Source organism: Glaciecola sp. HA4-3, assembly GCF_055693685.1.
Map to the genome: position 1 here is coordinate 2,200,001 of NZ_CM146340.1, position 57,671 is coordinate 2,257,671.

The following is a 57,671-nucleotide window of genomic DNA, read 5'->3' on the forward strand; positions in this document are numbered from 1 at the left end:
AGTCTGGGCCGTGTCTCAGTCCCAGTGTGGCTGATCTTCCTCTCAGAACAGCTAGAGATCGTCGCCTTGGTGAGCCTTTACCTCACCAACTAGCTAATCTCGCTTAGGTTCATCCCGTGGCGAGAGCGCAAGCGCCCCCTTTGGCCCGTAGGCATTATGCGGTATTAGCAGTCGTTTCCAACTGTTGTCCCCCTCCACAGGGCAGATCCCTAAGTATTACTCACCCGTCCGCCACTCGTCAGCAAAGTGCAAGCACTTCCTGTTACCGTCCGACTTGCATGTGTTAGGCCTGCCGCCAGCGTTCAATCTGAGCCATGATCAAACTCTTCAATTAAATATATCGAATTACAAATAAATTGTCGTAGACACTCTTAATGAGTGCCCACACAGATTGTCTTGTTACTAATTGTTAAAGAACGTCGCTTTAGACCGTGTCTCAAGCGGGATGCGAATAATACGCGCATCAGATTTTTTGTCAAGATTATTTCGATAAAAATGTCAAAAATCTTTTTTTGTTTCTAACAACATTTATCTGTCAATGACGACGATGAATGTTGTCCTTGCTTGCCTTGCATATCATGCTTATAAACAAGCCGTTTCAACATGTGCCTTAGGCCGTTGAAGCGAGCGCGCATTCTACACACATATAATTTAGGGTCAATAGCTTTTATGAAAAAAGCATGAAAAATATCTAAAACTTACGTATCTTGCTTATCACTCGCAGAATTATCTTCATTTGAGTTTGATGACTCCGTATTTCCCTCGAAGTCTTCATCTTCGGTTTCACCAACTACATCTTCCAGCGTCACTTTCTCTACTGTTCTAAATGTATTAATGGGACCTGCTACCGCATACATAACAAATACGATGAACAAGACAAGTGAAGGTGCTGTTGAAACAATAATAAACACCATGATAATAAGCAACAGTACAACAAAAGGGACTTTACCGTGCCAATCCACTTCTTTAAATGAGTTGTATTTAAAATTACTGACCATTAATAGACCAGAGATCCCGGTGATTAATGCCACAACAATGCCATAATCGACACCTGATATATCATTATCAACCCCAACCCAAACCATACCTGCGACAACCGCCGCTGCAGCAGGGCTTGCTAGTCCTTGAAAAAATCGCTTATCGGCAATGCCGACTTGAGTGTTAAAGCGAGCCAATCTAAGCGCGGCGGCCGCCACATATATAAATGCGGCTAACCATCCTATTTTACCTAAATCAAACAAGCCAAAGTTATAAGCAACTAATGCCGGAGCAACACCAAAAGACACCATGTCGGCCATAGAGTCGTATTCAGCACCAAAGGCAGATTGAGTATTGGTAATTCTTGCTACTCTTCCGTCTAGACCATCAAAAATCATCGCCACAAATATTGCAATCGCCGCATTTTCAAATTGCCCATTCATTGACATTACAACCGCATAAAATCCAGAAAAGAGCCCTGCAGTTGTTAGGATATTTGGAAGAAGATAAATTCCTCTAGGTCTATTTTTGGCCATATTCTCACTTAATTTTGACGATTAGTGGCTGAAGTATACCAAAAACTCACGGAAATTTAGTCACTTTTATACGGCTTTGCATCCACAGTTGTATTGAACGCCATTTTTCATTGTCGTTTATAATTCAAGAAATGAGGATCTGGCCCTCACTATAATCGACTCGCACAGTATCTGTATTAGATAACTTACTCTCTAACAATGCCTGTGCAAGGGGATTTTCAATTTGAATTTGGATTGCGCGCTTGAGTGGTCTGGCGCCATATACAGGGTCAAACCCAGCGTCAGCAATATGTGACAAAGCATCAGCAGAAATCTCAAACTTATACCCCATTTCATGCAGTCGCTGACGAAGAGACGCTAATTGTATTTTTGCAATCGACTTTATGTGATCTTTGGCCAAAGAGTGAAAAACAACAATATCATCTACTCTATTAATAAACTCAGGTCTAAAATGATTACCCACGACAGTCATTACTTTATCCTTCATAAGAGCATATTCTTCACCTGAACTATCTTGGATAATGTCAGACCCTAAGTTAGACGTCATAATAATCACTGTATTTTTAAAATTAACAGTCCGACCTTGTCCGTCAGTTAGGCGACCATCATCTAATACTTGTAAAAGTATATTGAATACATCCGGATGCGCTTTTTCAACTTCATCTAATAAGATAACTGAGTAAGGCTTCCTTCTGACTGCTTCAGTCAAATATCCACCTTCTTCATAACCAACATAACCTGGAGGAGCACCAACCAGTCGTGCAACAGAGTGCTTCTCCATAAACTCTGACATATCCAACCTAACCATTGCATCACTTGTGTCGAACATAAAATGGGCAAGCGATTTACATAGTTCAGTTTTACCTACACCAGTTGGCCCTAAAAATAAAAAGGAGCCCATAGGTTTGTCTGGATCTGAAAGGCCTGCCCGTGAACGTCTTATTGCATTTGAAACTGCTTGTACCGCCTCTGATTGTCCAATAACACGATTACCAATTACCGACTCCATATGAATCAGCTTTTCTTTTTCCCCTTCTAGCATTTTATTAACAGGTATACCCGTCCATCTAGATAACACATCAGCAATTTCAAGATCGGTGACTTTGTTCTTTAATAAAATGTTATCGGCTTGCTCATTTTCAACCACCGTCTCAAGCTTCTGTTCTAATTCAGGAATTTTTCCATATTGTAATTCTGACATGCGGCTTAAATCTGATGCACGTCTTGCAATTTCCAAGTCTAATTTAGCTTGTTCTAACTCAGCCTTAATACCTTGCGTACCTTGCATTGCACCTTTTTCTGCTGTCCAGATCGTCTCTAATTCTGCAAATTTTTGCTCTGCTTTTTCGCGATCAAGTTCAATTACTTCAAGACGTTTGTGACTGGCACTATCCGTTTCCTTTGCTAACGCTTGTTCTTCAAGTTTTAATTGGATAATACGCCGCTCTAGTTTGTCCATTTCTTCTGGTTTTGAGTCAATTTGCAGACGAATACTCGATGCTGCTTCATCAATCAGGTCGATTGCTTTATCCGGTAATTGACGGTCACTGATATAGCGATGAGACAGACTTGCGGCTGCAACGATTGCAGGATCAGTAATATCCACACCATGGTGTAACTCATACCGTTCCTTTAATCCACGTAATATTGCGATTGTGTCTTCCACGCTCGGTTGATCAACCTGCACTTTTTGGAACCGTCGCTCAAGTGCAGCGTCTTTTTCAATGTATTGTCGATACTCATCTAGTGTGGTTGCTCCTACACAATGCAACTCACCTCTTGCGAGTGCTGGCTTTAGCATATTGCCAGCATCCATGGCGCCTTCACCCTTACCTGCACCAACCATGGTATGTAACTCATCAATAAACAGGATCACGCGCCCTTCTTCTTTGGCAAGTTCATTAAGTACTGACTTTAAACGCTCTTCAAACTCACCTCTATATTTTGCCCCTGCCAGCAATGACCCCATATCCAGCGACAAAACTCGTTTGTTTTTAAGTCCCTCCGGAACCTCTGCGTTTATAATTCGCTGTGCCAGTCCCTCGGCAATTGCCGTTTTGCCCACGCCTGGTTCACCAATCAACACGGGGTTGTTTTTGGTGCGCCTTTGTAGCACCTGGATAGTTCTTCTTATTTCGTCATCACGGCCTATAACAGGATCAAGTTTACCCTGTTCAGCTCGTTCGGTTAGATCTGTTGTATATTTCTCAAGTGCTTGGCGCACATCTTCTGCGTTTTGATCAGTCACTTTTTGACCATTTCGAACATGCTCAATTGCTTGCTCTACTTTAGGTTTGCTTAAACCAAGCTTTACTAATAGTTGCCCAAGTGGCCCCTGATCATCAACAGCCGCTAAAACAAAAAGTTCAGAGCTAATAAAATCATCTTTTCGTTTTTGAGCGATTTTGTCACATGCATTTAGCAGACGAATGGTTTCTCGACCAAGTTGCACATCAACAGAAGCGCCTTGTATCTTTGGAAGCTTATCAATCATTTCATTGATTGAAGAGCGAAGACTGTTAATGTTGATACCAGCATGCTCTAATAGTGTGCGAACACTCGTACCATCTTGGTTTAACATTGCAGATAGCAAGTGCACAGGCTCGATGTATTGGCTGTCTCTTCCAAGTGCCAATGATTGTGCATCAGATATTGCTAATTGAAATTTACTGGTAAATTTATCTAAGCGCATTAACTGCTCCGGTTTCTATCACTCTTATAATAATAGAAATGGGTATTAACAATTAAAAATTCAAGACAAATCTAAATCAAAATAACTTAAGCGCAAGCGTTACCATTCTGCCAGTGCATGACAATCCAAGATGCGTAGCTTGGCGATGAGAAAATAAGTTTGGTGTTTTGTATGTGCAAAATTGCGAGCGCTGGACATCGCTTACACCGCAATCATCCAAAATATGATTTGCAATCCCAGCCAAATCAACCAAGAATTTTTGCTTCGATTTTGTTGTTTGATAGAAGGAATCAAAATGATGAAATTGAGAAATAATATCCTCACCCACCTCAAAGCAATCTTGACTAATACTTGGGCCAATCCAACATTTTACATGCTGAGGGTCTTCACATGATGCTAGTGCTTTTTCAATAATCCCGTCTAGCAATCCACGCCAACCAGCATGAAGCGTAAATAAGGTTTGATTTTTACTATCAAACATCACAATTGGTAAACAATCTGCTGTCATTACAGCAATGGGTACTCGTGATTGTTGTGTGAAAACCCCATCACATGGTTGCTCAGTTACGCTAAGGTAGTCATGAATTACATTTGTATGTTGCTGATTGAGCCACTTTATTTTCTGAATTGCACTATCTGTCGACATTTGATTCAACGCGTTTTTTTGCATCAAATACTTTTGTTAAATAAGCCATTAACAATGACCTATTTTCAGCAACATTGGCTGTGCTATCACCAACATGAGCCCCTAAGTTGAGCGAATCATAAGGAGAACTACTAATACCACCATCAGAAAACGTGGTAAAACAAATAACATTGTCGGCTAGAGGTATAACCGGCTTATCGACGCTGATAGCTACTTGATGAAGCAAAACTGACTACCACTGCTCTGGCATGTCATTGACTAATGTATCTTGCTTTAATGCATCTAACAATTGAACGAAGTCATCAGGCAAAGGCGCTTGCCAAGACATGCTTTGATTAGTTGTAGGATGCACGAGTGACAATTGCGCTGCATGCAATGCCTGTCTTTTAAAACCTCTCAGTATCGAGACGAATTCTTCACTCGCATTTTTTGGCAAGCGTGGTCTACCACCATATTGGATGTCGCCAACAAGAGGATGTTTGATATGAGTCATATGTACTCTAATTTGATGCGTACGACCTGTTTCTAACTTCAATCTCAAATGCGTATGAGCTCTAAATTTTTGTTTCACTCTAAAGTGCGTTACCGCTGGCTTGCCTGTTTCTTTAACTGCCATTAATGTGCGTTTGGTAGAATGCCGACCAATATTTTCATCGACAATCCCACCCGCAATCATATTTCCCAAAACAACTGCTTCGTATTCTCTACCCATCAGGCGATCTTGAAGTTGTTTTACTAAATGCGTTTGGGCACTGAGCGTCTTAGCAACCACCATCAGGCCTGTAGTATCCTTATCAAGGCGATGAACGATACCCGCCCGTGGTATCTGTTCTATGTCTGGAAAATGATTTAAAAGCGCATTTAATACCGTCCCTGACGGATTGCCAGCCCCAGGGTGAACGACTAGATCAGCAGGTTTATTTATCACCAATATATCTTTGTCTTCAAAGACAACATCTAGCTTGATATCTTGTGCTTGATTAAAAACTTGGACCGTTTGTTGGGCGTTAATAGATATGGTTTCTCCGCCTCGAAGCTTTGTCCTAGGCGCTTTTACTACAGAGTCATCGACGCTGACGCTACCTTCTAAAATCCATTCTTTTAGTTTCGAGCGTGAATATTCAGGGAACAAACGCGCAATAGATTGGTCTAGTCTGTTATCATAATGCTCATCAGGCACAATCGCATTAAGTTGAATTGAATTGACTTGTTGGTTCATAAAAAGGATCATATGCAAATAATGCCGATAGTATACCAAGCCTATGCGCAAATTGCTCATTAGCTTGAGGCTTAGTTAGCGAATATTTCACCAAATATAAAAGAGTAGTTTAACAACAATGTCAAAACATCAATGGATCTCATCATTTATTATTATTGCATCTTTGTCTTTAGGCGCTTGTTCAAGTGTTGAAGACGAACAAAGAGAGGCCGTTGCTAACCAAGGCGCCAACGCCTTGTATCAACAAGCAAAAGAAAACATGGATGTCGGTAACTTTTCTGCTGCAGCACAAATTTTGGCCGGTATTGATTCTCGTTTTCCATTTGGACCTTTATCACACCAAGTCCAATTAGATTTAATATATGCCCATTATAAAACCGGTAATATTGAACAAACATTAGCAACCATTGACCGTTTCGTAAGATTAAACCCTAACCATGCTGATGTTGAATATGCCTTATACATGAGAGGCGTAAGTAATATGGAGCAAGACGATAACTTGTTTCAACGTTTATTTAATGTTGACCGTTCTGACCGTGATCCATCTAAATCTCGTGAAGCATTTGAGGACTTTAGGCGACTATTGGAAAAATTTCCTGACTCAAAGTACTCTCCAGACGCAAAGCAAAGAATGGTTTTCATCAAAGACCGTTTAGCTAAATATGAAATAGAAGTTGCTCGGTTTTATATGCGCAGAGAAGCATGGGTTGCTGCGGCTAATCGCGGTAGATATGTATTAGAGCATTTCTCTGACACACAACAAATACAACCCGCACTTGAAATAATGGTTTCCAGTTATGATCAGATGGGACTTGATGAGCTGAAAACAAACGCAATGAAAACGCTCAGACTTAACTTCCCTGATAGCGAATTCATCATGTTAGATTAAACATCGTATCAACAAAAAAGCCCGCTATTGCGGGCTTTTTTGTTGATTGTTGTCTATTTAGTATTTGTAGCGAAGTATAACTGACTTAATGGATTGATTAATTTTGCCCATCCGGAGGTGAAATACAAGGGTTGGTCAATTACGCTAAAAACCAAACAACCATCCTTAGATTCAGAAACAGGTGAGTGTGTATGATTATCGTTCAATGAGATATAATCACCTGAGTCATATTCACTTATTCCATCGCAAAAGTCGCCGTCAATAACTAATGTAAGCTCAGTACCTTTGTGAGTATGCTCTGGTACACTACCACCTTTTTCCATGTATATAAATTGAGCAAGCTTTCCGCCACCGATATCAACTTGCGCCTGCCATAGTTTTCCAACCAAGTGCGTCCATGAGCCAATTCTGCTTGTTAAGCGTTGCAAGGTTACAGGCAAATTAAATCGTTTTCCTTCCAGTTCAATAAAGGTCAATGGCTTCATCAAAGAGGCTTGCTCTTCGTCATAGTCTCTTTGGTGAGTGATAGACTCGAACATCGTGATAAATTCACGACCTATAAACGCGGTTTGGTCACTTAAAGGTCCAGTGATATTAGTCAGCATATCCTCATTTTCGTTACAATCCCCTAAGGCATCTATCGCCATGGCGTGGGTATACTGGTCAACTTTTTCTTTGCACGTAGCGCACATATCACAATGAGCAGATACAACTAAAAGTTCTGCAGAACTAGCTTTAGCTTCTACAAAGCTTTTTAATGCGCTATTTTGTGGGTGAAACTTAATCATGTTCCTTGAGCATATCCTTTAGCCTTTGCAGTGCTAGTCGTGTTCTAGATTTTACTGTCCCTAATGGGATTTGTAGTTCATCTGCCACTTCTTGCTGCGACTTACCATCTATATAAATAGCTTCAATTACTAGTTTTTGTTTAACCGGCAGGTCTTCAAAGTAATGACCTACTTGCTCGAGTGTTATTTGTTCGTCGAGCGGCGCGATTTTGGTGTCCGCAGTTTGCTCGCAAAGTACCGGCCATAAATCATCTGAACACACATCTTCTTTACGATTTTGCAATTTGCGAAGCATATCAAATCGTATATTCCGAGCTATCGTAAAAATCCAAGTAGATGGCGATCCTTTCTCGGCATTAAATAAGTGTGCTTTTTGCCACACATTTGACATGGTATCTTGCACAAGTTCCATTGCAAGCGCTTCGTTCCCCATTTGCTTAAGAGCATAAGAACGCAGTCTTGGCGCAAAATAACTAAACACCTTAGAGAAAGACAACTTACATCTTTGTGTGGCTACTGTATTTAAGTATGCAGACATTTCAGCAGCACACTCTTTCGGCTTGCTGGTTTCGTTTCGTTGCTGATCCAAAGGAATCCCGATTAACATTTCACTCTACCTTGTCGTAACATGAATATAGTCTGTGATTGAGTATAGCGAAAGTTTGTCGGTTAAATAGTTAAATAAAGTTAATATTATATCAACCTCAGCCTGATGAATGTGCAGCTTCACATCCCTTTATTCGATCAACTCCACTAAATAGTTTAGTACTGTCTTACAATTTTCTTGCGATAAAAAGTACTGTTTTTGCTCAGCACCAACCGGTAATAGCTCTAACCATCGGTTTATAACCCATAGAGGATCGTCAAAACGAACGGTTTCATAAAGTGAGCTAACATCTGGGTATTTGTCAAAGATCTCTTTTAATCGAAGGTGTAGTGGACCTAGTTCGTCAATATCAAGTTCGCAAGTCCAATTCTCAGTAGGCTTGCACTGTGCAACTCTTAACTCGTCGTTTTCTGTCGTAATTTCACCGATGCTCACAGATTTTATTCCCTCAACCGTGACACCTAGAAACCCATCATCAAGCATATCAAAGTCTATTACGGTGCAAAGCGTTCCAAGCGGGAAGATGTGCGTATTAGAAGACACGTCACCTGCACTGTTTAACATGCAAATTACAAAACCATCACCACTTGCACATGCATTTTTTATCATTCGCACATACCTAGGCTCGAAAATTCGCAACGACATGCGGCCCTCGGGTAAAATATGTGATGATAAAGGAAAAAGTGGACGTTTCATTATGATGTACTAAAGTTAAGGATTAAACATAAATTTATACTATACAAACAAAGGAATAGATCCTTTTGAAATACAATTAAAAAAACTTAATTATCTGATCTCAACTATACTCAAAGCGTAATATCAACACAAAAACTGTGTATATAAAATTAATGACCTTATTAGAAAAATTTTCAAGCTTTTATACAGACCTTGCTTCGATGAAAATTGAGGCACTTTCTGACATATATGCGCCATCCGTCCTTTTTATTGATCCAATCGCTGAGCATGAAGGCTTGCCGGCTGTAGAGAACTACTTCTCTCGATTACTAAAAAATGCAAAATTCTGCACCTTTACCATTCACAGCCGCGAATCTTGCTCTGAACGTGAGCACGTCGTTACTTGGACCATGTCATATACATCAAGCAGGATGAATAAAGGAAAACCAATCAAGGTTGATGGCATTACGTTACTGCACACCCAAGATAATCTGATTATTAGGCATCGTGACTACTATGACTTGGGACAAATGGTATACGAAAACGTGCCTATACTCGGTAGAGTGATAAAAAAAATCAAAGGGGGAATGGCATAATGAAGACAATATTAATCACCGGAGCAACATCAGGCTTAGGGGAGGCGCTAGCATATAGGGCAGCTGATGCTGGCCACAAAGTGATAGCATGCGGTCGAAATCAAGATAAACTATCTGAATTGGCTACCAGAGATAATGTGCTAGCACTTCCTTTTGACGTGACTGATGAAACCGCAACCCGGGAAGCCTTAGCCGAGATTAAATGTGACATTGTGGTGTTAAATGCGGGAACGTGTGAGTATGTCGATATACGCGACGTTAAGCCGGACATGTTTAGGCGCGTTTTTGATATCAATTTGTTTGGTGTGATGAATGTGATTGCAGCCATTCTTCCTAATCTTGAAAGGGGCGATAAGTTTGTTTTTGTTGATAGCTTGGCGAGGCTCTTACCATTTACAAGGAGTCAAGCATACGGTGCTAGTAAAGCAGCGCTGCATTATGCCGCAAAGAGCTTCGAGGTTGATTTAGCAAGTCGAGGAATATACGTGCAAACTATGTCGCCTTAGCTTTGTAAAAACACCGCTTACAGACAAAAATGATTTTCCCATGCCTATGTCAATTACCGCTGAAGCGGCCGCTGAATATATGCTAGATGGGATATTGTCTAGTAAATCAAGTGTCCACTTTCCTAGACGTTTTAGTTATATGGTCCGTTTTTTGAATATGTTGCCTGAATCCTTTCAGCGCAAAATGTGCATAAATATGCGTGGCTCATTAAAGAAAAGTAAGCAGTCTAAAAGCAAGGAAAATGCTTAATGAAACAAAGAGTTGCGATAATCGGAACTGGCATAGCAGGCATGACATCTGCCTACCTGCTAAACGAAGTAGCTGATATTACTGTTTATGAAGCAAACGATTATATAGGTGGTCACACGGCTACAAAAAACGTTAAGGTTAATGGGAAAGAATATGCCATTGACACTGGTTTTATCGTATACAATGAGTGGACATATCCCAACTTCATCAAATTGCTAGAGCGTTTAGAGGTGCCTACTCAAGCTACCGAAATGAGCTTTAGTGTAAAGAACTTATCTAACTCACTAGAATATAATGGCAACAATCTAAATTCACTTTTTGCACAAAGGCGGAATCTTTTCTCACCTCGCTTCTATCGCCTTACTTTAGATATAGTCAAATTTAACAAAGTATGTAAAGCTCATATCGAGGCAAATTTAGATACCGAAAACATCACGTTACTAGAGTTTATAAAATCTCACAAACTAAGTGATGCGTTTGTAGATAACTACATTTTGCCAATGTGCGCTGCTATTTGGTCTACAAGTCTGGAAGCTTCGGCCAATTTTCCACTTTCGTTCTTTCTGAGTTTTTTCAATAATCATGGTTTACTGAACATAACAAACAGACCGCAATGGTACACAATTGTTGGTGGCTCAAATCAGTATGTTGGCCCAATAACGGCGCCTTACTTAGATAAAATAAAACTATCAAGTCCGGTAAGTAGTGTGGCAAAAAAAGACGATACTTATTGTGTTGTTAGCAATGGGGAGTCTGAACACTATGATCAAGTCATTTTTGCTTGCCATAGCGACCAAGCTTTGTCGATGCTTCAAACTGACAGTTTTGAATCTGATTTTGCGAAAGATCTAAATGACGTATTAGGCGCTATCCCTTACGCTGAAAACGATGTTGTTTTGCATACTGATGAGTCGCAGCTACCCGATAGGCGCTTAGCTTGGGCAAGTTGGAACTATCGTATTAGCGGCAAAAAAGATGAAATTAGTGCGCCAGCCGCCGTGACGTATAATATGAATATTCTTCAACGTATCCAAAGCGACACTACGTTTTGCGTCACGCTAAACAACACCGCTCAAATAGATCCTAGTAAGATATTAGGGTCATATAATTATTCGCATCCTCAGTTCAGCCCAAGTATGGTTGAAGCGCAACAAAAAAGAGCGCTAGTTTGCGGTAAAAACGGCCTTCATTTTTGTGGTGCATATTGGTACAACGGCTTTCATGAAGATGGTGTCAGAAGTGCCCTAGATGTGTGTAAACGTTTCGGAGCCTCTCTATGAGTGATGCTTGTTTGAGCGACTTTGAAAGTGCGATTTATACTGGCGAGGTGTATCACAAGCGTAGTCAGCCAAAAATTCACGAATTCACCTATAAAATATACTTATTTTGGATAAAGCTTTCGGAAGTGCAGGCGCTTGCTAATGAAAACAAACGCTTTAATACACAAAGCAAGTCAAGCGGCTTTTCTTTATTAAACTTTTGCAGAAGTGATTATTTATATGATGCAGATTTACCGCTAGAAGAAGTCGCTTTAGCTCGTATGAGTGAACTCGCTAATACTCCTCTTGAAGGCGACATTTTTTTGTTATGTCAAATGCGCACTTTTGGTATGTATTTTAGCCCAGTAAACTTTTATTACTTGCGTAACAATGATGGCTTATTTACACATATGTTAGCGGAAGTGAGCAACACGCCGTGGAACAAACGACACCACTATCTTGTTGACTTAGATAAGCAGGATGACTCTCAGAAGTCTTTCCATGTATCACCTTTTAACCCAATGGATATGCAATATAAATGGAAAATCCAGCAACCAAGTGAAGACCTGCGCCTTCATTTGAGCTGCTATAAACAAACAAAACACTTTGAAGCTGCAATTAATATGCGTAAAAAAGCGCTCAATGATTCAAACATTAACGCTTGTCTACTCTCAATCCCTAGCATGACTATAAAAACAGTACTTGGGATTTATTGGCAAGCAGTCAAATTATTTATTAAACGTGTTCCAATTTATACGCACCCTTGAGAATAAGGAAAGACTAATGTCACATGCTGAACAAACTATGCAAGATTCATCTTCAATTACATTTTGGGAGAGAACATGTAAGTCAATTTTCTTTGCTGCTCTTAAACATCTACCCAAAGGGCATCTTATCATTCAAGAAAATGGACAAGAAGTGGGCAAATTTGGGAATCAAGACGATGATTTACATGCCATTGTGAACATTATTGACTATGCGGCTTACCCTAAATTGGTATTTGGTGGCAGTATTGCTTCTGGTGAAACGTTTACTGATAATTTATGGGACACCCCTAATTTAACCAATGTTATTCGTATCTTTGCAAGAAACTTGGAAACACTTGATAAATGGGAGAAAAAGTTTAAATGGCTAACAATGCCAGCTAACAAAATTAGTCACTTAGCAAATAAAAACTCAACAGAACAAGCCAAAAAGAACATTTCAGCGCACTATGACTTAGGTAATAAGTTGTATACAAAATTTTTGGATGAATCAATGATGTATTCATCTGCAATTTACCCTGATGCAAATGCATCTTTGGCTCAAGCTCAAGAATATAAACTACGCACCATTTGTGACAAACTTCAACTAAGCGAAAACGATCATTTGGTTGAAATTGGCACCGGCTGGGGAGGACTGGCAATATATGCAGCAAAACATTATGGCTGTAAGGTTACCACTACAACGATATCTGATGAGCAACATGCCTTTGCGACGCAATGGATAGAAAAAGAAGCGCTTGGCGACAAAATAACCTTGCTCAAAAAAGACTACCGCTTACTTGAGGGTAAATATGACAAATTAGTATCGATTGAGATGATAGAAGCGGTTGGCAAAGAGTATCTTTCTAATTTCTTTGACAAATGTGCTTCTTTACTCAAACCAGATGGTTTGATGTTGCTACAATCCATCACTATCGATGATAGACGGTATGACAGCTACGCCAATAGTGTTGATTTTATTCAGAAATATATATTCCCAGGTGGTTTTTTGCCCTCCCAGATGGTCATTAATCAGCATTTAAAGAAATTCACTGATATGTCAATTGCTGATGTGCATGACATTGGACTTGATTATGCAAAAACCTTGAAAGACTGGTTTGAGGCATTTAATCAGCAAACTAATGCTTTGGCAGACGACGGATACGATGAACGATTTAGGAGGATGTGGCAGTATTATCTTAACTATTGTGAGGGCGGCTTTATGGAAAGAGCAATTAGCACTGTTCAACTGGTTATTAGAAAGCCGCATTTTAGACAAGGCATCGTACGGTAAACGATTGCAAGTACAAAAAAGCCCAGATATATCATGTGGGCTTTTTTATAAAGTGCTTAGCATATCGGCTTAAGGGTCTTGCTCTGATTCAGTTTCTAAAACAGAGATTGGGTCAGAAAATTTGGGCTTACCTTGCAAAATAGCAATTTCAACCCTTCGATTCTGCGCCCTTGCTTGTGCTGTCTCTCCACCAGTAATAGGCTCATTTGCCGCTTTGCCAATTACTCTCATTCTCGTTTCATCAAACCCGCGTGCCAATCTTAATTCCTCAGCAACAGCCACCGCTCGTTGTGCTGATAAATCCCAGTTTGAGCGATATAACTCATTGGCAACGTGACCACTATCACTGTGCCCAGTAATTTCTATCGTGCCAAGGCATATCGTTTAGCAAAAGGCCTAAGTTACGAATTATCGGCGTAAATTGCGGTTGAAGAAATGCTGAACCTTCAGAAAATGAACCATTCTCACGAATACGAATAACGATTTGCTGCCCCAAATTTTCAACGTCAATTGCACCATCTTTAATTTCTTTTTGTAATAACTCTTCTACTCGCTTCTTGTTCTCTTCGATTTGATCTTGTTGAGCAGCTGCCGCTGCGGCTGCTGCCGTTTGGTTTGCAGTCTGTGGTGACTGGCCGCCTCTAAATGAACCCTGTTGCTTTTGGCGTCCACCAGCAGAGTCGTCATCACCTTCTTGGAAGTTGAGCATTGGCTTAGTAATGTCTTGAGTTATTTGCTGTACGGTTTCAATTGGTGTGGGGTCTGGCTTGCCGGGTCTAAACTCCAACGCGACAACACTCGTACCTTTTGGTATATCCTTCAACTCGATTTTATTTTGCACCCCAAAAGCAAACTTCATTGAACCTGCTATCTGCTTAAATTTTTTCACATCCATTTCAGAAAACGACAATAACAGGACAAAAAAGCACATGAGTAAGGACATAAGATCTGCAAATGTACCCATCCAAGCGGGTAGACCCTCGGGGGGCATTTTGGACATTCTTCCTCTTCCATTACGCTACTTCCTCGGTTGCGACTTCACGTTTACTTTCGGCTAAATATCCTTTCAAGACACCTTCAATCACGCGAGGATTTTGTCCATCAGCAATCCCTAAAATGCCGTCTAATATTAGACTTTGATTCAGTTTCTCTTCAACTGAACGCACACTTAGTTTAAACGCGATTGGCAAACAAAATAGGTTCGCTAAAATAGCGCCATATAATGTTGTTAACAATGCAACTGCCATCGCAGGTCCAATTGCTTTGGGGTCGTCCATGTTGGACAGCATCGCAACTAAACCAACCAAGGTGCCAATCATTCCCATTGCTGGAGCTACATCTCCCATTGATTTGAAAATGACCGATCCTGCTTCGTGGCGCTCGGTTGTATTTGAAATATCTTTGCCCATCGTTGAACGAACGACATCTACATCATGACCGTCAACCAACATATCAACGCCCTTTTGCATAAATGCATTGTCAATTTCGGCTTCCTCTAACGCCAAAAAACCGCCTTTTCTAGCTTTATCCGCCATATCAACAATTTGTTCGATTAATTCATCTGGTGTTTGAATTTTGAAAGAAAAAGCTTTTGCAATCACCTTGCCAGCACCTAAAAACTGAGACAAGGGATATTGCATTACGACAACAAATATAGTGCCACCAAAGACAATCAATACTGAAGGCACATTGAAAAATATCCCTAAATCACCACCAAGTACCATCGCCATAATAACGAAGCCTATTGCGCCAATAAAGCCTATTATTGTTGCTAAATCCACGGTTAACTCCCACCAGTATAAATATCAAATAAAAAATATGTGTTTGTGCCATAAAGTATGAAAAAACTATGCCACTATTTAATTCACCAATTGAATAGTAACTAGACTTCAAATGGAATAACGGCAAAGTGAGAAAATTCTTTACTCTTAAATCCGGTATTTTATTCCTCTAGCAATTGAATTTATGCGGCCTGTCGGGTAAGGTTCATGGCATAAAATATTGGATTAATTAAACATGAATATAGAATCACTATCGTTTGAAGATGCAATGTCTGAATTGGACAAGATTGTTCTTGAAATGGAGCGCGGTGAAATTCCTTTAGAGACCTCTTTAAAGCAGTTTGAACAAGGGGTTGCGTTGGCGCGCCACACTCAAAAGTTATTGAAAGATGCTGAGCAGAAAGTACAAATTTTGACTCAACAACAAGGTCAGGAAAACTTAGAAACATTTGACGAGCAGTAAGGCTGTTTATGTCGTTGCCAAATGAAATTAGAGGCCAGCTTGATTATGTTCATCATGCGTTAGAACAAGCGTATTTAGAACATGCTCAAAACTTACCTGTACCTAGTCAGAAATTACATGATGCCATGCGGTATTCTTTGCTAAATGGCGGTAAACGGCTGCGCCCGTTATTAGTATTTATTGTTGGGGATATGTTGACACTCAAAGAGTCAGACCTAAAGCACGTAGCCCTAGCATTAGAGTGTATTCACGCATATTCTCTTGTTCACGATGACCTTCCTGCGATGGATGATGATGATTTAAGGCGAGGAAAGCCTACTTGCCACATAAAGTTTGACGAAGCGACCGCTATTTTAGCGGGTGATGCCCTGCAGTGTTGGGCGTTTGAGATACTATCGCTAGCGCCCATGACAAGATTTGCCGCAAGCCGCAAAATTGAATTAATTACTTATTTAAGTCAAGCAGCTGGGGCAACTGGCATGGTTGCTGGACAAAGTTTGGATTTACTCGCTACAGACAGCGATATCAGTCTTGAGCATTTGACTCAAATGCATCGTTTAAAAACAGGTGCACTGCTCAAAGCAAGTATATTGATGCCCTGTCTACTGAGCCAAAATATGCTGCCAGAGCATCAAGTATTGCTTGGCACATTTGCAGACTGTATTGGCACTAGCGTTTCAAATACAAGACGATATTCTAGATGTTACTACTGATACCGATACATTGGGTAAGCCTCAAGGTTCTGATGCGCAAGCAAACAAGGCAACGTTTGTTTCGCTACTAGGATTAGAAGGCGCACAAAAAGAGCTACATTTACAAAGAGATATGGCATTAAACGCACTAAGCAATTTGCCTTATGACACAAGCAATTTACATAGCTTTGCTCAGTTTATGGTAACTCGTACTTACTAAACCTGACAACAGAGCCAATACTAAAGAAGACAAAAATTAAAATGAGTTTAGATCTTTCAAATTATCCGCATTTAGCCAAAGCGAATATCCCACAGGAGTTGCGTCAGCAACCAAAAACATCGCTAAAAGCAATTGCCGATGAACTTCGTCAATACTTGCTCAATAGTGTCAGTGCAAGTAGTGGTCACTTTGCTTCGGGGCTAGGAACAGTCGAACTCACCGTCGCGCTTCATTACGTTTTCAATACGCCATTTGATCGTATTGTGTGGGATGTGGGTCATCAAGCTTATCCCCACAAAATCTTAACAGGAAGACGTGAGCGCATGCAGACTATTCGGCAAAAAGACGGGCTGCACCCGTTTCCTTGGCCTGCTGAAAGTGAGTACGACACTTTTGCCGTTGGTCATTCATCCACTTCAATAAGTGCGGCATTAGGTATGGCAATAGCTGCAGAAAAAGAGGCTAAAGGTCGTCGTGTTGTTGCCGTAATTGGTGATGGAGCAATGACAGCTGGGCTAGCTTTTGAAGCGCTTAATCACGCAGGCGATATTAACAAAGATCTTACAGTCATACTCAACGATAATGAGATGTCTATCTCGGAAAATGTTGGCGCCTTAAATAGTCATTTAGCTAGATTATTAACAGGTAATTTTTTCAATAGCATTAGAGATGGCGGCAAGAAGTTTTTATCAAATGTTCCCCCAATTAAAGAATTAGCCAGCAAAGCTGAAGAACATATCAAAGGTATGGTAGCCCACAGGTACTATTTTTGAAGAATTAGGCTTTAATTATATTGGGCCTATCGATGGGCACGATGTGGACGCAGTCGTTGACACCTTGTCAAATATGCGAAGCATGAGCGGTCCAAAACTATTGCATGTTGTCACTAAAAAAGGAAAGGGCTACACACAAGCTGAACGAGATCCAATTAAATGGCATGCCGTTCCTAAGTTTGATCATACCACCCAAGAATTTCCTAAAAGTAAGCCTAGCTCGCCAACTTTTTCCGCAATATTCGGCAACTGGCTGTGCAATATGGCGGCAAATGACAAAGATCTAGTAGCAATTACTCCTGCGATGCGTGAAGGCTCTGGTATGGTGAAATTTTCACAAACTTATCCGGAACAATATATTGATGTAGCAATTGCTGAGCAGCATGCTGTAACACTTGCGGCAGGATTAGCGCGAGAAGGTAAGCATGCCATTGTTGCTATTTATTCAACGTTTTTACAACGTGCATATGACCAATTGATTCATGACGTAGCCCTACAGAACCTACCCGTTTTATTTGCCATCGACCGCGCTGGAATTGTTGGCGCTGATGGTCCAACTCACCAAGGTGCTTTTGATATCCCATATCTAAGATGCATCCCTAATATGATTATCATGACCCCAAGCGATGAACAGCAATGTAGCCAAATGCTATACACTGGACATATTGCACAACAACCGGCATCTGTTCGTTACCCCAGAGGAGCAGGTATAGGCGTTACGCCAAAAGAAGAAATGGAAGCGCTTGAAATAGGAAAAAGTAAGCGTTTAAAAAGCGGTTTAAAAGTCGCTATTCTTAATTTTGGAACACTTCTACCAGAAGCCCTGAAAGCTGCTGAGCGCGCTAATTATAGCGTTGTTGATATGCGCTTTGTAAAACCGATTGATGAAGCGGCAATAATTGCACTAGCAAACGAACATGAGTTACTAGTCACATTAGAAGATGGCGCAATTAAAGGAGGAGCAGGCAGTGCTGTAATGGAAACCTTGCATGCTAATAAAGTCTTGGCACATGTGCTTATGCTTGGTTTGCCTGATAAATTTATTATGCAAGGTACGCAACAAGAAATGTACGCGGAGCTTGGTATTGATTGTAATGGTATTCTAGACGCCATAGACCGGTTTTTAGCATAAACCAAAAAATTGGACGCAATATTTAGCTAACTAGAAATAGTTAGCTAATAAAAAGTAACCTAGGTGCATGGCAGACATTGCGAATATACCAGCTACGATATCGTCAATCATAATACCAAAGCCGCCATGAATGTTTTTATCGAAAAAGCTTATTGGCCAAGGCTTCCATATATCAAAGACTCTAAAAAGAAGAAACCCTACTAAAAGGGTGTGCCAATTAATATCTATAAAAATGAATACTAGCATCATGCCCGCAATTTCATCCCACACAATGGCACCATGATCATGTACCCCTAAATCCTTACTTACGTTTTCGCAAATAAAAATGCCTAACAAAATACTCAATATCGTCACTATGAGAAAAAGGTAACTAGGTAAAAAGGACATACCGAATATTAGAGGGATTGCAGCTAATGACCCCATGGTGCCGGGCATAAATGGAATTAAACCGGTCCCAAAACCAAAACCTAGAAAGTGACTAGGTTTATAAAGGCTTACTTTGTCGCGATGTTCTTTAAGCATCGTATTTAAAAGTGTTTATAACCTGCACTTTGAGACTCCTCAAGCGCATAGGTTTCATTTTCTAATCGCACATCGACTTTCCCTGTGGCCCCTGTCATTTGGCCAATACATGCATAATCGATTGCGTAGCTGTCTAATGCATTTAATACTGCTGTTCGATGCTCTTCACAGACGGTAAACAACAGTTCATAATCATCACCAGCGGTGGTTGCATATTTAAGTGCATCATTCAATTCAGCCACATTTTCACCTAAGGCTGGAGACAGAGGTAACTTTTCTAAGTGTAAAAGCACGCCGGTATTAGACGCATTAGCAATATGTTGTACATCTTGGAGTAAGCCATCTGAAATATCAATACAAGCGCTTGCTAAACGCCTTAAGCTAGTGCCAGCAAGAATGCGTGGTGTTGGAGTAAGATGTCTTTTTATTAGATATTCCCTTGCTTGCTTATCCTGGATATCAAGCTTACCCATGAGTATGTCGAGGCCAGCACCAGCATCACCTAAGGTTCCAGTAACAAAAATCCAATCATCCTTTGCTGCACCACTTCTTTTAAGCATGCTATCGGGCGGCACAAAACCTTGTGCTGTGATGGTAATCGAAAGTGGCCCTTTAACAGTATCCCCGCCTATCAATTGAACCGAATAGTATTCGGTTAGTTCAAATAAACGTTTTGCAAAATCAGATAGCCACCGCTCGTCAGCCTCAGGCATCGCCAATGATAGACTCAGCCATGCAGGTTCAGCTCCCATTGCGGCCAAATCGCTAAGATTTACTGCAACAATTTTTTCAGCTAAGTCGCTGGCTTTGGTGCCTGCTAAGAAGTGAACATGCTCAATCATGGTGTCAGTGGTCGTGACCAATAATTGATTAGGAGGGGGCATTGTTACTGCAGCATCGTCTCCAATTCCAACATTGACATCTTTTCTCGCATAAGTTGGATTTGCAAAATACTGCTTTATTAAGTCAAATTCGTTCGCCATTTAGGTTCTTTCGTTGGCTCTTAAGGTTTTGACAGCTTTATCTAATGCACCATTTATAAATTTATGACTTTCTTCAGCGCCAAACGTCTTAGCTAACTCGATAGATTCATTAATAACAACTTTATATGGTGTATCGATACGTTCTAATAGTTCAAAGGTCGCAAGACGCATAATTGATTTTTCAATGGGGTCTAACTCTTCAGGTAGCCTACCTAGATAAGCTTTATACGCTTTATCAATTCGTTCTGGGTCTTGTGACACCCCAGCAAGGATGGCTTGAAAATATTCCATATCTACTTTTTTCATGTCATTAGTAGTGGCCATAGTCAGCTCAATTTGCTGCATATCGTTTCCACTTAACAACCAAGCGTACAAAGCTTGTAAAGCAAGCACACGTGCTTGCTTTCTATGGGCAGGTTTCACTTATAAAGCCTCGTCAATCGCACTAATTACATTTACCATTTCAAGTGCCCCAAGCGCCGCTTCAGAGCCTTTATTTCCAGCTTTTGTGCCTGAGCGTTCGATTGCTTGTTCAATTGAATCCGTGGTAATTACACCAAACGCTACCGGAATCGTAGCGTCTAGCGATACTTGAGCAAGCCCTTTATTACACTCACCAGCAACAAAATCAAAATGAGGTGTTCCGCCTCGTATTACGGCGCCAAGCGCGATTATCGCGTCAAAACCACCTTTTTGAGCCAGCTTCTTTGCTACGATGGGTAACTCATAAGCGCTAAGGCACTCTTACAAGAGTAATATCATCAGGATTCACTTCGCCATGTCGTTCTAAAGTATCTAGCGCACCTTCCAACAAACTTTCTACTACAAAACTATTAAATCTTGAGACAATTACAGCAAATTTCTTGCCTGTCGCGCGAATATTACCTTCAATAACCTGCATCTAGAGTACTCCTGATAATTTTGGGCGCAAAGTATAGCACACTGCTATATGACTAGTCGCCTTTTTTAATGCTTATGTGTCGTTAGCAAATGCTATGCTAATCACTTTCAACGTATTCAACCACTTCAAGACCAAATCCTGATAGAGCAGAATACTTGACGGGCTTGCTTAGTAGACGCATTTTCTTGATACCTAGACTCGCTAAGATTTGACTCCCTACGCCTACAGTCCGAGAAGACCCTTCCCACATTTTAGATTTTCCCACCTCGTTATTGTCTTCTGCTTCAAATTGCTTTACTTGGCCAATCAGATCTTCTTCTTTACCAAGCAAAACAATGACTCCCCCTTCATTAGCCACTTTTTCCATAGCATTATTGAGTGAATATGACCGATTAATGGCGCGCGTAGAACCAAGTAAATCACTAAAAGTGTTGTGCAGGTGAACACGTACCAATGTTGGTTGTTGTGTATTTACTTCACCTTTTTGCAAAACAAAGTGTATTTGTTGGTCTATTGAATCTTTAAAAGTATGAAGATCGAACTCACCAAATGTTGTGGGTAATTTGCAGGTAGCTACCTTTTCAATAGTGGTCTCATTTAAATTACGGTATTCGATAAGATCAGCAATTGTGCCTATCTTCAAATCATGTTCTTTGGCAAAGACCTCAAGTTCAGGTCTTCGCGCCATACTGCCATCTGGATTCAAAATTTCAACAATCACGCTGGCAGGCTCGCACCCAGCCAAGCGAGCTAAATCTACGCCTGCCTCAGTATGCCCAGCCCTATTTAATACACCACCTTCTTTGGCAATCAATGGGAAAATATGCCCAGGCTGGACGATATCATCGCTTGAGGCATTTTCATCAACTGCAGCTAAAACAGTACGTGCTCTATCAGCAGCGGATATCCCTGTGGTAACACCTGTTGCAGCTTCAATTGAAACGGTGAAATTAGTAGAGAACTGAGCAGCGTTGTTATCTACCATAAGCGGTAATTTTAAGCGCTTACATCTGTCTTGCGTCATTGGCAAGCAAACTAAACCACGGGCGTGTGTAACCATAAAGTTGATGGCCTCAGGCGTTACATGCTGGGCAGCCATGATCAAGTCGCCTTCATTTTCTCGATCTTCGTCATCCATTAGAATGACCATTTTGCCTAGTTTTATATCTTGAATTATTTCTGCCGTACTATTAAGTGCCATTCTACTATCTCAGTGTGTGGTAACGGTTTTAGAATATTAAGTGTTTACTATCTGTTTATTTTAAATAGCCATGCTCAGCCAAAAAAGTCATGCTGATATCATTATTTGACGAATCAGCTGCTTTGTCACCTTGAAGTAAGCGCTCTAAATATCGAGCAACAACATCTACTTCTAAGTTTACTTTAGTGCCAACTTTGTATCCACCTATAACGGTTTCTTGTAGTGTATGAGGAATTAACCAAAGCATAAACGATGCACCGTCAAGTTCATTAACTGTTAAACTGACGCCATCAACAGTGATAGAGCCTTTGTGCGCAATATATTTTGCTAAATCATCAGGGGCTTTTATCCAAATCTCGACATAGTTACTGTGCTCGTTAATAGCTTGGACTGTGCCAAGGCCGTCAACATGCCCGCTGACAATATGACCACCAAAGCGGCTATCAGCTCGCATCGCTTTTTCAAGGTTAACTTTGTTACCTACTTGATAATGAGCAAAACCAGTATATTTTATCGTTTCGGCTGAAACATCTGCAGCGTAAAAATTCTCACCCTTATCTACAACCGTTAGACAAACTCCGCTAGTGGCAATGCTATCTCCTAAATGTACATCCGAGGTATCAAGTTTGCCTGTGTTAACGACTAAACGATAATTATCACCTAAATCTTTAAGTGATGTGATTTCCCCTGTTGCTTCTATAATGCCTGTGAACATTCGTTTATTTATCCTTTTGGGACTATGATTTTACAACGCTAAAATAACTTTAATATCGGGACCGATTTTTTCCAGACTAGCAAATCGCCCATTTATTGCGTCAGCTAACACCTCAGGCGATACTATCTCAGTCAAGCCTTTGGCTTGACTACCTAAAATTTTAGGGGCTTGATAGATAATCAGTTCGTTTACCAAACCTTGACTTATTAAGGCTCCTGATAGTCTCTCACCAGCTTCTACCCAGACATGATTAATATCTCGTGATGCCAAGTCTTTTAAAACTGCCTTTAAATCAACTCGTGTATCGTGCTCAACACTGGGCATTTGAACTTGCTCAAGCACCTGATGACTGTGCGCTGATTGCCCTATGTTAACGTTCGAATCACTATTATAGACCAGTGTCGCATAGCCATCCTTGCAAACATTTAGTTTATCGTGCAATTGATTACGCCCATCAATAATAACGCGCAAGGGCTGCTTATCTCGCCAGCTAAAGGCATCGGCCACATCTATTTTGTGGCCTAAGTGAAGAATTTTGTCATCAGGTAATTCATCTACACGAACATTTAAGCGTGGATCATCAAATATAACGGTACCTGACCCCGAGATAATGGCGCAACTTTGCGCGCGATGCAATTGAACATCCTGTCTAGCTTCTTTACTCGTAATCCATTGACTTTGACCATCAGCCAAGGCCGTTTTACCATCTATGCTGGCAGCAAGTTTGACCGTTACAAAAGGTACCCCATGTACCATTCGATGAAAGAATTCGCGATTAATCTGTTTTGCTTGCTCGGCCAAAAGTCCACACTCAACTTTTATTCCTGCACTTTCAAGCATTTTAATGCCTTTACCTGCCACTTGTTTATTAGGATCCACACAGGCAACAACTACACGTTTTACATTAGCGTTTATTAATGCTTGAGCACAAGGACCAGTCTTGCCATAGTGCGCGCAAGGCTCAAGTGTTACATAAACTGTTGCATTTGTTAGTTTTGAAAGGTTTTGAGATGCAATAGAATCGAGAGCTTCAATTTCAGCGTGTTTGCCCCCTGCTTTTTTATGAAATCCCTGTCCAATGATTGCATCATTATCATCACAAATAACACAACCGACACTCGGGTTTGGCGTGGTAGAGAATCTCCCGATATTTGCTAAAGCAAGTGCTTTATTCATCATGTCGGTATCGTGTTCATTAAACATGGTTTTCGTTACCCCACGACACGCTAGTCATCTGAGAGTTTAGCTATTTCTTCACCAAACTCTTTTATATCTTCAAATGAACGATACACAGACGCAAAACGAACATATGCGACTTTATCTAAGTTTTTAAGTGCGCTCATTATCAGCTCACCTATGAATTCACTTTTAACTTCTCTTTCGCCCGTTGCTCTAAGTTCTGATTTGATTCGCGCGATGGTTCTGTCTATTGATTCTGTACTTACAGGCCGTTTTTCAAGAGCTCTTGTTAAGCCTGCATTAAGCTTATCTTCATTAAAGGGTTCTCGTGTTTTATCACGCTTGATAACTTTGGGCATTACAAGCTCTGCTTGCTCAAATGTAGTAAATCGCTCAGAACAAACAATACATTGACGTCTTCTGCGAATTTGTTCACCACCGGCCACTAATCTAGAATCAATTACTTTCGTTTCTTGCGCGCTACAAAACGGACAAAACATATTTCACCCTTAACTGACAGTACATCATTATAGGTTTAGCCTTTACCAAACCGGTTCGGTCTTCACTAACGATAAAGCCGGACGTAATCCGGCTTTGTTGCTTACTTAAGCTCTATATTAGGCATAAACAGGGTGTTTTTCGCACAGTGTTACCACTTCGCTTTTCACTCTTTGTATAACACTATCATCGCCCATATTGTCTAGTACATCACAAATCCAAGTAGCGACTTGGGCCGCTTCTGCTTCACCAAAACCACGTCTTGTAATTGCAGGCGTTCCGATTCTTAAGCCGCTGGTGACAAATGGAGAACGAGGATCATTAGGTACGGCATTTTTATTGACGGTAATGTTGGCATTGCCTAGCGCTGCATCCGCATCTTTACCGGTAATATCTTTGTCAATCAAATCAAGTAGAAACAAGTGATTCTCGGTGCCGTTAGACACGACCTTGTACCCTCTATCTTGCAGCACTTTACACATTGTTTTTGCATTTTTTAGCACTTGCTGTTGATATGTCTTAAATTCAGGTGCCAATGCTTCTTTGAACGCCACCGCTTTTGCCGCTATTACATGACACAGCGGGCCGCCTTGGTTACTAGGAAAGACTGCACTATTGAATTTTTTATAAAGTGTTTCATCACCGCATGCCGACAAAATCAAGCCTCCACGAGGGCCTGCCAATGTTTTATGTGTTGTAGTAGTTACAACGTGGGCGTGAGGGATTGGACTAGGATATTCACCAGCAGCTACCAAGCCAGCAACGTGTGCCATGTCGACTAACAAATAAGCGCCGACTTTGTCTGCAATTTCGCGAAACCTTGCCCAATCAACAATACCAGAATAAGCAGAAAAACCACCAATGATCATTTTTGGTTTATGCTCCAAAGCAAGCGCTTCTACTTTTTCATAATCGATAATACCGGTGTCTGGGTGCAAACCATATTGCACTGCGTTATATGTTTTACCCGAAAAATTCACATGGGCACCATGTGTCAAATGCCCACCATCAGCTAGGCTCATTCCTAGTACAGTATCCCCTGCATCAATAAGCGCCATAAACACAGCCGTGTTTGCTTGTGAGCCAGAATGTGGCTGCACGTTAGCGTATTGAGCCCCAAATAGCTCCTTCGCTCTATCGATAGCAAGTTGCTCTGCGACATCAACATGCTCACAGCCACCGTAATAACGTTTACCTGGATATCCTTCAGCATATTTGTTAGTCAACTGAGAACCCTGTGCTTCCAATACTCTGGCGCTACAATAGTTTTCAGACGCTATCAATTCAATATGATGTTCCTGTCTTTGTTTTTCTGCTTCCATTGCCGCTGATAATTCTGGATCAAACTCGGCAATGCTCATATTGCTAGATAACATAAAGGCTCCTGTAGCTTTCGCGTGATTTTCGTCGTGTGTATGGCGCGATATTGTAGCGATTTTATTCGTTTTGTATAGACTCTATAACAATAACAAATGCTTTTTGTGTAAACACCTTTACCAAGCGATTAGTCTTGCCTACTCTTGTTCTTTTGCTTGGGCTTCGAGGGCTTTCACGCGTTCAACTAATTTATTAATTTGGCGAAGTTGGACTGCATTTTTTAACCACTCTTTATTTGGCAATGCTGGCATCCCTGAAGAGTAAACACCCGGTTCAGAAAGACTTTTGGTCACCATTGTATTGCCTGTAATTTGCACCTTATCACCTATAGTAATGTGCCCATTTACCGCAACATGACCACCTAACACTGAATATTTCCCAATTTTTGTACTGCCAGCCATCCCCATTTGTCCACATAAACAAGCATGGTCATCAATATGACAGTTATGAGCAATATGCACCAAAGAATCAATAATGACGTTTTTACCAATCACAGTATTGTCCAATGCCCCTCGGTCAATATTTGCATGAGAGCCGATTTCTGTATCGTTGCCCACAATCACCGTGCCTGTTTGCGGAATTTTTATCCATTGGCCCTTGTTATTTGCATAACCAAAACCATCTGAACCTATTACTGCATTACTGTGGATAGACACACGGTCACCCAATTCCACTTTATGATAAACAATAACACCTGTAGTGCAAGAAGACATTTTCTCCCAGTTTTGCGAACTCGCCAATAACACAGTTAGCGCTAATCACGCTGTTGTCACCAATTTCGACTCCTGCTTCGATTACCGCCCCATGACTTACGGTGACATTTTTTCCTAATGTTGCCGTTGGGTGGACGAACGCAGTAGTTGCAATACCTGTTTTAACTGAAGGCGCTATATATAAGAGTTGACTTGCTAATGCGAAACCCACATAGGGGTCGTCAACTACAATTGCGTCACCTGAATAATGCTCTAGATCTGCTTTTCGCAAAATAACAGCACCAGCTTGAGTACTAAAGAGTTGTTCGGCAAATTTCTTATTCGATAAAAAGGTAAGTTGATGAGACTTTGCAGTGAGCAGATTAGCCATTTCAGTAATCGTTTTAGATGGATCACCTATGATTTCGCCGTTAATATGTTCAGCAATTTGTTCAAGTGTGAAAGACATGGATAATTCCTTGAAAAAACAATACGCATAAAAATGTAGGGTATCACAAAATCTTCGCTAAGTAGTTCTTAAACAAAGATATGATCTACGCTACACTACATACAACATAGTTCACGTTTTTAGCTAGGAAAGTCAAACCAATGGCACAATACGTATATAGCATGCATAGAGTGGGTAAAATTGTCCCACCCAATCGTCACATTTTAAAAAATATTAGCTTAAGCTTTTTCCCAGGTGCCAAAATAGGTGTTCTTGGCTTAAACGGCGCAGGTAAGTCAACCTTACTCAAAATCATGGCCGGTATTGATCAAGAAATCGAAGGGGAAGCTAGGCCCCAAAGCGATTTAAAAATTGGTTATCTTCCGCAAGAACCTAAACTTGATGAAACAAAAGATGTCAGGGGCAATATTGAACTTGCTGTCAGTGATGTAATTGATGCACTTGCAAGACTTGACCAAGTCTACGCTGCTTATGCTGAAGAAGGCGCGGACTTTGATGCGTTAGCAAAGGAACAAGGTGAACTTGAAGCTATTATTCAATCCAAAGATGGCCATAATATAGAAAACGCACTTGAGCGGGCAGCAAATGCATTGCGCTTGCCCCCTTGGGACGCGGATGTAAGTAAACTTTCAGGTGGTGAACAACGTCGCGTTGCGTTGTGTAAGTTACTTTTGGAAAAACCTGAAATGCTATTACTTGACGAACCTACTAACCACTTAGATGCTGAATCTGTCGCTTGGCTAGAGCGCTTTTTACACGATTACGAAGGGACAGTAGTTGCCATTACCCACGATCGATATTTCTTGGATAATGTTGCTGGCTGGATTCTGGAACTAGATAGAGGCGAAGGTATTCCTTGGGAAGGTAATTATTCAAGTTGGCTTGAACAAAAAGACGCAAGACTTGAACAAGAAGAACGTACAGAAAATGCTCGCCAAAAATCAATTAAACAAGAACTTGAATGGGTGCGCACGAACCCCAAAGGCCGACATGCAAAAAGTAAAGCTCGCATGGCACGATTTGAAGAACTCAGCACCGGTGATTACCAAAAACGTAACGAGACAAACGAATTATTTATACCGCCAGGTGAGCGACTTGGTGACCAAGTTATCGAAATTAAAAACCTTTCTAAATCTTATGGCGATAGACTGTTGATAGATGACTTGTCATTTACTGTACCTAAAGGCGCCATAGTGGGTATTATCGGCCCTAATGGTGCAGGTAAATCCACTTTATTTAGAATGATAACGAATAATGAAAGTCCCGATTCAGGCGAAATCATAATAGGCGAAACAGTACAAGTCGCCAGCGTTGATCAATTTAGAGATCACATGGACGAAAGCAAAACAGTATATCAAGAAATCTCAGACGGCCAAGATATTGTTAAAATTGGTAACTTTGAGATAAATAGTCGTGCATATTGCAGTCGTTTTAATTTCAAAGGGACTGACCAAAAGAAATTTATCAAGGACCTTTCTGGTGGAGAACGTAATCGCGTCCACTTGGCAAAATTACTCAAAGCAGGTGGCAATACACTCTTACTTGATGAGCCAACCAATGATTTAGATGTTGAAACGCTTCGTGCGCTTGAGAACGCAATTTTAGAGTTCCCTGACTGCGTCATGGTGATATCGCATGACCGCTGGTTTTTAGACCGAGTAGCAACACATATCTTAGACTATCGCGACGAAGGTAAAGTGAATTTCTACGAAGGCAACTACAGCGACTATGCAACTTGGTTAAAAGACACTTATGGACAAGACGTCGTTGAACCTCATCGCTTGAAGTACAAAAAAATAGGATAATCGATAAGACCTATCATAGGATGATAAACACAAAGGTGATTACGTGTTATGGTAGGTTTTACGACATAGTTAACAAGGCCTTATTAAAAAAGGCTCAACGCGTTTACATATCAATATGAAAATAACGAAAACATATCCGGTAAATCGCTTCAACACAGCAGCTATACAACTTTATCGTTTGGTGCTAGGTCGTATTCTTCCTGCATCGTGGCAACGTGAAGCAATACCGCCTGTAGAGCAGCGAAAAGCAGTACAAGGCATATTTGATCTAGAAATTGTCACTCACTGCTGGGGCTATGCCAATATGTTGACTTATCAACTAAGCTCCTTCGTCAATTATCCACCAAGCAAATTACGCCTGACCGTAACCGTTTTTTACAATGAAGACGATCTTAAGACCAAAGCGGCTTTAGACTTTTTCGCTAAAAAAGATATCCCAAATCTGACTCTGGAATTTTCATGCGATGAGCAAAGGAAAATTGTTTAGACGAGGCATTGGCAGAAACATGGCCGCTCGCTCAACAAGCGCTGATTGGGTATGGTTTACTGATTGCGATATTATTTTTCATGAGAACTGTTTAGATTCTCTTGCCGAGAAACTACAAGGTGAAAGAGGATTGTTATTTTTCCCTGAAAAAGAAAAAATCACACAGATGCTCAAAGACGATGATCCAATGCTCATCAAAGACAGTGAACCACAACTTATTGATATTCAAGCTGATAATTTTAGCTATTACGAGCGAGATAAATCACGCAATAAAGCGCGCGGTCCTTTCCAGATTGTCCATGGAGATGTTGCTAGAGCAATTGGATATTGTGAGAAATTATTTATGTTTCAAACAGAATCAGACCGTTGGCGGAAAACCTATGAAGACACCGCTTTTAGATGGCTTTTGGGTACCGATGGCGAAGCAATCGATATTGACGGGGTATTCCATATACATCATGTGACTAAAGGCAGATATACTAAAGATAGTAAGTTATCTGAAATGCGTAGCAAAATCAGACTTAGTCAAAAGTAAGCAATAATAATGAGTGTTAAGGTCCTTGTCTTTACGAAAAAAGTGTTACCTCCCTCAAATACTTTTGTTGCCGTTCAAAGTCTCAACACACCGGGAATAAAGCCAATTTATATCGGCTTTAAACAAACCTCTTCTGCAAAGGGTCTAATTGGGAATAATATTCCCTGCGTGCTTTCTGATTTTTCTCATTTTCCAGCTTTGAGTAAACTACTATTAGATGCTTTTCAAATATTTCCTGCACGCTGGTTAAGCGCAATAAAAACACATCAACCGTCTCTTATCCACGCACATTTTGGCAAAGGTGGTTACTATTGTATAAAACTAGCCAAGCAATTAAACATCCCTTTGATTGTCAGTTTTCATGGTTCAGATATCACACAAAACGATAAATTTTCATATTCCCAAAAGCATCGACTAGCTGTCTTCGAACATGCTGATAAAATAATTGCAATATCGTCTTTTATTAAACAAAAGCTTATCGAAAAAGGATGCCCCCTCAAAAAATCGTACAACTATATACAGGTATCGATACTCAACACTTTTCACCCGCAAATAATCAAGCAGATATACCGACTATTGTTTTTGTAGGGCGACTGATTAAGCAAAAAGGCTGTGATTACCTGATTCAAGCGATGTCAACCGTACGAAAATGTGTTCCTGAAGTAAGACTCATCATCGTAGGTGATGGTGTCGAAAAAAATAACCTTGAAACTTCAGCCAAGGGACATTTTGACATTCAATTTGTCGGTCAACAAGGTAGCGAACAGGTCAAACAAATACTTGATCAAGCATGGGTGATGTGCGCGCCAAGCATCACACTAAAAAGAGGAAACGAAGAAGGCCTAGGCTCTGTTTTTTTAGAAGCTCAAGCTATGGAAACCCCAGTTGTGTCATTTAATACAGGAGGGGTCAGCGAAGCAGTTATTCATGAACAAACAGGTATTATTGTAGATGATATTTGTAGCGAGGCGCTAGCAAAGGCTTTGATTAGCCTTTTACAAGACGAACAAAAACGAAAGAGCTTCGGGCAAGCAGGAAGAAAACACATAAGTGCATCATTTAATGCAAAAAAACAGTGCCAAACGCTGAGCGAGTTGTATCAACACGTTATTACCTAAAGGGCCGCGCATTATATACAATATGGATCGTTCCTAGTGTTTGTATAGTACAAACTAAGACAATAAAAAGAGGACGAAGATGTGATTAAGTTGATTGTAAGCGTGTTTGCGTGCATAAGCTTACTATACAACATAGATGCACATGCAAACTACGAACTTGGCTGTGACGATCCTAAGTATCATGAATATATGGAAAGACGATTCGCATTTTTTGAGGATAAAAATAAACGAGCGTTTCAAGAAAGCCTTCGAGCATATCAGCAGAGTATAGACCTGGGCAAAAACCCCTATAAAGTTATTGCTAATCTTAGTCGACACCTAAAATATAGCGCACAATTTGACCCTATTGATGAAGTCATTTTAAAAATTGACATGCTTTTTGAACATGCAGATAAACTCAGTATTGATCAACAAATTGTAGGGAATGTCTTTGACAGCTTTAGTAGCGAAGCACATGCAGTTGGGATTGCTCGTGCATGGATAGCGTATCGGCAGGGTAAACATGAACTGGCATTTACCGAATTATTGAAATCTATTGAGTTAAGTGGCTCGGCCGTAATGAATGCTTTTGGGCCCGATTTTAATCTTGCACGCCAGATATATCGAGATGGACATAGTGAAGTAATCATCACTTATATCGATAAGACCCAAGGTTTTTGGAAAGGGAAACGACCTGATGGACTAAGGTATATATGGCTAAATATGATTGATGAACAGTGTCAAATCCAATTTGACTACTTTGATACGATAAAAGCTCTAGAGCTTGGTCTTCAAGTCATCGATGTCAATAAAGACTATGGACTAGGTAACTAGATTACTTACACATAAAAGCTCGACCACCTTCCTATATTTGACCCCTTGTCAAAATGACCATATGCTAAAGTATGAAAATTGAACACCCTAGCATATTGAATATAAAAATAAGGACAGCAAATATGAGCTCCGCTTTAAAAGTAAGTTTATTAGTGAGTTTACTCTTAATAAGTGTAAATCTTCATGCAAAACAACTCTTGCGAGACCCTAGTTTACATGGCGATACACTTGTTTTCTCATATGCAAATGATATTTGGAAAGTAGACCTTGCTGGGGGTGAAGCGACAAGACTTACTAATTTCCAAGGTCTAGAAACTGCCCCTAAGTTATCACCTGATGGCAAATTGATTGCATTTTCAGGCGAGTATGCTGGCAACACCGATGTTTATATTGTGAGCGTCGATGGCGGCCCCGTGAAGCGTCTAACCTATCACCCATCAAAAGATGAAGCTGTTGATTGGGCTGCTGATAGCCAATCCGTTTTATTTAGAACAACGCGCAATAACGCTCCTCGTTCTTGGGACCGCTTATATACCATTTCAGTTGACTCAGGGAATGCTTCGGCTTTGCCCATGAATCGAGCATATAACGGTTCGTTCAACGATAGCGGCGACAAGCTGGTCTTTAGGCGCCCATGGACATTGGGACAAAGGATGGAGAAACTATCGCGGCGGCCAGAATCAAGCACTTCGTATTATTGATTTAGACAGTCTTGAAGAAATTGATCTTCCCTTTTCAAATGAAAGCTTACAATCGCCCTATTGGCAAAATGACGACATTTATTTTTTGTCCAACCAATCAGATGTGACCAATGTATTTAAGTACTCTGTTAGCACGCAAACGATATCGCAGGTTACACGCTCTAACGATTGGGATGTAATGAGTTACGCGGTAGATAAAGACAATGTTGTATTTGAATACTTAGGTGATTTCTATCACCAAAAAGGAAATAGTGCCCCTACTAAAATTGCGATTGATATCAATGCGAATTTTTATTGGCTAAGAGAGCAGTATGTAGATGCTAGCCAGAATGTAACACATGTTGAATTTTCTCCTAGTGGAAAAAGACTTATCGTATCTGCTCGCGGAGATGTTTTTACTGTGCCTGTTGAACACGGTTCGGTTCGCAACTTAACCGATACATCTTCTTATAGAGAAACTAATCCTGCTTGGTCGTCAAAGGGAGATAAGGTTGCTTGGTTTAGTGATGAATCTGGAGAGTACCAGCTCATTATTGCCGACCAATTTGGGGTTATTGCCAAAGAAATAGCATTAGACTCAAAAGGTTTTTATGGTGATTTACTTTGGTCACCTGATGACACTAGGTTGGTTTTTTCTGATCAAAATCAACGCTTATGGATTGCTAACAGCGAAAATGGTTCAACACGGATTATCGACCAAAACCAGACGACTCATCCAGAACCCGCTTTAATGGCCAGTTGGTCTCCCGATAGCCAATATGTAGCTTACACAACGCAAAATACCAATATGTTCAGAGAATTACATATCTACTCTGTCAGTTCACGAACCAGCAAAAAAGTAAGCGAAGGTATGGCCGAAATTATTTATCCAACATGGGACAAAAACACTCAGCGCTTGTATTTTTTGGCCAGTACCAATCACGGCCCGAATGCAGCATGGCTAGATATGTCAACCATCTCATTTAATTCAACATTCAATATTTACTACGTTTTATTGAATAAGGAAGTAGATTCGCCTTTATTACCCCAGTCTGATGAAGAAGTAATTGATAAACAAATTGATGCATCTGATAACGCTGATAATAACGAGAAAGTCGTTAACTTAGATGCCACACAATTTTTGAGTAGAGTTATGCCCTTACCCGGTAATGACGGACAATACAGCCATTTAAACGCTGGGCAATCTGGCTATTTGTTTTATCTTTCTAACTTTACCAACGCAAGTGGACAAACCCAAAGTGAACTGATGCGTTATAGCATTGAAAATCAAATGGCGACTAGTGTTGCAAGCGATGTTCAAAGTTATCGCTTATCTGCTGATGGAGAATCACTACTAATACAAAGCGCTGGCTCTTGGAGAGTATTTGCTGCATCAGGACAATCAGGTCCTGATGATAAAAAAATTAATTTAGTACTAAACAAACGCGTTAATTATCAACAAGAATGGCAGCAAATATTTACCGAAGCATGGCGCTTTCAGCGTGACTATTTGTATGTCGATAATTTTCATGGCGCTGATTGGGAACAAGTGTATGAAACTTATCTTCCCTTAGTTTCGTCGGTTAGCCATCCTGCTGATTTAACATATTTACTCGATACACTGGGTGGTGAAGTCGCTATTGGACATTCATACACGCGCTTTGGTGACTTGCCTGAAACAGATGATAGTAAAATTGGTCTGTTAGGGATTGATTACGAAATTAATAAAAATGGTGTGAAAATTAGCCAGATTTATACAGGCGAAACCTATTATCCTTCGCAAAATCTGCAAGCTCCACTTGCAAAAGTAGCCCATCAAATAGCGCCTGATAGCTATTTAGTAGCGGTAAATGGAAAGCAAATTGATACTAATGAGAATCTATATTCATATTTTGAAGGGACATTGGGCAAACAAACTACAGTGACGCTACGCTCAAACTTAAATGATGGTGACACGAATACTTTTACCGTTATTCCTGTTGGTGATGAAACGGCTTTAAGGCGTAATCATTGGGCCGAATCAAACCGTCAATATGTTGAGGAAAAGTCAGGTGGCAAACTCGCGTATGTTTGGATTCCTGATACGGCAGACAATGGATACATTTCTTTTAACCGACATTTTTTTGCGCAAACAGACCGTCAAGGCGTCATTTTAGATGAACGATTTAACCATGGCGGCTTTATTGCCAATTATGTCATTGATGTCCTTAGGCGCGAGCTCAATGGCTATTTTAATAATCCTTTTAATCAAAATCAGCCAATGACAAGTCCTGACTCAGGCATCTGGGATACTCAAGTGATGTTAATTAATGAAGTATCGGGTTCTGGTGGTGACATGCTGCCTTATATGTTCAAGCACTATGAATTAGGCCCCCTTATCGGAAAGAGAACATGGGGTGGACTAGTAGGCATTTGGGGCGTTCCTCCGCTTATTGATGGAGGTTATATCACCGCGCCGCGATCTGGCTTTTATGATTTAAATGGGCAGTGGAAAGTTGAAAATGAAGGTGTTGCGCCTGACATTAATGTTGAACAGTGGACACGACTCACGGCTCAAGGCCAAGATCCACAATTAGATCGCGCCATTGAAGAAGCGCTTAAAGGGCTGGCGCAAAATACGACGAAGTTGCTACCTCAGCCTAAACCGCCTGTGCGCGTTCCTCAACCTGATTAATGGCACCTTTTTATAACAAAGTGATGGCATGTTTTGCATCACTTTGTTTAATGACAACCACAGATATACAAAGCATGTAGTTAGGGCTCTATTGGTTTTATTGGGTTTATTGAATTAATCCAATAAAGTCATGGATTGTTTTGACTCTAATAATAGTGGCGCCAAGCCCTTCCATTGTTTTGTGATAATTTCTATCTGGAATATAGATTTGTGTGAAGCCATGTTGAGCAGCCTCTTTTACACGAGGCACGCCGCTATCGATGGGCCTAATATCACCATTAAGACTTAGCTCTCCCATGATACATGCCGTTCTTGGTATAACAAACTCATTTAAGCTGCTTAATAAAGCTCCAACTAAAGCCAGATCAATACATGTTTCGGACTCATCGATCTTTAAGCCGCCAACGATGTTGAAAAAGGTATCGTGGAAAATCTTAGTCTTCGTATGCTTACGCAGCACTCCTGTTAACATTTTAATACGATTCATATTCAATCCCACGCAGACACGCTGTGGAAATTCAGCTTCGTTATCTGTCGTCAAACACTGAATCTCTAATAAAATATTACGATTCCCTTTACGAATACACGTTATCGTTGAGCCTGGTGACTCAGTGCTTGAGCCCGATAGAAAAATCTCACTTGGATTATCTACACTTAACATCCCGCGTTCGCACATACGAAAAATACCTACTGTATCGACATCGCCAAAACGGTTTTTATTAGCCCGTAATGTTCTAATTTGACCATCATTGGTATCTATGTGCAGCAAAGCATCGACAATATGTACTAAGGTTTGGGGGCCTGCAATTTCGTTGTTTTTGTTCACGTGCGCAATAATAAACATAGTGACGTTATTTTGCTTACAATACTGTGTTAATGCTTGAGCAGCTGATTTTACTTGTGAAGGTGAACCAGGGCTGCCGTTAGCTAAGTCAGTCACAACTGCTTGAATAGAATCAATCACGGCAAATTTTATCTGTTTATCATCCAGCTCTTCGATGATGGCCTCTACGCTAGTTTGAGAAAGTAAAAATAACTGTTCGTTGTCGTATTTGAGTTTTAGCCTATCGACTCTATTTTTAAACTGCGTCAAGGACTCTTCTGCGGTACAGTATAATGAAGGTGTGTTAAGTGACATTCGCGCAATTAAGTCAGATAAAAGTGTTGTTTTACCTGCGCCTGGATCACCCGATACAATGTTAACAGAGCCAGAAGTAATACCGCCACTTAGCACGCGATCAAGCTCCCCTATACCAGAGAGTCTCTTTTGGGCCTCTACAGACTGAACTTCATCAATTTTTTTTGCACCCGATACAACACTTCCGGCATACCCCATTGAAGCGCTTGTGCTTGGCTGACGCATTTTATTGCTAGATACTTTTATCTCTTTTAATGTATTCCAACTGCCACAAATGCATTGACCTTTCCATTGAGTCGAGCTATTACCACAGTCAGTGCAGACAAATTCTGTTTTTACTTGCTTTGCCATATCCGTTTACTACACACCTAGTTGAAGGTTTTTCACCAATATTTTGAAATTATAACTTGAGTTTACCTTCAATTTGCTTATGGTGTAAAAGAAATACAAGAAAAATTAAAAAGCGTCCGATAAGCTATGCATAAGGCTTTAACTGAGATAGTAAAACAAGACAGTATGGTAGATAAACTATCAGGCTATGAAAGCTTGATAAAGGACCTTGCTCCTTTAGTTAATAAAGCACACTTTAATACTGAATTTGCACAAAGAGCAAAAACAGTGCCTTCAGACATCAAGTTTTTGCTTAAAATGGAAATTAAACGATTAGCAAAACCGTGCATACGCTCTATTGATTTGCGGACAATTGTCAAAGACGACTGCCGACTCTTTACTCATCACGGCATTGATCACTACTTAAATGTTAATGGCATACTCACAATCGAAAAACTCGTAAAACGCTACGGGGAATATACATTTGGCGTATACGAAGAAGTTATTGAACAAGCTATGCAAGAAAAACGGCATTTAATGACTAGCCAGCAAAAAGGGAATTTACTCACCGAACTGAGTTTACCCGATGATAGATACATCACACCATGCCAAGAATTACTAAACTTTCCTACCCGTAAAGAAGAAAGACTTAATTACGTTGTCAATGTCGAACTTTTTTTCAGTGACAACAGCAGTTTACATGCAAGCACATTAGACATTTCACTTTCTGGTTTACGCGTCAAGCTTAAGGATCAAGAAAAGATCTCGCGAATAAAAGCAATCGAACCTGTAAGTATTGTCTTTAGAGGAATAGACCGCGCTCACGGCTTATCAAGAGAAGCCATTGAATATCAAGTGCTTAATATTTCTGGACAAGGTGACAAAGCGCATATTCATCTATACCGAGAAAAACAGGACCATGAATTATTTAATCAATTTGTTCTGCAGCTAATCAAATTACATAAACATCGCTATAAGATTAATTTAGACAATGTCGAAATGGCGATGTCTAGTAAAATATATGAACAAAGCTTTGCCAATAACACTCCAACGCTTCCTCTTTTTATAGAAAGGGATAAAAGCGATTTTTATTACGCTAAATTTGCCAGTATGAACACCTCAAATAAGGGCATATTAGACTATTGGAACAATGAAAATGACCAATGCCTCATTGGCTTTTTGATAAATCCTATTCGTATCCATCAGTTACTCAATAGTAACCATGCTTATCCGCAAATGACCATCTATTGCTTTAATCACATTAAAAATGAAAAGGTCTATTTTTATTCCGCGTCACAATTTGAACTCGATAATAACCCTGCTTTAAAAAGTACTTTTTTAAGTTATGGGTCTCGAAAGGTAAGCTGGCGGGTATATCAGGTAACAATTAGTGATATTCGTCCTAGTGACGCTTTTTCTCCAACGGCGATTCCTGATGGTGTAAACAAAAAAATAGACCAACAAAATCGTCATTTAAGTCCGCGCTTACAAGCATGTTTAAAAAATATAACCAACATGATTAGCGTAAGTGACATCAGCAATCAAAATGCACAAGAGTGTTTTCAGCGCCTTGATATGCACAAGCATAAAGTGCCCTTGTTGAGCCAATTTGGCCACGCAAGAAATAAACTCCCCTATATCGTTAAATCGTTTCGCCACACCCAAAGCGAATTGCGTCGGCAAACTCGTTATATCCTAAGAACACCTGTTGTATTGCGTTCAAATACACAATATATCAGCGGCGTCAGTGAAGATGTATCAATCAGCGGTCTTAAGCTTGAGCTTGATGAAGCGTTTACCCAGCGCCTTAATAGTAAAGTCAGTATTGCCTTGCCAAAGCTACAAAAGATTACTGAGCACTACGATTTAAAAGACTTAACCTATAGAGTTGTGCATATCAATATTGATAAAACCGTCGTACATCTGCAAGCAATAAAAGATGATGAAGTTAGTATTGCAGAAAGCTTTTTTACCCAATTAATTGATAATAATATTGATAAGCTAACCGCGATTAATAATGATGAGCCCGTCGCTGGCATCAGCTCAGCACTGCGAAACATTCACTCGAAGAACAGTCCTCAATTTTGTGCGTATGTGGAAAAGAAAATACAAGGATTTTTGCCAGCAATGGCAACTGTTAGTCAGGTTAGGTCAAAGTGGCAAACATTTTTACATAATGACAAAAGTTTGGCTCACGTTAATCTTGCATGGCTTTATCAGGACGCAGAAAATGGAGAAGACTTTGTTAACAAGTCATTAAAAGTCTTAAAAATTGACCCTAAACCAATTAGGACCGAAATATTTGTCGCCACACCAAAACAAGGTGGGCCTTCTATACAAGTGGTTCAGGCAAAATGGCAGTATGAGTTTAGCCATCATCGCGCTCGCCAAAGTTTTATAAAAAATGCCATGAGTACAGGTGAGTTTTTAGCCTTTAACGTCACCATTAATAAAGCCCTTAAACCCGACCTTGAGAAAATCGAACAAGAGTTACTCTATATGAGCCAACATTTAGTGCATAAAGCCACTTATTTCGAAGAGCGACTTTGGGACATTGCAGGGACTATCTTTTTAACCGATATTACCAACGATGTTCTGCACCGTTATCAAATCAAAGCAAATTCTAATGAATTTGAGGGATCAGACAGGTAAACTAGCACAAAGAAAGAAAGGTATCAGTAATATTATATGGAACTCATCAGGGTCAACAAAACGCGTTATCGTAAACATCTTAACTACATTATTGTTGCATGCATAGTTAGTCTTGCGATAGGTAGCCTTGGGATATCGCAAGTACTTATTTACTGGTTTCCAGATGAAAGTGGCAGCCATTTTCATTGGAACCTTAGCGGAGTGATCACCTGCGCTATTGCAATTGGCCTTACTTTAAAAAAATACCGCTCACACCCATTCATGACAGAAGTAGATTATATTTGGCGACTGAAACATACACTCAACTTGATTAACCGAAAATTGATGAAAATAAAAGATGCTGCTAACGCAGGTGATATCAACGCAATGATATGTTTGCAATATAGTTATGCTGGCTCACGCCTGTTATGGGAGCTTGATGATAATATGATCGTCATGGATGAATTGACACTTGCACAAGCTGAGCTTGATGCACTGGCATCACAATACGGTGTTAGCATTGACGCTCAAGATTTCTCACTTACTCTATTAAAAGACTTTTAATCCATCAATGTTGCAAGCAATATAGTATTCCCTCAAAGCCACAATAATTTATGTTGGCATCAGCTTGTTCACTTACTTTAGGCTTAGCTTTATAAGCAATACCTAAGGACGCTTCGTTCAACATCTCTAAATCATTCGCGCCATCACCGATGGCGACACTCTGACCATCGCTAATGTCAAAAGCTGCCTTTTGTTTAATTAATGTTTCTCGCTTGTACATTGCATTGACTATATCGCCTTTTACTTGGCCGGTAAGTACATCATTACTAAATGCTAGCTCATTTGAAAACGATATATCGATATCGAAGGTGTCTTTAATATGATCAGCAAAAAACGTAAATCCGCCTGAGGCTATACATGTTTTCCATCCGTACTGTCTTAGGGTAGCAATTGTTTGCGCAAAACCTGGGGTAATTGGTAAACGAGATTGCAATTCACTTAACTGTTGCACACTAACACCTTGTAAGCAGCTCAATCTGGCGAAAAGGCTTTGGTTAAAATCAAGTTGACCTTGCATTGCTAGTTCAGTAATTTCGCTAACTTTGTCTCCTGCATCGGCAAACTTTGCGATTTCATCAATACACTCCATATCAATAATCGTGGAATCCATGTCCATTACTAGTAAACCATGAGCAAATCAAGTCTGACAGAAGAAATAGTAAACATATCAAGAAAATATTCTTTTGACAGTATATTTAAACTTTGGGGGTTAAAGAGCTGCGCATTGTCAGTCAAAAACCGTATGTTTATCGCCCGATTTCCAAAATGGCCATCAAAGGGGTGTTTAACTATTTCAATATCTTGTGAATGACTTAGATGGTGGCAGCAAATACTTTGAATTTTGTGAAAATTGATCCCCTGCCCCACAATACAAATATGTGGGCGATGATGAGCGGGGTCCTTTATTAATTCAATGGTGCTCCATTTTCCATCTATATATTGTAAAGCATCGTTTTGGTGTAAACACTCATACAAGTATGCTTGTGATAAAGACTGCTTTTTTGAAAACTCAATCGTGGACAAATGTTTGCTCCTTGCAATGATACTTGCATACTCAAGCACTTAGGATAAAATTAATCACTGGAATGATACTCGTTTATTTAATCGTGTAAACAAATGCTTGGCAATTAAGTCAATATCCTCTAATGTTTGCAGCTTGTCTATACCTTGAGGTTGCTTTTGAAAACATCACACAATTACGCCATTTTTAAACGAATATCGAGTTTAGTATTAGTAATCTTGTGTGTTGTTATCGCCATTAACTTGTATGTCATGCATGTTCAAAATGCGACAAGCTGGTATCAAGTAGAATCGGAACAACTTGGCAGAAGTCTAAGTAAGCAGGCTGCCCTTTTAGTTGCAGCTCCTGTTGCTCGTGAGGACAGTGAGCTTTTGGATTACTACATTGATGTTATTCATGAAGGACGTTATGTAAAAGCAGCTAGTATCTTTGATACTAACGGCGTATATCTAGCTCAGCGAGAAAACAGTCAAAGTGTGCTAGAGATGATTGCCAATCCAGCGGCTAAACCCTTAATCTTTGTGGAAGATATTGTTTTTGAAGGCAATACGCTTGGCTATATAAAACTGATTTTAGATCAAGACACCGTTATTGCACATCATCAACGTTTTAACCAAAACCAATTCATGCAGATTATTTTGATTATCTTTTTGGCAGGTATCGTTGCTGCGCTTTTGACACGTTTGTTTTACAAAACTCGACGTCATTATCGACTAAATGATAACGAAGATACCCTTTTATAGTTTTCACTGGTTTGTTCAACCACTTCCTTTTGTGTTACGCCTTTTAATTGAGCTAATGACTCAGCGACCAAAGGCAGTTGAGTAGGGCTATTTGGCATACCTTGATACCCGTGCAAAGGCATGTCAGGGGCATCAGTTTCCAATACCATACAATTAAGTGGAAGTTTTTCTATTGTAGATCTTGTTTTTCTAGCGCGAGGATAACTTATTGTCCCTCCCACGCCTAATAGAAACCCCATATCGACGTAGGTTTTAGCTGTTTGATAACTTCCACTAAAGGCATGTATAAAGCCACCATAAGCAAACTTTGAACGCTTTAATATTGAAATCAATTCGTTATGAGACTGACGATGATGCAAAATAAGTGGTTTTTTTAGCACCTTGGCTGTGTCGATTTGCAATTCGAGCAGCCTTATTTGAAAGGGCATCGGGATGGCAATGCTAGCATCTAAACCACATTCTCCAACAGCCAAAATCTTGTCTTGATACAATAAGGCCGTTTCTTTGAAGGCGCTTTGATGATCGTCTAACGTCGACTCTCCTTGTTGAAGATACGATTGGTAGAGTGAATCCAAGAAATAAGGATGACACCCCATTGCAATATCGATAGTGCTGAAGCGAGGCTGTAACGTCAATAAACGGTCAAACTGAGATAATGATAGCCCTGGCACCAACATCCGCTCGATGCCTAATTCCAAACATTTTGCCATTATTTGCGCTTGCTTTGTATTAAACGCATCCAAGTCAAAATGACAATGACTATCTATCATCATACATGCCGTATGTTAGGGCATTAAGCGAGCACAAGACCATATACCATCTGAAGATTTAATATATTCAAACCGGTCATGTAGGCGATGCTCGCCTCCTTGCCAAAATTCAATTCGCTGCGGCTTAATCAAGTATCCCCCCCAGAAATCTGGAAGTGGAACATCCCCATTAGCAAATTTTTCTTTCATTTGAGTAAATTGTGTTACTAATAATTGACGAGTTGATATTGGTTTGCTTTGCTGAGAAGCCCATGCCCCCAACTGGCTTTGCTTGGGTCTTGAAAGAAAATATTTCGCAACAGTGCTTCTTGGTAGAAGCTCAGCACTTCCCATTATACTGACTTGACGTTCAAGAAAGTACCAAGGAAAATGCAAGCTAATCTTTGCATTCTTCTTGAGTTCTTGCGCTTTTCGACTCCCTAGATTTGTGTAAAAAACGAAGCCTTCATCGCTTACATCCTTTAGCAAAACAATGCGTTGGCTGGGTTGGCCATGTTCATCTACGGTTGCAACAGTCATCGCATTGGGATCAGGTAATTTGGCATTTATCGCATCATTTAACCAAGTATTGAACAAGTCCATTGGATTGTCAGTAAGTGCTTCTTTATCTAATCGCCCTAGGGTATATTCTTCACGAAAATCTTGTAAGGGTTTCATCTGATTCCTTAGTCTTAGCGGTAGTCTTCTTCATATCCTAAAGAGCGAAGTGCTCTTTCATCATCAGCCCAACCAGATTTGACTTTGACCCAAAGTTCTAAAAACACTTTGTTGTCAAATAATGCTTCCATATCTTTCCTTGCTTCAGAGCCCATCGTTTTGATGTGAGCACCGTTCTTGCCAATTATCATGGGCTTTTGACTGGCTCGTTCAACTAGAATTAATCCATGTATATGATAAACACCTTTTGCGGTCAGCTTAAATTGCTCAATTTCAACAGTAACTGCGTAAGGAAGCTCGTCACCGGTAAAGCGCATCAACTTCTCTCGAATGATTTCTGCAGCCATAAAACGACTCGAACGATCGGTAACATGGTCTTCAGGAAAATAAAAATCTGACTCTGGCAATTGTGCAAAAATTAATTGTCGTAGATTTTCCACCTGCTTTCCTTGCTTTGCTGATATCGGCAGCAAGTTAGCAAATTCATGTTTCTTACTGAGTGCTTTTAAAGTATCGAGCAGCTCACTTTGATCAGGTACTTTGTCAATTTTGTTAATCACTAACCAACAAGGTAAGCCAGAATGTTTTACTTTTTCTAGCACTAAATCATCATCTGATGTCCAGCGTGTTCCTTCGATAACAAACAGCACAAGCGACACATCAGCAAAAGAACTTGCTGCTGCCTTATTCATTAAACGGTTGATTGCACGTTGTTCGTCGGCATGCAAACCAAGGTGTATCAACATATATTGCCTGTTTATTATCTTCTGTATCGATCCCCATTATTCGATGGCGAGTAGTTTGTGGCTTACGTGAGGTAATGCTGACTTTTTGACCTAAAATACGGTTTAAAATGGTAGATTTGCCAACGTTTGGACGACCTACAATCGCTATCATGCCACAGTGCTGCTGATTCATCATATTATATTCTCTAGGACCTTTTTTGCCGCTGCTTGCTCGGCAATGCGGCGACTTCGGCCTGTTCCTTGGTGCGTTATATTTAAAGAGGCAACTTCACAGCTTACAACAAACGTTTGCGCATGGTCTTTTCCAGACACCTCGACAACATGATAGTGAGGTAGTGATATTTGTCGTGATTGTAAGTATTCTTGAAGCTGCGTTTTGTTATCTTTAATTTGAATATTGGGATCGAGTAAGACAAACCGTTGATTGAATAATTGATCGATGGTATTCGTTACCGCATCAATGCCCGATTCAAGATAAATTGCACCTAAAATAGCCTCTACCGCATCAGCTAATGTAGAGTCTCGCCGACTGCCACCAGATTTCAATTCATAAGGACCCAGCTGTAATAAGCTGCCTAATTCTAGTTCTCTAGCAATCTCAGCAAGCGTTTGGCCTTTAACCAGATTAGAGCGCATTCTTGTTAGCTTGCCCTCAGGAACCTTAGGGAACATTTCGTAGAGTCGCTGTGCGATCACCATTCCTAATACAGCATCTCCTAAAAACTCAAGGCGTTCATTATGGGTTTTAGAGGCACTTCGGTGAGTTAAGGCTTGTCGCAATAAAGCTTCATCAGCAAATTGATAATCAATTTTTTTAAGTAATTTGATAAAAGGATTAATCAATAGTATCTGCTCTTAAATCACAAAATAAAAATTAGTCTATGCTACCAATACGGTCAAATCTAACACCTGTTGGTACGAATCCTAGCAAGAAATCATCTTCACTACGGCCAAACTCAAAACTCATCCAAATAAAGACGGCTTTACCGACAACGTTTTCTTCTGGCACATATCCCCAAGCTCGACTATCAAGTGAATTGTCTCGATTATCTCCCATCACAAAGTACTTGCCTTGCGGTACAACAAACTTACCCGGTGCTTCTGGGCGATTAGGGTTTCGCAATATTTTATGGTCCACATCTCCAATTGATTCGGTAAACATGCTCATTACTGCTCCGTGCTCTTGGGCATTACTAATGCCCAAAGACTTAAGATCAACGCCCTTAGGAACCTCACAATTACGACCGGTAGGGCAAGGCGCCTGGATATATACTTGTTTAGAACGGTAATATATCGTTTCACCTAGCAAACCTATAACGCGCTTTATATAATCCACACGCTCATCATCAGGAAACTTAAAAACAATAACATCTCCTCTTTTTATGTCTCCTGTAGCAATAATTTCATTTCGTGCAATAGGATCTTTTAAGCTATACGCAAACTTTTCAACAAGCAAAAAATCCCCAACTAACAAAGTAGGAAACATTGAGCCTGAAGGTATTTGAAATGGTTCATAAATAAATGAGCGGAAGATCATCACGCCAAAGAAAATCGGGAACATTTGTTTACAAAAATCAACACTTGCCGGTAACTCATTTGAGTCGTCCAGTACAGGGGTATCTACTTCATAATGAGCATCAGATTCATTGGCTGTCACCGGCGTTGATTGACGGTGTGTTAGGGCGTATACCAGCCACACCAATCCAGTAATTGCGCTGACCGCTACCAAAAATATAGAAAAATAGTTAGCCATTAGTTATCAACCTTCAAGATAGCTAAAAAAGCGTCTTGAGGTAACTCTACATTACCGACCTGCTTCATTCGCTTTTTACCTTCTTTTTGTTTTTGTAGTAGTTTTTTCTTACGGCTGACATCGCCGCCGTAACACTTTGCAATCACGTTTTTACGAAGTTGCTTGACCGTACTACGCGCAACGACATGGTTTCCGATAGCTGCTTGAATCGCAATATCGAACATCTGTCTTGGGATTAGTTCTCTTAACTTATCAACTAAGTCACGCCCCCTGTAAGGAGCATTATCTTTATGCGTGATCAAGGCTAAGGCATCGACGCGTTCACCATTGATTAGAATATCAAGCCTAACCATATCTGCTTCTTGGAACCGGGTAAAGTTGTAATCTAATGATGCGAAACCACGACTTGTTGATTTAAGCCGGTCAAAGAAGTCCAAAACGACCTCTGCCATTGGTAGATCATACGTTACCGCCACTTGCTTTCCATGATAGACCATACTGGTTTGCACGCCGCGCTTTTCGATGCATAAGGTTATGACATTACCCAAATATTCTTGAGGTACAAGAATGTTTGCTGTCACGATAGGTTCACGAATCTCATCAATATCGTTTACCGCCGGCAATTTAGACGGATTATCAACTTTTGTGATATCGCCTTTAGTGGTTTTAACTTCATACACCACTGTTGGCGCAGTAGTAATTAAATCTAAGTCATATTCTCTTTCTAGTCTTTCTTGGATAATCTCCATATGAAGCATACCCAAAAAGCCGATACGGAACCCAAAACCGAGTGCTCCAGAGCTTTCTGGTTCATAAAATAGTGACGCATCATTTAGACTTAACTTCGCTAATGCATCACGAAAATCTTCATAGTCATCAGAACTTACAGGAAACAAGCCTGCATATACTTGCGGCTTTACCTTTTTAAAGCCCGGAAGCGCTTTCTCAGTGGGGTCTTTAGCTAGCGTAATTGTATCGCCAACAGGGGCGCCGTGGATCTCTTTAATACCGGCGATGATAAACCCTACTTCACCGGTTTTCAGCGACTTTGTTTCAGTTTGTTTAGGTGTAAAAATACCAATTTTATCTGCTTGATGAATCGCTCCAGTTGATAATATCTTTATCTTATCTTTAGCATTTAGCTCACCATTTACGATTCGGACTAGCGACACAACGCCTTGATAATTGTCAAACCATGAATCAATAATCAATGCTTCTAGTTTTCCCTGTTCGTCACCAATAGGTGGCGGAACTTGCTTGACAATAACTTCTAATACATCTTTAATACCAATGCCTGTTTTAGCCGAACAACGCACAGCATCTATTGCATCTATCCCAACGATATCCTCAATCTCTTCTGCGACTCTGTCGGGTTCAGCTTGCGGTAAATCGATCTTGTTTAGAATTGGCACAACTTCCATATCTAAATCGATAGCGGTGTAGCAATTTGCCAATGTTTGTGCTTCAACGCCTTGTCCAGCATCAACAACCAACAAAGCACCTTCACATGCTGCTAATGACCTTGATACTTCATATGTGAAATCGACGTGCCCGGGCGTATCAATGAAATTTAATTGATAGGTCTCACCATCGTCTGCAGTGTAATGCAAAGTGACACTTTGAGCTTTGATTGTAATCCCACGTTCTCGCTCAATATCCATGGAATCAAGAACCTGCTCAGCCATTTCTCGGCTGCTTAAACCGCCACACTCTTGTATTAGGCGATCAGATAAAGTCGATTTACCATGATCAATGTGCGCGATAATACTAAAATTTCGGATATTCTTTAATTGCATAAGTACAGCGTTACCTATAATGCCTAAAGCCTTATTTTTATGGCTTTAAAACGAAAATGATGCAGCAGTAAATTACAATAAACTGCTGACAAAAATTAGACGCGGATTTTACCGTTTTGTCGCACAAAATGCGACTAAACCTGAATAATATACGTGATTTAGTCTAATTTAGTTGTGAAACACGCCTTCCAGTTAGTTTATTACCCATGACCGTGCATCTTTGGGGAAATCTTATTTTAATTTATGCGTTGGAATTTCATGTTTTTGAGTGACCACTTGGTTGTGAGTGGCCCCCAAGAAAACAGGCGCAAAGTGACGCCTATTTTGCTTTCTTTTACTCATACGAGATACAGACCAAAGGCTAAAAAAAGCGGCGCAAAATGATGCAACTAATAAAATAAGTTCATGCGTATTTGGTAATAATAAACTTAACATAACCATCGAGCAGATTAGTGAAAGCAAAGGTAGAATATAAATCAGACTAGAAGCTTTAACTAAAGCCTGTTCAGATATACCAATTTTTACTTGCTGACCTACTACCAATGGACTTGGTGTGACAATCTTTATATGTTCTGGTTTGGGTGAAAATGCTTTTGCAACCACGCTTGTAGGACATGATTCGCTAGCTTTGCACGAACCACATGTTGTTTTAACTTGAGTTTCAACCCAAGCATCCGTACCTTTAACGCCAACGACTATGCCTGTTTCCTCAATCATAACATGCTCACGTTCATCAAGTTCACTGTGGCTGAACTAAAACAATTGATTCTGCGATTTTATTCGCAGTATCAGTGGGGATTTCTCCAACGACATTTACCCGTACTTGTCCGTTGCCAAGTGATACCAACGATACTGCATCTTTTCTCAGTGCGACATTTTCTGTCAAACTCTGTGTCTCTGAGACAACATAAACTGAAACATCAACTAAACCATCGCTTAGCATCATATATTGAGCAGGCTGACCTGTAAGAGCAATTCGATGTTGACTTTTCTTCACTATTTCCATTCCGATGGGCAAATAACTCACTTTCCATGGTAGTTCTACATCTTGTCTTTGCGTGTCAATAACAACTCGTGGCAACAAGTCTTTGTTAATATTATTAAAATGCTCTTTTACAGAAGCGTTAATTGCCAACTGCGTGACTTGTATTTGCTCAAGTAGGCTTCCATCAAGGTCATACATGTTTATTTTTAGTAAAAGGCCTGTTTGCTCATCTAGCCATAAATGGTATCCATATCGACTTTTATCTTTACTGATTACTCTAATTTGCTGAGACATACGACCAGAAACTCTATCTCGACCCATCAACAATAGGTTGTACGATTTTTTTAGGGCATTAGGATCTTGTATAAACGCCATTGGAATCGGGCCATCTACAGCCGCAGCGATAATGCTGTAAGGATTAAAACCAGACTCAAATACGCTTACCTTGTTATTGATCCTAATTTGTTCATACCCTGGACCATTAAGTGAGCTCAACTGTTCAGCGTAGTCGCCATTAGTGAGCCTGGCGTGCCGCCATATATAGGGCATTGTTTCTCGATTTGGAGCACTCACTACAAACCCCATTTCAAAAGACAATTCATCTATCGCTGATGCTAAACGATTCATCCACGCATCCGCCGATAGCCGATTAAAGCTGGCATCATCAGCTGAAGCCTCATTATTTTGCCCATTTGACTGGTCTTCTGGCGTTTTTTGCGATTCTGGCGTTTTTTGCGATTCTGGCAGTTTGGGCGATTCACCCATTGAGTTTTGTTGTGGTGACGTTTGTTTAGCAACATCTCCAGTTTCTTGTGCTTGACTGGTCGCTGTGAACATAAACAGGCATAAAAAAACCGCACATTGTAAAATCCTGCGCGGTATTTCGATCAAATTTCTTTTCATGAACACGATTTAGTTTGGTGAGTCGTTAACAGACTCTTTGTTTTCGTCATCATTGTTATCACCCTCAATTGATTCATTGAGGTTTTTCAAGCGTTGTTGACGTTCATGGTCATTCAACAGCGCGTTGATTTGTCTGCGCTGCTCTTTTAATGCTGTGACACTTGCACTATCGAGTCTAGTAGTTTGCTGCAAGCTTACAGGCGCTATTCCACCTTGTGGCCCTATAACAGGAGGCGCTGTGGTGAAAGGTTGCGTAACCTCTGGTTGGTTGAAGCTTTGGTATCCAAAAATTACCACTGCTGTTACGCACGCTACCATGGCCAGTTGACCCGATTGTTTTATCACCGGCACAATGGCAGACACAATTGGCGCATCCTTCCATGATTTCTTGGGCGCGAGTATCGCAAGCTCACTTTCAAGTGCCGCTGACACCTTGTCACTGATATCAAAATTAATATCAGATGACATGTCGTTTCGAAGCAAATCACGTGTTAAGTGATAACTACGCCACTTTGCTTTCAGTAATGGATCGGCCAAGACCTGCTTAGCTAGTTGTTGGCTGTCATTTGAATCCATAGATTCACCATCAACCATTTCTGAAAGTTTTTCGTACTCTTGCGTCATACAATCTGATTCCTGAACATATTTATGTTCTTTTATATTAAATAAATACAAGCATCTCACTGAAAGCTTGCATCGCTTTATCTAATGACTTAATCATTATATTACTTGGTTTTCCACCCTAATTAAAGAGTGTAGTTCATACCATTCTTGTCTTAAATCTTAACTTTCTATTAGTGGCACAATCACTTTATCAATCGCTTCTCGCGCTCTGAAAATTCTCGACCTTACGGTACCAACTGGACATTCCATCACAGCAGCGATTTCTTCGTAACTTAAACCTTCAATTTCTCGAAGCGTTATAGCGGCACGCAAGTCATCAGGCAAGTTCTCTATCGTTGCAAACAACTTAGCTTGTAACTCATTTGATAACAGTGTTCTCTCAGGTGACGCATTTTCTCGCAATGCGTCACTCCCGTCGTAATAATCTGCTTCTTGTGCGTCAACGTCACTTGCAGGCGGCTTACGGCTTTGAGAAGTAAGATAGTTTTTTGCACTATTAACCGCGATACGGTACAACCAAGTGTAAAACGCACTATCCCCTCTAAAGTTAGGTAATGCACGGTAAGCTTTAATAAATGCTTCCTGCGTAACATCTGCAACATCACCAGAATTCTTTACGTAACGCGACACAATGTTCATTACTTTGTTTTGATGCCTGACCACCAAAAGGTTGTACGCGTTTTTATTACCTTTTTGAACTTCTTCTACAAGCTGCTGATCTGTTTTCTGCTCGCTCATTAATGCCATCTCTCCTATTTCTACTTCTGCAATGGCCGCGGGCATGTTGCTTATATTGACCCCGAATATTTCATTAAGTTCGAAATATATTGCTTTTAATGTGAAAATAAAGCGTATATTTGCTATTTTCCTCCATTATATATCAACACCAAGATTAATTGATGCTAAATAACGCATCATTTTTATAAATTAGGCAGTCTTGAGTCATGAATAATCAAATTGAACACAATTGCGATGTATTGGTAATTGGCAGTGGAGCGGCAGGACTAAGCCTTGCGCTCAATGTAGCCCAACAATTAAACGTGATTGTCATCAGCAAAAGTGATTTGAACGAGGGAAGCACACGCTATGCCCAAGGTGGTATTGCTGCTGTATTTGATGAACAAGACAATATTGATAATCATATCCAAGATACCATAAATGCAGGCGCTGGCTTATGTGACCCCTTAGTCGTAAAATTTACCGCAGAAAATGCTAAGCAAAGTCTACAATGGTTGATTAAACAAGGCGTTCCGTTTGACCAAGAGGTAGATAAACAAGGTAATACGAAATATCATTTAACAAGGGAAGGCGGTCATTCTCACCGACGCATTTTGCATGCAGCAGATGCAACCGGCAATGCAGTGCAAAATACATTGTCAGATGCCGTTAAGACACACCCAAACATTCACTTATTTGAACGCTATAACGCTATTGATTTGATAAAACAAAATAAAAGTGATCAAACCTGTGTTGGCGCGTATGTTTGGAATCGTAAGAAAGAAAACGTTGAAATAATTAGAAGTCGTTTTGTCGTACTAGCAAGTGGAGGTGGCAGTAAAGTCTATCAGTATACGTCCAATCCTGACGTTTCCAGTGGTGATGGTATCGCGATGGCTTGGCGTGCAGGATGTCAAATTGCCAATATGGAATTTAATCAGTTTCACCCTACTTGCCTCTACCACCCTGACGCAGGTAATTTCCTAATCAGCGAGGCCTTACGTGGTGAGGGTGCGTTTTTATGCCATCGAGATGGCACCAAATTTATGCAGCGCTTTGATGAGAGAGCGGATTTAGCCCCTAGGGATATTGTCGCAAGAGCGATTGACTTTGAAATGAAGCGACTTGGTGAAGACTGTATGTATCTGGATATAAGTCATAAATCTAGTGATTTTATTGTCAAACATTTTCCCAACATTTATCGTAAATGCCGTTCTTTAGGTATCGATATAACACGTCAAGCTATTCCAGTTGTTCCTGCTGCACACTACAGTTGCGGTGGTGTCTTAACCGACTTACATGCTAAAACTAACTTAGAAAATATATATGCAATCGGAGAAGTTGCATATACTGGCCTGCATGGTGCCAATAGAATGGCAAGTAATTCATTATTAGAGTGTGTTGTATTTGCACATGCATGTGCAAAACACATCTTAAAACACCCACTTGCCCCACAACCTTCAACAAAGATAAAACCATGGGATGAAAGTCGGGTAATTGATTCAGATGAAGCAGTTATTATTCAACACAACTGGCATGAACTTAGGTTATTCATGTGGGATTATGTTGGAATAGTGCGGTCAAATAAGCGGCTAGAACGAGCCATGCGTCGAATTAACCTATTAAAACAAGAAATTGATGAGTATTACTCTAATTTTAAAGTTAGCAATAATATGTTAGAACTAAGAAACTTAGTTTGTGTTGCACAGCTTATTGTCACTTGCGCTATGCAACGCAAAGAAAGCCGAGGACTACATTACAATTTGGATTATCCTGAAATGCTTGATACACCCTTACCGACTATTATCCAAAAAAATGACCAAACACAAGAATCAACTACCGTATAAACTATACTTTGTTGACTTGGCCAACTAAATGGAAACGTTCTCTTTGCCTTTTTTGAGAGCTTAAGGAAAAGCGCAAGTTGGAACTATAATTAGCATGGTCAAGGTCAGAATCGTCCATCACCTCTATTAGTCTTAATGAGGTTTTTATCGGCAGCGAAATTGGCTGCATAAACACCGTGTCTACCACAAAAGCATCATGGCAAAGGTCATGTCTTTTGGCTATTTGAGAGACGCACAGCGCCTTAGAATACATTCCATGTGCGATTGCCGACTTAAACCCTAAGAGTCTTGCTGTTGCATTGTATAAATGGATTGGATTGTAGTCTTTTGAAATCTTCGCGTAGTGCCGGCCTATATCTTGAGTAAATAGTAATTCTTTTTGCCAAACATCAGCTTCGTTGTTATTTTGAAAAAGTTCGTTAAAGTCTAACTTAGTAAGCCAAGATGGCGGAGCTAATCTGCCAAGCGTATCTTCAGATAAAATTTCATTGTCATGTTTACAACGCGACAAGTACACGCTGCTTCCTACGATAGCGAGCTTGTCTTCAACGCACGCTTGGGTGTGAATTTCAAATAACCAACCTTTCTTATGCCAATATACCTCACCACATTTTACCTTAATCGAGACAATATCTGTTTGATTAGGTAAAAATTTTACATCAATATGGTTGCCAATATGCACCAAGCCCATTGCCTCAAATGGGAAAGAGTGCGAAACAATCAAAGACAATTGCATCGGTAATGAAAGAGTCTGTATATAACTAGGGTGAATCACAGCGGCAAGCTTGGGACGCCACTGTGTAATATCATTATATGTGTTGCAATGTTGAGCGGAAATCTTGAGTGACTTTTCTACACTAGTGTCGGGAAGTGTTGGGACACCATTGACCGCGCTAAGCGCTTCACTGCCTAGTAGGCGGTTTTTTGTTGAACTTATTGCCGCTTTTGCATATAGGGTAAGCATTTATTCACGTCCCTTAAATTTGACCATCCAACACTATTGATTCCAAATCATTACTCTAGCCAAGCGTTTATAATCTGGCCGACTAAGCATTAAGCGAGGGATAATAAGTTCGACTTTTTTTGGCCTTAACTTAGAATGTTTACCCTTGCCTGAAGACATTACCGTTTGCTGATTAGTAAATGTCAATAATGACACAGTCTCATGAAAGTAACTTTTAGTATAGCTAATTTTTAGCGTGTCGCCGCACGGTATAGATGAATCCGTATACAAAATCGTATTTTCTGCTTCATTTATCACAATTACGGCCCAATTTAGTTTGCTTTTCTTGCTATATGAGACCAATACAGCAACACAAATAAAGAACCCTGGAAAATACACCCAATAAAACGAGCTTATTGATAAATAGTAGAGAAAACCTGCTGTAGCAAGTAGAGTGAAACTCAGGTTGATGTATCTTTTGACCAAATAGCTCTTACTGATTTCTATTGGCACCATCATGATTCTGCTCTAGTAATCATTTCCCCAGAGTTAAACCTTTACTCTGCTGAGTACCTTTTGCACCATCGCGGACAAATCAGGATCATGACAAGTTTGATGCCCCATAAACCATGCAAATAGGTCTGGGTCGTCACATGTCAGTAATCGTTCAAATGTCTCTTGTTGCGAGTAGTCTAAATCGTCGAAAGCTTGCTCTACGAAAGGTAAAAATAACACATCAAGTTCTAACATTCCTCGCCTGCAAGCCCACTTTAAACGCGCCAATCTTTTTGCTTCAAACATATATTCTCCTTTGTGCTTAGGATAGCACTTTATATTGCTCAAAATAAACTGAACTTAGGGGTGACTGGTTAATTAATTTTTTCACACTGTCAACCCTTGTATTCTTAAGTGATTGCCCACACTCTTTGCTAATAAAACTTGTTAGGAGTAAGACCTCGTGATCCCCATCAATTCCTTTATAAGCCAACTTAACAGTCGGGCGATAGTGTCGGTTGAAGGCCCTCAGCGCTATGAATATTTGCATGGTCAGTTAACGATTAATACTTTGGATTTTGATAACGACAAAGCAAGATTGGCCGCTCATTGTGACTTTAAAGGCAAAATGTTTAGCCTGCCACTGGTAAGTGAGCTTAGCATCTATGACGATCGAACTAAATTGGCTAATGAGAATAGCCAGATGTTGCTGTCTGGACCAAAAGATGCGATCACTACTACAAAAGAACAATTGTTAAAATACGGCGTTTTTTCGAAGGTCAGTATACAAAGCAAAGAAGACCTACTCTGCATTGGTGTCTATGGAGATGACGCCATAAACGAGCTAAAAACACTCTTCCCTAATCTGGTAAATTCACATTTGGTATCGGTATCAAACGAATATGGGCAAGCGATTTGCTTTCATGATATTTGTACTCGATATATCGCATATTTGAGTCAAGAAGCGATTGATAAGTTAAAAAGTGCAACAACAATAGATTGGGAACATGAAAGCAGGTTTGATGCTATTGAGATACAGGCAGGGTTGCCCCAGGTGTTTGGTCATAATATTTCCAGTCTAGTGCCTCAAATGCTCAATTTGCAATTTTTAGATGCAATAGACTTCGATAAGGGCTGTTACATGGGACAAGAAGTGGTCGCGCGCACCAAATTTCTTGGCAAAAACAAACGAGCAGCGTTTTATTTAAGCGCAAAGATACCATCTGATAGTACGGGAATAGCCGATGAACAAAGTGTAGAGATCCAAATAGGTGAAAATTGGCGCAAGGCGGGTGTAATCAATAGAATCGCCATTCAAGGCGATAGCATTGTGCTGTTAGCAGTATTGCCTAATGACACTGAAGCGACAAATATGCTACGCTTAAAATCCTCGCAAACACATTTGGATATCATGCCATTGCCTTATTCGGTTGAGGCATAATATGATACCAACAATAGGAAAAAAACATGCCAATTGCCGATAACCACGTCGTCACTATTGACTACAGTGTAGAAACTACTGAAGGCGACATAATTGATTCATCATCCGATAATGGCCCACTATCGTTCATACAAGGTACAAAGTTCATGATTGCGGGTGTCGAAGAAGCTCTTTACGGTAAAAATAAAGGCGACAAGTTTTCAATCACGATTACACCAGAAAAAGCATATGGTGAAAGGCAAGATCAACTTGTTCAGGAAGTACCTGCTAGTATGTTTGAAGGCATGGATGTCGAGGTAGGAATGAGCTTTAGAGCAACTACCGATCATGGAGAACAATCAGTTATTATCATTGATAAAAACGACGAACACGTTGTTGTAGATGGTAATCACCCTTTGGCTGGTTTTAGTTTAGTATTCGACATTGAAATAAAGGAGCTACGAGATGCCACCGCTGAAGAAATCGAGCATGGACACGTACATGGTGAGGGAGGCTGTAGCGGCTCTCACTGATGCCGGCTTGAAACAATCCACATTGAAGAAGCGTTATAACGCTTCTTCGCCCTCTTCCCCTGTTCTTATTCGAATAGCATGAGATATATCACTGACAAATATTTTCCCATCGCCAATTTTCCCTGTTCGCGCGTTATCAACAATTGTCTCTAATACCAGATCAAGCAGCTCATCATTAATAACCAATTCAATTTTTACTTTGGGCAAAAAATCCACTTGATATTCCGCGCCACGATATAGTTCTTTGTGACCCTTTTGACGTCCGAAGCCTCGCACCTCGGTAACAGTTAAGCCGCTTATACCTAGATTCGCCAGTGCCTCTCTTACATCGTCAAGTAAAAAAGGCTTAATGATTGCTTCAACTTTTTTCATACCGTTCACTCTTCGTCATAAATGGTGGGAATTGGAACACGTTTGTGTTGTGTTTTAGTATAAATACTGATGAGCTTTTCATCTACTTTTTCGTCAGAACTTTTCCCTTCCAAGAAATCATCGATTTGCTCATAACTTAAGCCCAATGATGCTTCATCAGATAGTTGGGGATTTAGTGACTCTAAATCGGCAGTGGGCGCTTTATTTACAATGATATCAGGCGCACCTAAAAATCTAGCGATCTGTCTAACTTGTCGTTTACTTAATCCAAATAGAGGCGCTAAATCACAAGCACCATCACCATACTTTGTATAAAACCCTGTTATGTTTTCTGCTGAATGATCAGTACCTAAGACAAGTCCTTTGCAAAGTCCTGCAATGTCATATTGTGTTGCCATTCTCGCTCTTGCTTTGGCATTACCTTTTACAAAATCATCTTCATAAGCAGACGCGTTATATGCACCTTGTGCTTTAAGTGCGTTCACCGATGCAGTATGAATTGCATCAGCACTATCTTTCACGTTTGCCGTTACGCTAAGACTAGCTTGTATAAAATCAATACTTAGCTGTGCGTCATCTTCATCAGCTTGCTCGCCATATGGTAGTCTTACTGCAACAAATTGATACGCTTTGTCGGATTGTTCGCGGTTTAAGTCATTTATCGCTAGTTGGGCAAGTCGTCCAAGCGTGCACGAATCTATGCCGCCACTGATGCCTAAGACAAGAGAATTAAGACCAGATTTAAGTAGTTGACGCTTTATAAAATCAACTCGTCTAGCTACTTCAGCATCTGGAACAATGCTAGGTAAAACCTTCATTTCTTCAATGATTGCTTGTTTCATTAATGAAACTCCATGCGTATACATTTAATCAAATATGCGTATAATCTAGACAGCTATACCAATGAACAGCTTGTAAATTATAATGACAAGGTATGCGAATTACTAAGTACTGCGCTGTCAATATACCCATTAAACCGCTTACTTCCCGTATAGTGTACAGGTATATGATAGGGGTAGTGAAGTGAAACTTAAGGTAAATGAGGCAATAGAGTTGAGCGCGAGCAATATTAATCGTCAACAAGGTTTGACACTTTTAGAGATGTTGGTAGGTCTTGCAGTCGCTGCGATCGTTCTGACGGTAGTTGCTCCAAATGTGCAATCCATTGTCGCAAAAAACAGAGTGGTCGCTGAAATAAACGAATTAAGTGGCGTAATTCAATATGCACGATTTAATTCTATTGACCAAAGTACCACGACGATTGTCTGCCCTGCCGCTGATTTTTCTAACTGCGG

General features: G+C 40.3%; 59 protein-coding genes, 1 rRNA gene and 5 pseudogenes (2 of these 65 running past the window's edge). 25 read left to right on the forward strand and 40 right to left on the reverse strand.

Annotated features, from left to right (window positions below):
* The 6 genes from ACZ1G6_RS10435 to rluD form a co-directional block, all read right to left on the reverse strand.
* A 16S ribosomal RNA gene (locus ACZ1G6_RS10435) occupies positions 1-334 on the reverse strand; it reaches 1,201 nt to the left of the window's first position.
* A 364-nt stretch (positions 335-698) separates the two neighbouring features.
* Positions 699-1,514, reverse strand: coding sequence for a CDP-diacylglycerol--serine O-phosphatidyltransferase (gene pssA, locus ACZ1G6_RS10440; protein ID WP_472616245.1), 816 nt, complete (start codon positions 1,512-1,514; stop codon positions 699-701).
* Positions 1,515-1,638: 124 nt separating this feature from the next.
* Positions 1,639-4,206, reverse strand: a complete 2,568-nt coding sequence (clpB, locus tag ACZ1G6_RS10445; RefSeq protein ID WP_472616246.1) for an ATP-dependent chaperone ClpB — start codon at positions 4,204-4,206, stop codon at positions 1,639-1,641.
* Positions 4,207-4,282: 76 nt separating this feature from the next.
* A complete protein-coding gene (pgeF, locus tag ACZ1G6_RS10450) occupies positions 4,283-4,876 on the reverse strand; it encodes a peptidoglycan editing factor PgeF (RefSeq protein ID WP_472616247.1) in 594 nt (197 codons plus the stop codon).
* Positions 4,839-5,078, reverse strand: coding sequence for a laccase domain-containing protein (locus ACZ1G6_RS10455; protein ID WP_472616248.1), 240 nt, complete (start codon positions 5,076-5,078; stop codon positions 4,839-4,841). Before ACZ1G6_RS10455 ends, pgeF begins: the two co-directional genes overlap by 38 nt.
* A gap of 6 nt (positions 5,079-5,084) precedes the next feature.
* Positions 5,085-6,071 carry a 23S rRNA pseudouridine(1911/1915/1917) synthase RluD gene (gene rluD, locus ACZ1G6_RS10460; protein WP_472616249.1) on the reverse strand — a complete coding sequence of 329 codons (987 nt, stop codon included), beginning with the start codon at positions 6,069-6,071 and terminating at the stop codon, positions 5,085-5,087.
* Between the two features lie 118 nt (positions 6,072-6,189).
* Here rluD and ACZ1G6_RS10465 point away from each other — a divergent pair, with 118 nt between their 5' ends.
* On the forward strand, positions 6,190-6,960 hold the full coding sequence (locus ACZ1G6_RS10465) for an outer membrane protein assembly factor BamD (protein ID WP_472616250.1): 771 nt from the start codon (positions 6,190-6,192) through the stop codon (positions 6,958-6,960).
* A 53-nt stretch (positions 6,961-7,013) separates the two neighbouring features.
* Here ACZ1G6_RS10465 and ACZ1G6_RS10470 read toward each other — a convergent pair whose 3' ends face one another.
* From ACZ1G6_RS10470 to ACZ1G6_RS10480, 3 genes are all read right to left on the reverse strand, one after another.
* Positions 7,014-7,748, reverse strand: a complete 735-nt coding sequence (locus ACZ1G6_RS10470) for a ChrR family anti-sigma-E factor (protein ID WP_472616251.1) — start codon at positions 7,746-7,748, stop codon at positions 7,014-7,016.
* Positions 7,741-8,355 carry a sigma-70 family RNA polymerase sigma factor gene (locus tag ACZ1G6_RS10475; RefSeq protein WP_472616252.1) on the reverse strand — a complete coding sequence of 205 codons (615 nt, stop codon included), beginning with the start codon at positions 8,353-8,355 and terminating at the stop codon, positions 7,741-7,743. Before ACZ1G6_RS10475 ends, ACZ1G6_RS10470 begins: the two co-directional genes overlap by 8 nt.
* 129 nt (positions 8,356-8,484) lie before the next feature.
* The gene (locus ACZ1G6_RS10480) at positions 8,485-9,051 is read right to left on the reverse strand and encodes an LON peptidase substrate-binding domain-containing protein (RefSeq protein WP_472616253.1); all 567 of its coding nucleotides are present in this window, start codon (positions 9,049-9,051) and stop codon (positions 8,485-8,487) included.
* Between the two features lie 152 nt (positions 9,052-9,203).
* On the opposite strand from ACZ1G6_RS10480, the gene ACZ1G6_RS10485 reads away from it, so the two are divergent.
* The 5 genes and pseudogenes from ACZ1G6_RS10485 to ACZ1G6_RS10505 all read left to right on the forward strand — a co-directional run bounded on the left by ACZ1G6_RS10485 (position 9,204) and on the right by ACZ1G6_RS10505 (position 13,678).
* Positions 9,204-9,626 carry a nuclear transport factor 2 family protein gene (locus tag ACZ1G6_RS10485; RefSeq protein WP_472616254.1) on the forward strand — a complete coding sequence of 141 codons (423 nt, stop codon included), beginning with the start codon at positions 9,204-9,206 and terminating at the stop codon, positions 9,624-9,626.
* Positions 9,626-10,382 (forward strand): annotated as a pseudogene (locus ACZ1G6_RS10490) (SDR family NAD(P)-dependent oxidoreductase). The gene ACZ1G6_RS10485 and the pseudogene ACZ1G6_RS10490 overlap by 1 nt, the downstream one beginning before the upstream one ends.
* A complete protein-coding gene (locus tag ACZ1G6_RS10495) occupies positions 10,382-11,662 on the forward strand; it encodes an NAD(P)/FAD-dependent oxidoreductase (protein WP_472616255.1) in 1,281 nt (426 codons plus the stop codon). The pseudogene ACZ1G6_RS10490 and the gene ACZ1G6_RS10495 overlap by 1 nt, the downstream one beginning before the upstream one ends.
* A complete protein-coding gene (locus ACZ1G6_RS10500; protein WP_472616256.1) occupies positions 11,659-12,408 on the forward strand; it encodes a DUF1365 domain-containing protein in 750 nt (249 codons plus the stop codon). The genes ACZ1G6_RS10495 and ACZ1G6_RS10500 overlap by 4 nt, the downstream gene beginning before the upstream one ends.
* A 16-nt stretch (positions 12,409-12,424) precedes the next feature.
* Positions 12,425-13,678 (forward strand): class I SAM-dependent methyltransferase, encoded by a 1,254-nt coding sequence (locus ACZ1G6_RS10505; protein WP_472616257.1) that lies wholly within the window; start codon positions 12,425-12,427, stop codon positions 13,676-13,678.
* 69 nt (positions 13,679-13,747) lie between these two features.
* On the opposite strand, the pseudogene ACZ1G6_RS10510 reads toward ACZ1G6_RS10505, so the two are convergent.
* Positions 13,748-14,692, reverse strand: a pseudogene (locus ACZ1G6_RS10510) (flagellar motor protein MotB).
* Positions 14,692-15,459, reverse strand: a complete 768-nt coding sequence (gene pomA / locus ACZ1G6_RS10515; protein ID WP_472616258.1) for a flagellar motor protein PomA — start codon at positions 15,457-15,459, stop codon at positions 14,692-14,694. Before pomA ends, ACZ1G6_RS10510 begins: the two are co-directional and overlap by 1 nt.
* 235 nt (positions 15,460-15,694) lie before the next feature.
* Between pomA and ACZ1G6_RS10520 the strand changes: the two genes are divergently transcribed.
* From ACZ1G6_RS10520 to dxs, 4 genes and pseudogenes are all read left to right on the forward strand, one after another.
* The gene (locus tag ACZ1G6_RS10520; RefSeq protein WP_472616259.1) at positions 15,695-15,922 is read left to right on the forward strand and encodes an exodeoxyribonuclease VII small subunit; all 228 of its coding nucleotides are present in this window, start codon (positions 15,695-15,697) and stop codon (positions 15,920-15,922) included.
* An 8-nt stretch (positions 15,923-15,930) separates the two neighbouring features.
* Positions 15,931-16,635 carry a polyprenyl synthetase family protein gene (locus ACZ1G6_RS10525; RefSeq protein WP_472616260.1) on the forward strand — a complete coding sequence of 235 codons (705 nt, stop codon included), beginning with the start codon at positions 15,931-15,933 and terminating at the stop codon, positions 16,633-16,635.
* Positions 16,586-16,834, forward strand: a complete 249-nt coding sequence (locus ACZ1G6_RS10530) for a polyprenyl synthetase family protein (RefSeq protein WP_472616261.1) — start codon at positions 16,586-16,588, stop codon at positions 16,832-16,834. The genes ACZ1G6_RS10525 and ACZ1G6_RS10530 overlap by 50 nt, the downstream gene beginning before the upstream one ends.
* Before the next feature lie 41 nt (positions 16,835-16,875).
* Positions 16,876-18,739: pseudogene (dxs, locus tag ACZ1G6_RS10535) on the forward strand (1-deoxy-D-xylulose-5-phosphate synthase).
* Between the two features lie 30 nt (positions 18,740-18,769).
* Here dxs and ACZ1G6_RS10540 read toward each other — a convergent pair.
* The 11 genes and pseudogenes from ACZ1G6_RS10540 to ACZ1G6_RS10590 form a co-directional block, all read right to left on the reverse strand.
* The gene (locus tag ACZ1G6_RS10540; RefSeq protein ID WP_472616262.1) at positions 18,770-19,261 is read right to left on the reverse strand and encodes a phosphatidylglycerophosphatase A family protein; all 492 of its coding nucleotides are present in this window, start codon (positions 19,259-19,261) and stop codon (positions 18,770-18,772) included.
* A gap of 5 nt (positions 19,262-19,266) precedes the next feature.
* Positions 19,267-20,244 (reverse strand): thiamine-phosphate kinase, encoded by a 978-nt coding sequence (gene thiL, locus ACZ1G6_RS10545; RefSeq protein ID WP_472616263.1) that lies wholly within the window; start codon positions 20,242-20,244, stop codon positions 19,267-19,269.
* Positions 20,245-20,667 carry a transcription antitermination factor NusB gene (gene nusB / locus ACZ1G6_RS10550; RefSeq protein ID WP_472616264.1) on the reverse strand — a complete coding sequence of 141 codons (423 nt, stop codon included), beginning with the start codon at positions 20,665-20,667 and terminating at the stop codon, positions 20,245-20,247.
* Positions 20,668-21,145: pseudogene (gene ribH / locus ACZ1G6_RS10555) on the reverse strand (6,7-dimethyl-8-ribityllumazine synthase).
* Positions 21,146-21,242: 97 nt separating this feature from the next.
* On the reverse strand, positions 21,243-22,346 hold the full coding sequence (gene ribBA, locus ACZ1G6_RS10560) for a bifunctional 3,4-dihydroxy-2-butanone-4-phosphate synthase/GTP cyclohydrolase II (protein ID WP_472616265.1): 1,104 nt from the start codon (positions 22,344-22,346) through the stop codon (positions 21,243-21,245).
* Between the two features lie 55 nt (positions 22,347-22,401).
* Positions 22,402-23,061 carry a riboflavin synthase gene (locus ACZ1G6_RS10565; RefSeq protein WP_472616266.1) on the reverse strand — a complete coding sequence of 220 codons (660 nt, stop codon included), beginning with the start codon at positions 23,059-23,061 and terminating at the stop codon, positions 22,402-22,404.
* A gap of 30 nt (positions 23,062-23,091) precedes the next feature.
* Entirely contained in the window at positions 23,092-24,264 is a 1,173-nt protein-coding gene (ribD, locus tag ACZ1G6_RS10570) for a bifunctional diaminohydroxyphosphoribosylaminopyrimidine deaminase/5-amino-6-(5-phosphoribosylamino)uracil reductase RibD (protein WP_472616267.1), read from the reverse strand.
* A gap of 23 nt (positions 24,265-24,287) precedes the next feature.
* The gene (nrdR, locus tag ACZ1G6_RS10575) at positions 24,288-24,740 is read right to left on the reverse strand and encodes a transcriptional regulator NrdR (protein WP_472616268.1); all 453 of its coding nucleotides are present in this window, start codon (positions 24,738-24,740) and stop codon (positions 24,288-24,290) included.
* Between the two features lie 117 nt (positions 24,741-24,857).
* Positions 24,858-26,114: a serine hydroxymethyltransferase gene (glyA, locus tag ACZ1G6_RS10580; protein WP_472616269.1), complete on the reverse strand. Its 1,257-nt coding sequence runs from the start codon at positions 26,112-26,114 to the stop codon at positions 24,858-24,860.
* A 138-nt stretch (positions 26,115-26,252) separates the two neighbouring features.
* Positions 26,253-26,828, reverse strand: coding sequence for a UDP-3-O-(3-hydroxymyristoyl)glucosamine N-acyltransferase (locus tag ACZ1G6_RS10585; protein WP_472616270.1), 576 nt, complete (start codon positions 26,826-26,828; stop codon positions 26,253-26,255).
* Positions 26,791-27,276 (reverse strand): LpxD N-terminal domain-containing protein, encoded by a 486-nt coding sequence (locus ACZ1G6_RS10590; protein WP_472616271.1) that lies wholly within the window; start codon positions 27,274-27,276, stop codon positions 26,791-26,793. Before ACZ1G6_RS10590 ends, ACZ1G6_RS10585 begins: the two co-directional genes overlap by 38 nt.
* Before the next feature lie 140 nt (positions 27,277-27,416).
* On the opposite strand from ACZ1G6_RS10590, the gene ettA reads away from it, so the two are divergent.
* From ettA to ACZ1G6_RS10630, 8 genes are all read left to right on the forward strand, one after another.
* Positions 27,417-29,081: an energy-dependent translational throttle protein EttA gene (gene ettA / locus ACZ1G6_RS10595; protein WP_472616272.1), complete on the forward strand. Its 1,665-nt coding sequence runs from the start codon at positions 27,417-27,419 to the stop codon at positions 29,079-29,081.
* Positions 29,082-29,196: 115 nt separating this feature from the next.
* Complete coding sequence (locus tag ACZ1G6_RS10600) at positions 29,197-29,568, forward strand: hypothetical protein (protein WP_472616273.1); 372 nt, start codon at positions 29,197-29,199, stop codon at positions 29,566-29,568.
* Positions 29,546-30,103, forward strand: a complete 558-nt coding sequence (locus ACZ1G6_RS10605) for a glycosyltransferase (protein ID WP_472616274.1) — start codon at positions 29,546-29,548, stop codon at positions 30,101-30,103. Before ACZ1G6_RS10600 ends, ACZ1G6_RS10605 begins: the two co-directional genes overlap by 23 nt.
* A gap of 9 nt (positions 30,104-30,112) precedes the next feature.
* The gene (locus tag ACZ1G6_RS10610) at positions 30,113-30,691 is read left to right on the forward strand and encodes a glycosyltransferase (RefSeq protein ID WP_472616275.1); all 579 of its coding nucleotides are present in this window, start codon (positions 30,113-30,115) and stop codon (positions 30,689-30,691) included.
* Positions 30,592-31,221, forward strand: coding sequence for a glycosyltransferase (locus ACZ1G6_RS10615; protein ID WP_472616276.1), 630 nt, complete (start codon positions 30,592-30,594; stop codon positions 31,219-31,221). The genes ACZ1G6_RS10610 and ACZ1G6_RS10615 overlap by 100 nt, the downstream gene beginning before the upstream one ends.
* An 81-nt stretch (positions 31,222-31,302) precedes the next feature.
* Entirely contained in the window at positions 31,303-32,034 is a 732-nt protein-coding gene (locus ACZ1G6_RS10620; RefSeq protein WP_472616277.1) for a hypothetical protein, read from the forward strand.
* 122 nt (positions 32,035-32,156) lie between these two features.
* Entirely contained in the window at positions 32,157-32,735 is a 579-nt protein-coding gene (locus tag ACZ1G6_RS10625) for a hypothetical protein (protein ID WP_472616278.1), read from the forward strand.
* The gene (locus tag ACZ1G6_RS10630) at positions 32,638-35,388 is read left to right on the forward strand and encodes a S41 family peptidase (RefSeq protein ID WP_472618973.1); all 2,751 of its coding nucleotides are present in this window, start codon (positions 32,638-32,640) and stop codon (positions 35,386-35,388) included. The genes ACZ1G6_RS10625 and ACZ1G6_RS10630 overlap by 98 nt, the downstream gene beginning before the upstream one ends.
* Before the next feature lie 106 nt (positions 35,389-35,494).
* Here the strand turns inward: ACZ1G6_RS10630 and radA are convergent, their stop codons facing one another.
* Positions 35,495-36,877 (reverse strand): DNA repair protein RadA, encoded by a 1,383-nt coding sequence (gene radA / locus ACZ1G6_RS10635; protein ID WP_472616279.1) that lies wholly within the window; start codon positions 36,875-36,877, stop codon positions 35,495-35,497.
* Between the two features lie 126 nt (positions 36,878-37,003).
* Between radA and ACZ1G6_RS10640 the strand changes: the two genes are divergently transcribed.
* Both ACZ1G6_RS10640 and ACZ1G6_RS10645 read left to right on the forward strand, forming a co-directional pair.
* On the forward strand, positions 37,004-39,508 hold the full coding sequence (locus ACZ1G6_RS10640) for a PilZ domain-containing protein (RefSeq protein ID WP_472616280.1): 2,505 nt from the start codon (positions 37,004-37,006) through the stop codon (positions 39,506-39,508).
* A gap of 36 nt (positions 39,509-39,544) precedes the next feature.
* Positions 39,545-40,051: a DUF3087 domain-containing protein gene (locus tag ACZ1G6_RS10645; RefSeq protein ID WP_472616281.1), complete on the forward strand. Its 507-nt coding sequence runs from the start codon at positions 39,545-39,547 to the stop codon at positions 40,049-40,051.
* 4 nt (positions 40,052-40,055) lie between these two features.
* Here ACZ1G6_RS10645 and serB read toward each other — a convergent pair whose 3' ends face one another.
* Both serB and ACZ1G6_RS10655 read right to left on the reverse strand, forming a co-directional pair.
* Positions 40,056-40,661 carry a phosphoserine phosphatase SerB gene (gene serB / locus ACZ1G6_RS10650; RefSeq protein ID WP_472616282.1) on the reverse strand — a complete coding sequence of 202 codons (606 nt, stop codon included), beginning with the start codon at positions 40,659-40,661 and terminating at the stop codon, positions 40,056-40,058.
* Positions 40,662-40,669: 8 nt separating this feature from the next.
* On the reverse strand, positions 40,670-41,074 hold the full coding sequence (locus tag ACZ1G6_RS10655; RefSeq protein ID WP_472616283.1) for a hypothetical protein: 405 nt from the start codon (positions 41,072-41,074) through the stop codon (positions 40,670-40,672).
* 156 nt (positions 41,075-41,230) lie between these two features.
* Between ACZ1G6_RS10655 and ACZ1G6_RS10660 the strand changes: the two genes are divergently transcribed.
* Entirely contained in the window at positions 41,231-41,815 is a 585-nt protein-coding gene (locus tag ACZ1G6_RS10660) for an AhpA/YtjB family protein (RefSeq protein ID WP_472616284.1), read from the forward strand.
* Here ACZ1G6_RS10660 and ACZ1G6_RS10665 read toward each other — a convergent pair.
* From ACZ1G6_RS10665 to rpoE, 10 genes and pseudogenes are all read right to left on the reverse strand, one after another.
* Complete coding sequence (locus ACZ1G6_RS10665; RefSeq protein WP_472616285.1) at positions 41,779-42,585, reverse strand: TatD family hydrolase; 807 nt, start codon at positions 42,583-42,585, stop codon at positions 41,779-41,781. The genes ACZ1G6_RS10660 and ACZ1G6_RS10665 overlap by 37 nt on opposite strands.
* 15 nt (positions 42,586-42,600) lie before the next feature.
* Positions 42,601-43,242 carry a pyridoxamine 5'-phosphate oxidase gene (pdxH, locus tag ACZ1G6_RS10670; protein WP_472616286.1) on the reverse strand — a complete coding sequence of 214 codons (642 nt, stop codon included), beginning with the start codon at positions 43,240-43,242 and terminating at the stop codon, positions 42,601-42,603.
* Between the two features lie 14 nt (positions 43,243-43,256).
* Positions 43,257-44,163, reverse strand: a pseudogene (gene era, locus ACZ1G6_RS10675) (GTPase Era).
* Positions 44,160-44,837 (reverse strand): ribonuclease III, encoded by a 678-nt coding sequence (gene rnc / locus ACZ1G6_RS10680; RefSeq protein ID WP_472618974.1) that lies wholly within the window; start codon positions 44,835-44,837, stop codon positions 44,160-44,162. Before rnc ends, era begins: the two are co-directional and overlap by 4 nt.
* A 25-nt stretch (positions 44,838-44,862) precedes the next feature.
* Positions 44,863-45,741, reverse strand: coding sequence for a signal peptidase I (lepB, locus tag ACZ1G6_RS10685; protein WP_472616287.1), 879 nt, complete (start codon positions 45,739-45,741; stop codon positions 44,863-44,865).
* Positions 45,741-47,537, reverse strand: coding sequence for a translation elongation factor 4 (lepA, locus tag ACZ1G6_RS10690; RefSeq protein ID WP_472616288.1), 1,797 nt, complete (start codon positions 47,535-47,537; stop codon positions 45,741-45,743). The genes lepB and lepA overlap by 1 nt, the downstream gene beginning before the upstream one ends.
* Positions 47,538-47,768: 231 nt before the next feature.
* A complete protein-coding gene (locus ACZ1G6_RS10695; protein WP_472616289.1) occupies positions 47,769-48,254 on the reverse strand; it encodes a SoxR reducing system RseC family protein in 486 nt (161 codons plus the stop codon).
* A gap of 22 nt (positions 48,255-48,276) precedes the next feature.
* Positions 48,277-49,359: a MucB/RseB C-terminal domain-containing protein gene (locus tag ACZ1G6_RS10700; protein ID WP_472616290.1), complete on the reverse strand. Its 1,083-nt coding sequence runs from the start codon at positions 49,357-49,359 to the stop codon at positions 48,277-48,279.
* 75 nt (positions 49,360-49,434) lie between these two features.
* Entirely contained in the window at positions 49,435-50,049 is a 615-nt protein-coding gene (locus ACZ1G6_RS10705; protein WP_472616291.1) for a sigma-E factor negative regulatory protein, read from the reverse strand.
* A 159-nt stretch (positions 50,050-50,208) separates the two neighbouring features.
* Positions 50,209-50,787, reverse strand: coding sequence for an RNA polymerase sigma factor RpoE (rpoE, locus tag ACZ1G6_RS10710; RefSeq protein WP_472618975.1), 579 nt, complete (start codon positions 50,785-50,787; stop codon positions 50,209-50,211).
* A 206-nt stretch (positions 50,788-50,993) separates the two neighbouring features.
* Here rpoE and nadB point away from each other — a divergent pair, with 206 nt between their 5' ends.
* A complete protein-coding gene (nadB, locus tag ACZ1G6_RS10715) occupies positions 50,994-52,613 on the forward strand; it encodes an L-aspartate oxidase (protein WP_472616292.1) in 1,620 nt (539 codons plus the stop codon).
* A 1-nt stretch (position 52,614) separates the two neighbouring features.
* On the opposite strand, the gene ACZ1G6_RS10720 is transcribed toward nadB, so the two are convergent.
* From ACZ1G6_RS10720 to ACZ1G6_RS10730, 3 genes are read right to left on the reverse strand one after another with little or no spacing between them, the layout of a single operon-like run.
* Positions 52,615-53,577 (reverse strand): MaoC/PaaZ C-terminal domain-containing protein, encoded by a 963-nt coding sequence (locus tag ACZ1G6_RS10720; RefSeq protein WP_472616293.1) that lies wholly within the window; start codon positions 53,575-53,577, stop codon positions 52,615-52,617.
* A 33-nt stretch (positions 53,578-53,610) separates the two neighbouring features.
* Complete coding sequence (locus ACZ1G6_RS10725) at positions 53,611-54,075, reverse strand: hypothetical protein (RefSeq protein WP_472616294.1); 465 nt, start codon at positions 54,073-54,075, stop codon at positions 53,611-53,613.
* 30 nt (positions 54,076-54,105) lie between these two features.
* Positions 54,106-54,357, reverse strand: coding sequence for an FAD assembly factor SdhE (locus ACZ1G6_RS10730; RefSeq protein WP_472616295.1), 252 nt, complete (start codon positions 54,355-54,357; stop codon positions 54,106-54,108).
* 157 nt (positions 54,358-54,514) lie between these two features.
* Here ACZ1G6_RS10730 and ygfZ point away from each other — a divergent pair, with 157 nt between their 5' ends.
* Complete coding sequence (gene ygfZ / locus ACZ1G6_RS10735; protein WP_472616296.1) at positions 54,515-55,492, forward strand: CAF17-like 4Fe-4S cluster assembly/insertion protein YgfZ; 978 nt, start codon at positions 54,515-54,517, stop codon at positions 55,490-55,492.
* A 26-nt stretch (positions 55,493-55,518) separates the two neighbouring features.
* Complete coding sequence (locus tag ACZ1G6_RS10740) at positions 55,519-56,004, forward strand: FKBP-type peptidyl-prolyl cis-trans isomerase (RefSeq protein WP_472616297.1); 486 nt, start codon at positions 55,519-55,521, stop codon at positions 56,002-56,004.
* Positions 56,005-56,037: 33 nt separating this feature from the next.
* On the opposite strand, the gene ACZ1G6_RS10745 is transcribed toward ACZ1G6_RS10740, so the two are convergent.
* Together ACZ1G6_RS10745 and nadE are read right to left on the reverse strand one after the other, a co-directional pair.
* Positions 56,038-56,376: a P-II family nitrogen regulator gene (locus tag ACZ1G6_RS10745; protein WP_472616298.1), complete on the reverse strand. Its 339-nt coding sequence runs from the start codon at positions 56,374-56,376 to the stop codon at positions 56,038-56,040.
* A gap of 5 nt (positions 56,377-56,381) precedes the next feature.
* A complete protein-coding gene (gene nadE / locus ACZ1G6_RS10750) occupies positions 56,382-57,218 on the reverse strand; it encodes an ammonia-dependent NAD(+) synthetase (protein ID WP_472616299.1) in 837 nt (278 codons plus the stop codon).
* Between the two features lie 181 nt (positions 57,219-57,399).
* Here nadE and ACZ1G6_RS10755 point away from each other — a divergent pair, with 181 nt between their 5' ends.
* A protein-coding gene (locus ACZ1G6_RS10755; protein WP_472616300.1) for a GspH/FimT family pseudopilin crosses the window boundary here: on the forward strand, positions 57,400-57,671 show its beginning. The gene runs 319 nt beyond the window's last position; 272 of the gene's 591 nt are visible here — the first part of the coding sequence; it begins with the start codon at positions 57,400-57,402; the stop codon falls past the right edge of the window.

Excerpts from the sequence above, each read along its gene's own strand:
- rpoE (WP_472618975.1), bottom strand. The coding sequence starts at position 50,787 with ATGAGCGAGCAGAAAACAGATCAGCAGCTTGTAGAAGAAGTTCAAAAA.
- clpB (WP_472616246.1), bottom strand. The coding sequence starts at position 4,206 with ATGCGCTTAGATAAATTTACCAGTAAATTTCAATTAGCAATATCTGAT.
- thiL (WP_472616263.1), bottom strand. The coding sequence starts at position 20,244 with ATGGCGAACGAATTTGACTTAATAAAGCAGTATTTTGCAAATCCAACT.
- pdxH (WP_472616286.1), bottom strand. The coding sequence starts at position 43,242 with ATGAAACCCTTACAAGATTTTCGTGAAGAATATACCCTAGGGCGATTA.
- ACZ1G6_RS10540 (WP_472616262.1), bottom strand. The coding sequence starts at position 19,261 with ATGCTTAAAGAACATCGCGACAAAGTAAGCCTTTATAAACCTAGTCAC.
- lepB (WP_472616287.1), bottom strand. The coding sequence starts at position 45,741 with ATGGCTAACTATTTTTCTATATTTTTGGTAGCGGTCAGCGCAATTACT.
- ACZ1G6_RS10640 (WP_472616280.1), top strand. The coding sequence starts at position 37,004 with ATGCATAAGGCTTTAACTGAGATAGTAAAACAAGACAGTATGGTAGAT.
- ACZ1G6_RS10465 (WP_472616250.1), top strand. The coding sequence starts at position 6,190 with ATGTCAAAACATCAATGGATCTCATCATTTATTATTATTGCATCTTTG.
- ettA (WP_472616272.1), top strand. The coding sequence starts at position 27,417 with ATGGCACAATACGTATATAGCATGCATAGAGTGGGTAAAATTGTCCCA.
- ACZ1G6_RS10610 (WP_472616275.1), top strand. The coding sequence starts at position 30,113 with ATGAGTGTTAAGGTCCTTGTCTTTACGAAAAAAGTGTTACCTCCCTCA.
- nrdR (WP_472616268.1), bottom strand. The coding sequence starts at position 24,740 with ATGTTTTGTCCGTTTTGTAGCGCGCAAGAAACGAAAGTAATTGATTCT.
- ACZ1G6_RS10725 (WP_472616294.1), bottom strand. The coding sequence starts at position 54,075 with ATGATGGTGCCAATAGAAATCAGTAAGAGCTATTTGGTCAAAAGATAC.
- ACZ1G6_RS10600 (WP_472616273.1), top strand. The coding sequence starts at position 29,197 with ATGAAAATAACGAAAACATATCCGGTAAATCGCTTCAACACAGCAGCT.
- ACZ1G6_RS10505 (WP_472616257.1), top strand. The coding sequence starts at position 12,425 with ATGTCACATGCTGAACAAACTATGCAAGATTCATCTTCAATTACATTT.
- serB (WP_472616282.1), bottom strand. The coding sequence starts at position 40,661 with ATGGATTCCACGATTATTGATATGGAGTGTATTGATGAAATCGCAAAG.
- ACZ1G6_RS10720 (WP_472616293.1), bottom strand. The coding sequence starts at position 53,577 with ATGCTTACCCTATATGCAAAAGCGGCAATAAGTTCAACAAAAAACCGC.
- pgeF (WP_472616247.1), bottom strand. The coding sequence starts at position 4,876 with ATGCAAAAAAACGCGTTGAATCAAATGTCGACAGATAGTGCAATTCAG.
- ribD (WP_472616267.1), bottom strand. The coding sequence starts at position 24,264 with ATGTTTAATGAACACGATACCGACATGATGAATAAAGCACTTGCTTTA.
- radA (WP_472616279.1), bottom strand. The coding sequence starts at position 36,877 with ATGGCAAAGCAAGTAAAAACAGAATTTGTCTGCACTGACTGTGGTAAT.
- ACZ1G6_RS10500 (WP_472616256.1), top strand. The coding sequence starts at position 11,659 with ATGAGTGATGCTTGTTTGAGCGACTTTGAAAGTGCGATTTATACTGGC.
- nadE (WP_472616299.1), bottom strand. The coding sequence starts at position 57,218 with ATGAAACAAGCAATCATTGAAGAAATGAAGGTTTTACCTAGCATTGTT.
- ACZ1G6_RS10480 (WP_472616253.1), bottom strand. The coding sequence starts at position 9,051 with ATGAAACGTCCACTTTTTCCTTTATCATCACATATTTTACCCGAGGGC.
- ACZ1G6_RS10705 (WP_472616291.1), bottom strand. The coding sequence starts at position 50,049 with ATGACGCAAGAGTACGAAAAACTTTCAGAAATGGTTGATGGTGAATCT.
- ACZ1G6_RS10565 (WP_472616266.1), bottom strand. The coding sequence starts at position 23,061 with ATGTTCACAGGCATTATAGAAGCAACAGGGGAAATCACATCACTTAAA.
- rluD (WP_472616249.1), bottom strand. The coding sequence starts at position 6,071 with ATGAACCAACAAGTCAATTCAATTCAACTTAATGCGATTGTGCCTGAT.
- ACZ1G6_RS10730 (WP_472616295.1), bottom strand. The coding sequence starts at position 54,357 with ATGTTTGAAGCAAAAAGATTGGCGCGTTTAAAGTGGGCTTGCAGGCGA.
- ACZ1G6_RS10475 (WP_472616252.1), bottom strand. The coding sequence starts at position 8,355 with ATGTTAATCGGGATTCCTTTGGATCAGCAACGAAACGAAACCAGCAAG.
- pssA (WP_472616245.1), bottom strand. The coding sequence starts at position 1,514 with ATGGCCAAAAATAGACCTAGAGGAATTTATCTTCTTCCAAATATCCTA.
- nadB (WP_472616292.1), top strand. The coding sequence starts at position 50,994 with ATGAATAATCAAATTGAACACAATTGCGATGTATTGGTAATTGGCAGT.
- ACZ1G6_RS10525 (WP_472616260.1), top strand. The coding sequence starts at position 15,931 with ATGTCGTTGCCAAATGAAATTAGAGGCCAGCTTGATTATGTTCATCAT.
- lepA (WP_472616288.1), bottom strand. The coding sequence starts at position 47,537 with ATGCAATTAAAGAATATCCGAAATTTTAGTATTATCGCGCACATTGAT.
- ACZ1G6_RS10485 (WP_472616254.1), top strand. The coding sequence starts at position 9,204 with ATGACCTTATTAGAAAAATTTTCAAGCTTTTATACAGACCTTGCTTCG.
- ACZ1G6_RS10590 (WP_472616271.1), bottom strand. The coding sequence starts at position 27,276 with ATGTCTTTCACACTTGAACAAATTGCTGAACATATTAACGGCGAAATC.
- ACZ1G6_RS10625 (WP_472616278.1), top strand. The coding sequence starts at position 32,157 with ATGAGCTCCGCTTTAAAAGTAAGTTTATTAGTGAGTTTACTCTTAATA.
- ribBA (WP_472616265.1), bottom strand. The coding sequence starts at position 22,346 with ATGGCACTTAATAGTACGGCAGAAATAATTCAAGATATAAAACTAGGC.
- ACZ1G6_RS10615 (WP_472616276.1), top strand. The coding sequence starts at position 30,592 with ATGCCCCCTCAAAAAATCGTACAACTATATACAGGTATCGATACTCAA.
- ACZ1G6_RS10740 (WP_472616297.1), top strand. The coding sequence starts at position 55,519 with ATGCCAATTGCCGATAACCACGTCGTCACTATTGACTACAGTGTAGAA.
- glyA (WP_472616269.1), bottom strand. The coding sequence starts at position 26,114 with ATGTTATCTAGCAATATGAGCATTGCCGAGTTTGATCCAGAATTATCA.
- ACZ1G6_RS10665 (WP_472616285.1), bottom strand. The coding sequence starts at position 42,585 with ATGATAGATAGTCATTGTCATTTTGACTTGGATGCGTTTAATACAAAG.
- ACZ1G6_RS10585 (WP_472616270.1), bottom strand. The coding sequence starts at position 26,828 with ATGTCTTCTTGCACTACAGGTGTTATTGTTTATCATAAAGTGGAATTG.
- ACZ1G6_RS10470 (WP_472616251.1), bottom strand. The coding sequence starts at position 7,748 with ATGATTAAGTTTCACCCACAAAATAGCGCATTAAAAAGCTTTGTAGAA.
- ACZ1G6_RS10605 (WP_472616274.1), top strand. The coding sequence starts at position 29,546 with ATGAGCAAAGGAAAATTGTTTAGACGAGGCATTGGCAGAAACATGGCC.
- ACZ1G6_RS10645 (WP_472616281.1), top strand. The coding sequence starts at position 39,545 with ATGGAACTCATCAGGGTCAACAAAACGCGTTATCGTAAACATCTTAAC.
- ACZ1G6_RS10520 (WP_472616259.1), top strand. The coding sequence starts at position 15,695 with ATGAATATAGAATCACTATCGTTTGAAGATGCAATGTCTGAATTGGAC.
- ACZ1G6_RS10700 (WP_472616290.1), bottom strand. The coding sequence starts at position 49,359 with ATGTTCACAGCGACCAGTCAAGCACAAGAAACTGGAGATGTTGCTAAA.
- ACZ1G6_RS10695 (WP_472616289.1), bottom strand. The coding sequence starts at position 48,254 with ATGATTGAGGAAACAGGCATAGTCGTTGGCGTTAAAGGTACGGATGCT.
- ACZ1G6_RS10495 (WP_472616255.1), top strand. The coding sequence starts at position 10,382 with ATGAAACAAAGAGTTGCGATAATCGGAACTGGCATAGCAGGCATGACA.
- ACZ1G6_RS10745 (WP_472616298.1), bottom strand. The coding sequence starts at position 56,376 with ATGAAAAAAGTTGAAGCAATCATTAAGCCTTTTTTACTTGACGATGTA.